39 protein-coding genes and 1 tRNA gene are annotated in these 44,000 nt (G+C 68.9%); 25 read left to right on the top strand and 15 right to left on the bottom strand.

Going from position 1 to position 44,000, the window contains the following annotated elements:
- Positions 1 to 221 precede the first annotated feature (221 nt).
- On the top strand, positions 222 to 863 hold the full coding sequence (gene yczE / locus H5T77_RS15065) for a membrane protein YczE (protein WP_292650558.1): 642 nt from the start codon (positions 222 to 224) through the stop codon (positions 861 to 863).
- 22 nt (positions 864 to 885) lie between these two features.
- Here the strand turns inward: yczE and H5T77_RS15060 are convergent.
- Positions 886 to 962 (bottom strand) — tRNA-Arg (locus H5T77_RS15060).
- Between the two features lie 507 nt (positions 963 to 1,469).
- Between H5T77_RS15060 and H5T77_RS15055 the strand changes: the two genes are divergently transcribed.
- Positions 1,470 to 3,077, top strand: a complete 1,608-nt coding sequence (locus H5T77_RS15055; RefSeq protein ID WP_292650556.1) for a hypothetical protein — start codon at positions 1,470 to 1,472, stop codon at positions 3,075 to 3,077.
- A 1-nt stretch (position 3,078) separates the two neighbouring features.
- Here H5T77_RS15055 and H5T77_RS15050 read toward each other — a convergent pair whose 3' ends face one another.
- Positions 3,079 to 3,294, bottom strand: a complete 216-nt coding sequence (locus H5T77_RS15050) for a hypothetical protein (protein WP_292650555.1) — start codon at positions 3,292 to 3,294, stop codon at positions 3,079 to 3,081.
- Between the two features lie 17 nt (positions 3,295 to 3,311).
- Positions 3,312 to 4,736, bottom strand: a complete 1,425-nt coding sequence (locus H5T77_RS15045) for an aminopeptidase P family protein (protein ID WP_292650553.1) — start codon at positions 4,734 to 4,736, stop codon at positions 3,312 to 3,314.
- Between the two features lie 123 nt (positions 4,737 to 4,859).
- Between H5T77_RS15045 and H5T77_RS15040 the strand changes: the two genes are divergently transcribed.
- From H5T77_RS15040 to ettA, 5 genes are all read left to right on the top strand, one after another.
- Positions 4,860 to 6,026 (top strand): PrsW family intramembrane metalloprotease, encoded by a 1,167-nt coding sequence (locus tag H5T77_RS15040; protein ID WP_292650551.1) that lies wholly within the window; start codon positions 4,860 to 4,862, stop codon positions 6,024 to 6,026.
- On the top strand, positions 6,023 to 7,876 hold the full coding sequence (locus H5T77_RS15035) for a dynamin family protein (protein WP_292650550.1): 1,854 nt from the start codon (positions 6,023 to 6,025) through the stop codon (positions 7,874 to 7,876). Before H5T77_RS15040 ends, H5T77_RS15035 begins: the two co-directional genes overlap by 4 nt.
- Positions 7,877 to 7,903: 27 nt before the next feature.
- Complete coding sequence (locus H5T77_RS15030; RefSeq protein WP_292650548.1) at positions 7,904 to 9,556, top strand: YfjP family GTPase; 1,653 nt, start codon at positions 7,904 to 7,906, stop codon at positions 9,554 to 9,556.
- Between the two features lie 148 nt (positions 9,557 to 9,704).
- Entirely contained in the window at positions 9,705 to 10,232 is a 528-nt protein-coding gene (locus H5T77_RS15025; RefSeq protein WP_292650547.1) for a single-stranded DNA-binding protein, read from the top strand.
- Positions 10,233 to 10,313: 81 nt separating this feature from the next.
- Entirely contained in the window at positions 10,314 to 11,996 is a 1,683-nt protein-coding gene (gene ettA, locus H5T77_RS15020; protein ID WP_292650546.1) for an energy-dependent translational throttle protein EttA, read from the top strand.
- A 78-nt stretch (positions 11,997 to 12,074) separates the two neighbouring features.
- On the opposite strand, the gene H5T77_RS15015 is transcribed toward ettA, so the two are convergent.
- Positions 12,075 to 13,376 carry an MFS transporter gene (locus H5T77_RS15015; RefSeq protein ID WP_292650544.1) on the bottom strand — a complete coding sequence of 434 codons (1,302 nt, stop codon included), beginning with the start codon at positions 13,374 to 13,376 and terminating at the stop codon, positions 12,075 to 12,077.
- A 216-nt stretch (positions 13,377 to 13,592) separates the two neighbouring features.
- Here H5T77_RS15015 and H5T77_RS15010 point away from each other — a divergent pair, with 216 nt between their 5' ends.
- Positions 13,593 to 14,072, top strand: a complete 480-nt coding sequence (locus H5T77_RS15010; protein WP_292650542.1) for a MarR family winged helix-turn-helix transcriptional regulator — start codon at positions 13,593 to 13,595, stop codon at positions 14,070 to 14,072.
- A gap of 52 nt (positions 14,073 to 14,124) precedes the next feature.
- Here the strand turns inward: H5T77_RS15010 and H5T77_RS15005 are convergent, their stop codons facing one another.
- Positions 14,125 to 15,339, bottom strand: a complete 1,215-nt coding sequence (locus tag H5T77_RS15005; protein WP_292650540.1) for an acetyl-CoA C-acetyltransferase — start codon at positions 15,337 to 15,339, stop codon at positions 14,125 to 14,127.
- 135 nt (positions 15,340 to 15,474) lie between these two features.
- Here H5T77_RS15005 and H5T77_RS15000 point away from each other — a divergent pair, with 135 nt between their 5' ends.
- Positions 15,475 to 16,305, top strand: a complete 831-nt coding sequence (locus tag H5T77_RS15000; RefSeq protein WP_292650538.1) for an acyl-CoA thioesterase — start codon at positions 15,475 to 15,477, stop codon at positions 16,303 to 16,305.
- A 6-nt stretch (positions 16,306 to 16,311) separates the two neighbouring features.
- Here H5T77_RS15000 and H5T77_RS14995 read toward each other — a convergent pair whose 3' ends face one another.
- Complete coding sequence (locus tag H5T77_RS14995) at positions 16,312 to 16,872, bottom strand: hypothetical protein (RefSeq protein WP_292650537.1); 561 nt, start codon at positions 16,870 to 16,872, stop codon at positions 16,312 to 16,314.
- Between the two features lie 250 nt (positions 16,873 to 17,122).
- On the opposite strand from H5T77_RS14995, the gene H5T77_RS14990 reads away from it, so the two are divergent.
- The 6 genes from H5T77_RS14990 to H5T77_RS14965 are packed head-to-tail and all read left to right on the top strand — an operon-like array spanning position 17,123 to position 24,859.
- Complete coding sequence (locus tag H5T77_RS14990; RefSeq protein WP_292650536.1) at positions 17,123 to 17,290, top strand: hypothetical protein; 168 nt, start codon at positions 17,123 to 17,125, stop codon at positions 17,288 to 17,290.
- Positions 17,287 to 18,951 (top strand): potassium-transporting ATPase subunit KdpA, encoded by a 1,665-nt coding sequence (kdpA, locus tag H5T77_RS14985; protein WP_292650535.1) that lies wholly within the window; start codon positions 17,287 to 17,289, stop codon positions 18,949 to 18,951. Before H5T77_RS14990 ends, kdpA begins: the two co-directional genes overlap by 4 nt.
- A complete protein-coding gene (kdpB, locus tag H5T77_RS14980) occupies positions 18,948 to 21,020 on the top strand; it encodes a potassium-transporting ATPase subunit KdpB (protein ID WP_292650533.1) in 2,073 nt (690 codons plus the stop codon). Before kdpA ends, kdpB begins: the two co-directional genes overlap by 4 nt.
- 2 nt (positions 21,021 to 21,022) lie before the next feature.
- The gene (kdpC, locus tag H5T77_RS14975) at positions 21,023 to 21,634 is read left to right on the top strand and encodes a potassium-transporting ATPase subunit KdpC (protein WP_292650532.1); all 612 of its coding nucleotides are present in this window, start codon (positions 21,023 to 21,025) and stop codon (positions 21,632 to 21,634) included.
- Between the two features lie 4 nt (positions 21,635 to 21,638).
- Positions 21,639 to 24,176 (top strand): ATP-binding protein, encoded by a 2,538-nt coding sequence (locus H5T77_RS14970; protein WP_292650530.1) that lies wholly within the window; start codon positions 21,639 to 21,641, stop codon positions 24,174 to 24,176.
- Entirely contained in the window at positions 24,173 to 24,859 is a 687-nt protein-coding gene (locus H5T77_RS14965; RefSeq protein WP_292650528.1) for a response regulator, read from the top strand. Before H5T77_RS14970 ends, H5T77_RS14965 begins: the two co-directional genes overlap by 4 nt.
- 6 nt (positions 24,860 to 24,865) lie before the next feature.
- Here the strand turns inward: H5T77_RS14965 and H5T77_RS14960 are convergent, their stop codons facing one another.
- The 3 genes from H5T77_RS14960 to H5T77_RS14950 are packed head-to-tail and all read right to left on the bottom strand — an operon-like array spanning position 24,866 to position 27,265.
- Complete coding sequence (locus H5T77_RS14960) at positions 24,866 to 25,546, bottom strand: potassium channel family protein (RefSeq protein ID WP_292650527.1); 681 nt, start codon at positions 25,544 to 25,546, stop codon at positions 24,866 to 24,868.
- Complete coding sequence (locus H5T77_RS14955; protein ID WP_292650526.1) at positions 25,539 to 26,897, bottom strand: TrkH family potassium uptake protein; 1,359 nt, start codon at positions 26,895 to 26,897, stop codon at positions 25,539 to 25,541. Before H5T77_RS14955 ends, H5T77_RS14960 begins: the two co-directional genes overlap by 8 nt.
- Positions 26,894 to 27,265 carry a globin gene (locus tag H5T77_RS14950; RefSeq protein WP_292650524.1) on the bottom strand — a complete coding sequence of 124 codons (372 nt, stop codon included), beginning with the start codon at positions 27,263 to 27,265 and terminating at the stop codon, positions 26,894 to 26,896. The genes H5T77_RS14955 and H5T77_RS14950 overlap by 4 nt, the downstream gene beginning before the upstream one ends.
- An 87-nt stretch (positions 27,266 to 27,352) precedes the next feature.
- Here H5T77_RS14950 and H5T77_RS14945 point away from each other — a divergent pair, with 87 nt between their 5' ends.
- A complete protein-coding gene (locus tag H5T77_RS14945; RefSeq protein WP_292650523.1) occupies positions 27,353 to 27,778 on the top strand; it encodes an OsmC family peroxiredoxin in 426 nt (141 codons plus the stop codon).
- A 65-nt stretch (positions 27,779 to 27,843) separates the two neighbouring features.
- Here H5T77_RS14945 and H5T77_RS14940 read toward each other — a convergent pair whose 3' ends face one another.
- A complete protein-coding gene (locus tag H5T77_RS14940; protein WP_292650521.1) occupies positions 27,844 to 28,791 on the bottom strand; it encodes a mechanosensitive ion channel family protein in 948 nt (315 codons plus the stop codon).
- A 113-nt stretch (positions 28,792 to 28,904) separates the two neighbouring features.
- On the opposite strand from H5T77_RS14940, the gene H5T77_RS14935 reads away from it, so the two are divergent.
- A complete protein-coding gene (locus H5T77_RS14935; protein WP_292650520.1) occupies positions 28,905 to 29,195 on the top strand; it encodes a hypothetical protein in 291 nt (96 codons plus the stop codon).
- Between the two features lie 4 nt (positions 29,196 to 29,199).
- On the opposite strand, the gene helR is transcribed toward H5T77_RS14935, so the two are convergent.
- Both helR and pepN read right to left on the bottom strand, forming a co-directional pair.
- Positions 29,200 to 31,446, bottom strand: coding sequence for an RNA polymerase recycling motor ATPase HelR (gene helR, locus H5T77_RS14930; RefSeq protein WP_292650518.1), 2,247 nt, complete (start codon positions 31,444 to 31,446; stop codon positions 29,200 to 29,202).
- A gap of 287 nt (positions 31,447 to 31,733) precedes the next feature.
- Entirely contained in the window at positions 31,734 to 34,277 is a 2,544-nt protein-coding gene (gene pepN / locus H5T77_RS14925; RefSeq protein ID WP_292650515.1) for an aminopeptidase N, read from the bottom strand.
- A 201-nt stretch (positions 34,278 to 34,478) separates the two neighbouring features.
- Between pepN and H5T77_RS14920 the strand changes: the two genes are divergently transcribed.
- From H5T77_RS14920 to metG, 6 genes are all read left to right on the top strand, one after another.
- Positions 34,479 to 36,146, top strand: a complete 1,668-nt coding sequence (locus tag H5T77_RS14920; protein WP_292650514.1) for a CHAP domain-containing protein — start codon at positions 34,479 to 34,481, stop codon at positions 36,144 to 36,146.
- 37 nt (positions 36,147 to 36,183) lie between these two features.
- Positions 36,184 to 36,816, top strand: a complete 633-nt coding sequence (locus tag H5T77_RS14915) for a mycothiol-dependent nitroreductase Rv2466c family protein (RefSeq protein ID WP_292650513.1) — start codon at positions 36,184 to 36,186, stop codon at positions 36,814 to 36,816.
- A 59-nt stretch (positions 36,817 to 36,875) separates the two neighbouring features.
- Positions 36,876 to 37,427, top strand: coding sequence for a TIGR03086 family metal-binding protein (locus H5T77_RS14910; RefSeq protein WP_292650512.1), 552 nt, complete (start codon positions 36,876 to 36,878; stop codon positions 37,425 to 37,427).
- A gap of 12 nt (positions 37,428 to 37,439) precedes the next feature.
- Complete coding sequence (locus tag H5T77_RS14905; RefSeq protein WP_292650510.1) at positions 37,440 to 37,991, top strand: TIGR03086 family metal-binding protein; 552 nt, start codon at positions 37,440 to 37,442, stop codon at positions 37,989 to 37,991.
- A gap of 115 nt (positions 37,992 to 38,106) precedes the next feature.
- Positions 38,107 to 39,321, top strand: coding sequence for a peptidoglycan recognition protein family protein (locus tag H5T77_RS14900; protein WP_292650509.1), 1,215 nt, complete (start codon positions 38,107 to 38,109; stop codon positions 39,319 to 39,321).
- Between the two features lie 48 nt (positions 39,322 to 39,369).
- Positions 39,370 to 41,196, top strand: coding sequence for a methionine--tRNA ligase (gene metG / locus H5T77_RS14895; RefSeq protein WP_292650508.1), 1,827 nt, complete (start codon positions 39,370 to 39,372; stop codon positions 41,194 to 41,196).
- 44 nt (positions 41,197 to 41,240) lie between these two features.
- Here metG and H5T77_RS14890 read toward each other — a convergent pair whose 3' ends face one another.
- Positions 41,241 to 41,618, bottom strand: coding sequence for a type II toxin-antitoxin system VapC family toxin (locus H5T77_RS14890; protein WP_292650505.1), 378 nt, complete (start codon positions 41,616 to 41,618; stop codon positions 41,241 to 41,243).
- Positions 41,618 to 41,878, bottom strand: coding sequence for a type II toxin-antitoxin system Phd/YefM family antitoxin (locus H5T77_RS14885; protein ID WP_292650504.1), 261 nt, complete (start codon positions 41,876 to 41,878; stop codon positions 41,618 to 41,620). Before H5T77_RS14885 ends, H5T77_RS14890 begins: the two co-directional genes overlap by 1 nt.
- Before the next feature lie 85 nt (positions 41,879 to 41,963).
- On the opposite strand from H5T77_RS14885, the gene H5T77_RS14880 reads away from it, so the two are divergent.
- Positions 41,964 to 42,626: a glutamine amidotransferase-related protein gene (locus tag H5T77_RS14880; protein WP_292650502.1), complete on the top strand. Its 663-nt coding sequence runs from the start codon at positions 41,964 to 41,966 to the stop codon at positions 42,624 to 42,626.
- Complete coding sequence (locus H5T77_RS14875) at positions 42,623 to 43,366, top strand: DUF3626 domain-containing protein (protein WP_292650500.1); 744 nt, start codon at positions 42,623 to 42,625, stop codon at positions 43,364 to 43,366. The genes H5T77_RS14880 and H5T77_RS14875 overlap by 4 nt, the downstream gene beginning before the upstream one ends.
- A 13-nt stretch (positions 43,367 to 43,379) precedes the next feature.
- Here H5T77_RS14875 and H5T77_RS14870 read toward each other — a convergent pair.
- Positions 43,380 to 44,000, bottom strand: a 621-nt coding sequence (locus tag H5T77_RS14870; RefSeq protein ID WP_292650499.1) for a GOLPH3/VPS74 family protein, incomplete at its 5' end; no start/stop codon positions are given.

Raw genomic sequence — 44,000 nt, 5'->3', positions numbered from 1 at the left:
AGCTCGCGCTCGGACGGCAGTCGCACGTCGGCGGAGAGCCGCCCGTCGATCAGCAGCAGCTGGATCCGCTCGGCGAGGTTCTCGTACGCCGGGCCGTCCCCCTGCCACTGACCGAGCAGGCCAGCGAGGGCTGTGGCACCGATTCTTCCGCGAGGCATGAGGCCACCTTACGCCAATTGGCTTCTTTACCTTCGATTGGACCCGTGATTGGCTTTGCAATCGTGAAGGATCTCTCTGTGAAGGCGCTCTCCTGGTTGATAACTGGACTCTTCCTCTACGGCATCGCGGTCGCCATGCTCGTCCAGGGTTCGCTCGGGCTGGCGCCGTGGAATGCGCTCGCCTCCGGGCTCGTCGAGATCACCGGGATCTCCTTCGGCCTGATGACCAACCTGATCGGTCTGGTCGTCCTGCTGCTCTGGATCCCGTTGCGCCAGAGGCCAGGAGTCGGCACCGTGCTGAACGTGCTGCTCGTCGGCACCTCGGCGGAGATCGGCCTTCGCGTGCTGCCTCAACCGACGGACCTGTTGGCCCAGGTCGCGCTCTTCAGTGCGGGCCTGCTCCTGCTCGCCGCGGCGACCGGCATCTACATCGCCCCCGGCCTCGGCCCGGGACCGCGCGACGGCCTGATGACCGGCCTGCACGTGCGCACCGGCGCCCCGGTCTGGCTGTGCCGCGGAGGCGTGGAGATCACCGTGCTCTCGATCGGCTGGCTCCTCGGGGGCCTCGTCGGCGTCGGGACGGTCGCCGAGGCGCTGCTCATCGGTCCGATGGTGCACCGGACCCTGCCGTTCTTCAGGGCGGTGTACGCCGGGCGGCCGGCCATCGCTGACGTCGCTGAAGCGGAAACACGCGCGGGCGCATGATTTTACCCACACGGGTTTCCTGTGGCGCCCCCGACAGGATTCGAACCTGTGACCGTCGGATTAGAAGGCCGATGCTCTATCCAGCTGAGCTACGGAGGCGTGGCCCGCGGGAGCACCCCGTCCGAGGTGGGTTTGCGCAGGCCGCACCCGATCTTACTGGTCCCCGTATCCCATGTGTGCATCGCAATCCGAAACACTGACCGGAGTGTTACCAAGGTGTGGGGGGTATTTGGGTGCACTGTCCCCACACTGTCGACGTAGGTGTCCAGTTGTCGGACCACGAGGGTTCGAGACTGGACCGGATCATCGGTAAGGTCCCCGGACATGACTATGGAGTCCATGTGCACCTCGTGCGGTGCAGCCGTCACCGGTATGCGCTTCTGCACAGGTTGTGGGACCCCCGTCAGAAGCGCTCATCAGCCGCCGTCGCAGGGTGCACCGGAGCCGGTCGCCCCGCCGCGACTGCCGCAGCGGGGTGCCGTTCCTGAGCAGGGTGGTCTGTCGTTGCCGAGGCGTGGCCAGGAAGCTGCTACGCCCGCGCCTGAGGCCGATGCCGAGCCGGCCCCGTTGCCGCTCGGGCAGGTCAGGCGTACGCCGGGGGCCTCGATGGCACCCCAGCTGAACATGACCGCGCCCAGCGGTGAGCAGCCGGCCTTCGGCGGCGGCATGGCCCCGCCGCCGTCAGGTACGGACAGTGGCAGCCTGTTCGGGCTGGCGGCGCGCACGCCGAAGTTCGAGCCGGAGCTCGCCACCCAGTCGCAGTCGCTCTTCCTGCCGAAGCGCAAGCGCGGCGCGGAAGAGCCCGAGCCGACCCCGGAGGAGCCTGCGCCGCAGGCAGCCGCCCCGTCGCCGGCGGACGAGTATGTGGCCGAGCGGTCTGCGCCCGAGCAGCCGATGCCAGCGCCGCCGATGCCTGAGCCCCAGCCGCAGAGCCCCGAGCCGATGGCCATGCCCCCGCTGCCCGCTCGCCCGGCCGCGGCGCACCACCAGAGCGCGGAGCACCCCACCTTTGTCGAGCCTGCGCCGCAGATGAGCGGCCCGTTCTCTGACGAGACCCACGAGGCGATGCCGCCGGTCGAGCACCGCCAGCCCGAGCCGCCCCGCCCGGACGAGACCCAGGTTGCGATGAGCCCGCGGTTCGACTCCGCCGACGACGCTCCTGGCGGCACCCGCCCGCGTGACGAGTTCGAGCAGTTCGCGCCGCCGCAGCAGTTCGACGCTCCGGCGCCAGAGGCGCGCTACGAGGACGACCAGGCCGGCCAGGCTTCGCAGCCCGCGGCGTACGGTGATCCCGCCTACGCCCCGCTCGCGCCGCAGCTGGAGCCGGACCAGAACCAGTGGTCCCAGGGCTACGAGCAGCCGTATGAGCCGGCGTACGACCAGGGCTACGACCAGGGATTCGGGCAGCCGCAGGACCGGGCCGAGGAGCCGTTCGGTCAGCCGTACGACGATCCCTACGCCCAGAACGTCTACGCCGACGCCACTCTCGTCGGTCAGCCGCCGGTCGCCGGCGGGCCCAGCACCCCGGCGCCGCCTCCGATGGCGCCGCAGGGCTACGACCCCTACGGCAACGCCTACGACGCCCACTACGAGCCGCAGCGTCAGGGCAAGGGGCCCGGTGGTTTCGACCTGAAGCGCTGGGGCCTGATCGTCGTGGTGCTGGCCGTCGTGGTCGCGATCATCGCGTTCGTCATCAGCCTGGTCAACGACAGCGACGCCAACGCGAAGACCGGCACGGCCCAGGACGCCACCACGGCCGAGAGCGGTCCCGCCGCCGAGGCCGGGAAGATCGACGAGCTCATCAAGACGTCGGCCAAGGACAAGGCAGCCATCGGCGCCGCTCAGGCCGACCTGCAGGCGTGCGAGAACATCGACGAGGCGATCAAGACCTTCGAGGACGCTGCGGCGTCCCGGAAGACACTGGCGACGAAGGTCGCCAAGATCGACACCGCTGTCCTCCCGGGTTCGCGGAAACTCGTCAAGAACCTCGAGTCCGCGTGGCTGACCTCGCAGAACGCTGACCTCGCCTTCGCGGCCTGGGGCGAGAAGCGCAGGGTCAACGCCGACGGCAAGTGTGTCGGCGGCAAGGGCAAGCTGGCGAAGGCGAACAAGCTGAGCCTGGCCAGCCACGACTCGAAGAAGGCCGCCGCCAAGGCGTGGGGCCCGATCGCCGAGGAGTACAACCTCGAGCCGGTCGAGTGGAGAAACCTCTGATCTAGCGTGAGCGGAGGTACGCCGCCATCGTCCGTTCGAAGGCGTTCTCGGCCGACACCGGTCCGGAGGCCGAAGCGGACGACGGTGCCTCGGGACCCGCGGACGAGGCGGGTCCCGAGGTCGGAGCACGACCGGCGCTGCACGCGGCCAGAGGCAGCGCGAGCAGGACGACGGCCGCGAGAGATGCCCGCCGGCGTACGGCTTCGGTCACAGCCATCCGGGGGCACTCGCCTCTCAGAGGTGCTGACCCATCCACGCCTCGACGTCGTCGGCGGTCCGCGGAAGGCCCTTGGACATGTTCACCGAGCCGTCCTTGGTGACGACGATGTCGTCCTCGATGCGGATGCCGATGCCGCGCAGCTCCTCGGGGACGAGCTTGTCCTCCTTCTGGAAGTAGAGGCCAGGCTCGACGGTGAGGACCATGCCCTCCTGCAGCGGGCCCTCGATGTAGGTCTCCTTCGAGGCGGAGGCGCAGTCGTGGACGTCGAGGCCGAGCATGTGCGAGACGCCGTGGAGGGTCCAGCGGGAGTAGGTCTTGTTGTCCTCGGAGAGCGCCTCGTCGACGGAGACCGGCAGCAGCCCGAGGTCGTCGAGGCCGTGGGCGAGGATCTCCATCGCGGCGAAGTGGCCGGCCCGGAAGGTGACGCCCGGCCGGATGGCCGCGATGCCGGCCTGCTGGGCCTTGTAGACGAGCTCGTAGAGGTTGCGCTGCAGCGGCGTGAACTTCCCGGAGATGGGGAGCGTGCGGGTGATGTCGGCGGTGTAGAGGTTGTGGCCCTCGACACCCATGTCGAGCAGCACCATCTCGCCGGGGACGATCGGGCCGTTGTTGTCGATCCAGTGCAGCGTGGTGGCGTGGGACCCGCCGCCGACGATCGAGTCGTAGCCGAGGTCGTTGCCCTCTGCGCGGGCGCGGCGGAAGAAGGTGCCCTCGATCCAGCGCTCGCCGTGCTTCAGCACCTGGTCCCACTCGCTGACCGCGTCGGTGAAGCCGCGCACGGTGATGTCGCAGGCCTCCTGCAGCTCGCCGAGCTCCCACTCGTCCTTGATCAGACGCAGCTCGGAGAGCGCCTTGGCGAACTCCTCGTCACGCGAGCTCTCGGCCGGGGCGACCAGCTTGTCGACGTCGGCCGAGACGCCACGGAGGACCCGGGTCGGGGTGTTGCCGCCGAGCTCGGACTCGAGCTGGTCGACGTGGCGAACCTCGATCCCCAGCGAGTCGGAGAGCTCACGGGCCGAGGGGCGCGCGCCGGCCCAGAGCGCGCCGTACTGACGGTCACGGAAGAACTCGTCGGAGTCGCGGCCGCTGCGCGGGCGGGCGTACAGCACCGAGGTGCCGTCGGGCTCGATCACGACGACGGCGTCCGAGGTCTGGTTGCCGGTCAGGTGGACGTGAGCGGTGTCGGCACGGAACCGGTAGTCGGTGTCGTTGGCGCGGACCTTGTAGGTGCCGGCCGGGACGACCAGGCGCTCGCCCGGGAAGATGCCCGCGAGCCGCCCGCGGCGAGCGGCCGCCCACGGCGTGATCGGATGCTCGGGAACCTCGACCTCACGATCGTCCCAGCCCTCCCTCATGAACTTGGACCAAGCCTCCGGAACCGGCTGATCGTGGCTCTCGGTGTGGTCTTCTGCAGGAGCGGGGGCGCCGTTTTCCGTCATAGCGGAATCGTACGCCGCGCCAGAACGTCGACGCTCGTGAGTTCCCAGGCCACCCGGGTTGCGGGACGTCTCGACCGGTGTCTGGTCGCGCGTTCGGTCCGTACGCCCGATAGTCTGACGCGCATGGGGGCGATCCCGAAGGATCCGACGAAAAGCAACCGCACGTTCACCATCGTGGTGGGCGTGCTCGTCGTGCTGACCTCTTTGCCGGTGCTCGGGATCGTTCTGCTGAGCACCAGCGTCGTCGACGACCAACTTGCCCCGACCGGTGCGATCCTGGGCGTTCTCTTCGCGGCCATCCCGGTGGTTCCGCTGGTCTATGCCTTCCTGTGGCTCGATCGCTACGAGCCCGAGCCGAAGTCGCTGCTCGCCCTCGGCCTGGGGTGGGGCGCCTTCGTCGCCGTCGCGGCCGCGCTGATCGTGCAGAGTGTCGGAGCGCTGGTCGCCGGATGGAGCCAGCCGGTGCAGCTCGCGATCGTGGCGCCGGTTACCGAGGAGGCGGCCAAGGGGCTGTTCCTTCTCGTGCTGCTGGTCTGGCGCCGCCACCTTCTCGACGGTGTGCTCGACGGGATCGTCTACGCCGGCATGGTCGGCATCGGCTTCGCGTTCACCGAGAACATCCTCTACCTCGGCGGCACCTACAACGGCACCCCCGGCATGGGCGACAGCTCCACGGGACACCTCGGCGAGTTCACCGTCGTCTTCGTGATGCGCTGCCTGTTCAGCCCCTTCGCCCACCCGCTCTTCACCGCCTTCATCGGCATCGGTATCGGCGTCGCGGTGGTGACGCGCAAGCGCTGGCTGAAGGTCGTGGCGCCACTGCTGGGCTTCGCCGCCGGCGTGCTCGCCCACGGGACCTGGAACGGCTCGACACTGCTCTATGACGGTGCCGGGTTCCTGCTGGCGTACGTCGTGGTGATGGTGCCCGCGTTCGTCTCGATGGTGATCTTCGCGGTCTGGCGGCGAAAGTCGGAGCGCATCGTGCTGACGCGGTCGCTGACCGACGCCGCCCAGCGCGGGCTGATTCCCTACACCGACATCGACTGGGTGGTCGATCTGCGGCGCAGGGAGCAGGCGCGGAAGTTCGCGGCGGCGCACGGAGGCGCTCGAGGGGTTGCGGTGATGCGTGAATACCAGCAGGCTGCGATCGAGCTCGGATACTTGCACTGGCGATTCCTGCGCGGCAACCCGCCGCCAGACTTCGCCGCCCGGGGGAGGGCATACGTTGACCGAATCAGTGAGGTACGTCCACACATCGCATTTCCGAGCGGAAAGGTGATGAGCGGATGACAGAGGAACAGAATGCTCCGGAGACCGGGCCGGAGACCGGGCAGACGACCTACGAGGCGCTGACCGCAGGAATGCTCGCCGAGCAGCCGACGACCCAGTTCGAGGCCACCAAGGCCGAGCTCCTGGCGTCCGGCGGCGAGAGCAACCGCATGGTGACCGCGCTCGTCCAGCTCCACCAGGCGCTGACCGAGGTCACCCTGCCGCTGGACCTGCCCGGCGCCGAGGAGCAGCGCGTCACTCGGCAGAACATGGTCGAGCAGCTCGAGAACTACGTGATCCCGCGGATGATGACCATCGACGCGCCGTTGCTCGCGGTCGTCGGCGGCTCCACGGGGGCCGGAAAGTCGACGCTGGTGAACTCGCTGGTCGGGACCAAGGTGACCACGCCCGGGCTGCTGCGGCCGACGACCCGCTCGCCTGTCCTGGTGCACCACCCCGACGACGCCAGCTGGTTCGGGCAGGACCGGCTGCTGCCGGAGCTGGAGCGGGTCCAGCACCCGACCAACGACCCCGGAGCGCTGCAGCTGGTCGCCAGCGACCGGCTCCACCCCGGACTCGCCGTCCTGGACGCGCCCGACGTGGACTCCGTCGAGGAGGCCAACCGGGTGCTCGCGGCCGAGCTGCTCGCCGCAGCCGACCTGTGGGTCTTCGTCACCTCGGCCGCGCGCTACGCCGACCAGGTGCCCTGGGAATTCCTCCAGCTGGCCGCCAACCGCTCGACCGCGGTGGCGGTGGTGCTCGACCGGACCCCGCCCGAAGCCGTCCAGACCGTCGCGGGCCATCTGGCCCGGATGCTCGCCTCGCGCGGGCTCAAGGACTCTCCGCTCTTCATCGTCCACGAGGGCGAGATCTCCGAGCACGGGCTGCTGCCGGCCGAGCACGTCGCTGAGGTGCGTGCCTGGCTCGACATGCTCGCCGATGACGCCACCGCGCGTCACCAGGTCGTCACCCAGACTCTCGACGGAGCGGTGCGGGCGCTGACTCTGGAGGTCCACCCGATCGCCGACACCGCGGACGGTCAGGGCGAGGCCGCGCAGCGGCTGCGTACGGATGCGGACATGGCCTACGACAACGCGCTCAAGTCGATCATGGCCGCGACCGCCGACGGGACGTTGCTGCGTGGCGAGGTGCTCGCGCGCTGGCAGGAGTTCGTCGGCACCGGCGAGATCCTCAAGGCGCTGGAGACCCGGGTCGGGATGCTCCGCGACAAGATCCTCGGATCGATCAAGGGCAAGCCGCAGCAGGCCGAGCGGGTGACCGCGGCCGTGCAGGGTGGCCTGGAGATGCTGATCCTGGAGCAGTGCGAGGCCGCCGCCGAGAGCGCGGAGGCCGCCTGGCAGATGAGCCCGGCAGGTCGCGGGCTGCTTGCGGCCGGCCCCTCCGATCTCGGCCGGGCCTCGCGTGCGCTGCGCCCCAAGGCCGAGCGCGCGGTGCGCGACTGGCAGCAGGACGTGCTCGACATGGTGCGCAGCGAGGGCCAGGACAAGCGTACGACCGCGAAGTTCCTCTCCTACGGGGTCAACGGCCTCGGCGTGGCGCTGATGGTGGTCGTCTTCGCCTCGACCGGAGGGGCGCTCGTCGGTGCCGAGGTGGGCATCGCCGGCGGCACCCTCCTGATCGGCCAGAAGCTGCTGGAAGCGGTCTTCGGCGACCAGGCCGTCCGCGGGCTGGCGTTCCGGGCGCGCAAGGCGCTGGAGGAGCGCATCGTGGAGCTCGTCGACGAGGAGCGTGCCCGCTACACCGGTCAGGTCGACGCGCTGCAGATCGACCACGGCGCGCCGGAGCGGCTGCGGCACGCCGCGCGGAAGGTAGGCGACGCTCGTTTCGCCAGCCAGCGCAGCGATGACTGAGACTTGTCAGCGATTGAAGGGGGATCATTGAGCGGCCTGCTCGAAGGTGCGAAGAACCTGGTCAGCCGGGGTGGAGACCTCGGCGATCGACTGGACGGACTCAACTCTGCGACCACCGCCGCGACGGGGCGCCTCGACGACGGGATCGTCGAGGACGCGCGCTCCGTGGTCGAGAAGGCGCAGGGACGACTCAAGCTGTCCGCCGATCACACGGTCGTCGGAGTCGCCGGAGCGACCGGGTCGGGCAAGTCCTCCACGTTCAACGCCCTGACCGGGCTGGAGCTCTCCGCCGTCGGAGTCCGTCGGCCCACCACGTCATGGGCGACTGCTTGCGTGTGGGGTGCGGAGGGCGCTCACGAGCTGCTCCAGTGGCTGGGCATCCCCGAGCGCCACCAGACGACGCGTGACTCGATGCTCGACACCCGCCGCGAGGGGCACGAGCTCGACGGCGTGGTGCTGCTGGACCTTCCTGACCACGACTCCACCGAGGTCTCCCACCATCTCGAGGTCGACCGGCTGGTCGAGCTCGCCGACATGCTGGTGTGGGTGCTCGACCCGCAGAAGTACGCCGACGCGGCCATCCACGACCGCTACCTGCAGCCCCTCCGGACCCATTCCGAGATCATGGTCGTGGTGCTCAACCACATCGACCGCGTTCCGGAGGACCGCCGCGAGGCGATGCTGGGTGACGTACGCCGCCTGCTCGACCAGGACGGGCTGCGCAACGTCCCGGTGATCCCGGTCTCGGCCAAGCTCGGCTGGGGGATCCCGCAGCTCAAGACGGAGATCGCTCAGCGGGCCGCGGCCAAGCGAGCCAACAAGTCCCGGCTCTCAGCCGACATCAAGACCGCTGCGGTCAAGCTCGCCAAGGCCTCCGGCGACGCCAAGCCGCGCTCGCTCGCCAAGCCGCGGGTGGAGGCGCTCGAGGACGCCATCGCCGAGGCTGCCGGGGTGCCGACGGTGGTGGACGCGGTCGAGCGGTCCGTACGCACCCGGGCCCGTGCGGCGACGGGCTGGCCGCTGGTCTCCTGGGTCGCCCGGCTGAAGCCGGATCCGTTGAGACGGCTTCATCTGGCGCTCGGCGAGGAGGCGACCCAGCTGGCCGGGCGTGCTCGGACCTCGCTGCCGCAGACCACCGCCGTCGAGCGGGCGCGAGTCGACACCGAGGTGCGTCAGCTGGCCGACGAGGCCGGCGCCGGACTCGCCTCGCCGTGGCGCGACGCGATCCGGCGGGCATCGGTCTCGCGCATGGACGACCTCGCCGACCGTCTCGACGCCTCCGTCGGTGGTGTCGACCTGAACGCCGAACGGCTGCCGATGTGGACCGGGCTGGTCAAGATGCTCCAGTGGCTCCTGATCATCGTCGCGGGCGTCGGGCTGGTGTGGTCGGTGGCGCTGCTTCTCTCCGGGGCCGCGCAGGTCGGCGAGGTGACGCCTTCGGTCGCCGGGGTCGAGCTGCCGTATGTCCTGTTCATCGGGGGCGTCGGGCTCGGCCTGGTGCTGTGGTTCGTATGTCATCTGCTGGTGATCGGCACCGCTCGGCGGCGGGCGCGTGCGGCCGACGCGCGGCTGCGTACGGCGGTCGCCGACGTCTCGCGTGAGCTCGTCGTCGATCCGATCGAGACCGAGCTCGCGGCCTACAGCGCACTCCGGCACGGAGTCGCCAAGGCGTTGCGCTGACGCACGCCGGGCCGATCACTGTCCACAGGGACGGTTCGATCCGGGGTTGTCCACAGGCGGACGTACGCCGTCCGAAACTGTCGGCGGTCGAGCGCAGGGTTGTCTCCGAGGCCCGCACCAGGCGGGCGCGAACACTGAGGAGACAACGATGAACGAAGCGACCATCACCCTGCGTGGCAATGTCGGCGCCGATCCTGTCGTGCGGAGCGTCGGCGACGTCTCGGTGGCGAACTTTCGGATGGCGTGCACCCCACGCAAGCTCAACCGGGCGACTGGCGAGTGGAGCGACGGTGTGACGCAGTGGTTCTCGGTGAGTGCCTGGCGACAGCTGGGAGAGAACGTCGGGCGCTCGCTCCGCAAGGGAGACGCCGTGGTCGTCCACGGCAGGTTGACGGCCCGGAGCTACGTCAACAAGGACGGGCTCGAGGTCAACACCTTCGAGGTCGAGGCGAACGTGGTCGGCCACGACCTCAATCGGGGCCTGAGCAGCCTGTCGCGCAACCCGCGATCGCTCGCCGCGGCCGCCGCGCCGGCGCCGGAACCCCGCGACGAGGACGCCTCGCGTGACCCCCTCTCGGGCTGGCGTGCCCCGGGCGCGGACCCGTGGGATCAGGAGCCGACGACATCCGACGACGTCGAGGCACCTGCCGAGACGGAGACCACTGTGGCGGCGTGAGGTGAGTCGGGTGGGCGCCGGACCCTGAGGCGGGGTGCGCCGGTTGTACCGGTGCACCTCAACCTCATTAGGGTGGGCCCCATGGCCGACTACATCCTCTCCCTGCGCAATGTGCGCAAGGCCCACGGCGACAAGGTCGTTCTCGACAACGTCACCCAATCATTCCTGCACGGTGCCAAGATCGGCGTCGTCGGCCCGAACGGTATGGGTAAGTCCTCGCTGCTCAAGCTGATGGCCGGGCTCGATCACCCCAACAACGGCGACATCGTCCGCGACCAGGACGCGACCGTCGGGATGCTTCAACAGGAGCCCCCGCTGACCGAGGGCAAGACCGTCCTCGAGAACGTCGAGGAGGCGGTCGGCGAGATCAAGACGAAGATGAAGCGTCTCGAGGACGCCTACATGGAGATGGGCGACCCCGACGCCGACCAGGACGCCCTGATGGCCGAGACCGGTGAGCTCCAGACCTACCTGGACGACATCAACGCCTGGGACATCGACTCCAAGCTGGAGCAGGCGATGGACGCGCTGCGCTGCCCCCCGGGTGACGCGATCGTCGACAACCTCTCCGGTGGTGAGCGTCGTCGGGTCGCGCTGTGCAAGCTGCTCCTGCAGGAGCCCGACCTGCTGCTGCTCGACGAGCCCACCAACCACCTCGACGCCGAGTCGGTGCAGTGGCTGGAGGGTCACCTCAAGTCCTACAAGGGTGCCGTCCTCGCCGTCACCCACGACCGGTACTTCCTCGACAACGTCGCCGAGTGGATCGCCGAGGTCGACCGCGGCGCAGTCCACGGCTACGAGGGCAACTACTCCACCTACCTGGAGACGAAGAAGGACCGTCTCAAGGTCGAGGGCCTCAAGGACGCCAAGCGCGCCCGGATGCTCGAGAAGGAGCTGGAGTGGGTCCGCTCCAACGCCAAGGCCCGCCAGACCAAGTCGAAGTCGCGTCTTGCCCGCTACGAGGAGCTCGCCGCCGAGGCTGACAAGGCCCGCAAGATCGACACCGCCGACATCAACATCCCGCCGGGCCCGCGCCTGGGCGACGTGGTGATGGAGGCCAAGGGCCTGGTCAAGGGCTTCGAGGGCCGCACGCTGTGGGACGACATCTCCTTCTCGCTCCCGCGGGCCGGCATCGTCGGCATCGTCGGCCCCAACGGCGTCGGCAAGACCACCCTGTTCCGGATGATCACCGGCTCTGAGGAGCCCGACGCGGGTGATCTCAAGGTCGGCCAGACGGTGAAGATCTCCTATGTCGACCAGAGCCGCGGCGGCATCGACCCCAACAAGAACGTCTGGGAGGTCGTCTCCGACGGTCTGGACTTCATCAAGGTCGCCAACTTCGAGATGAACTCGCGGGCCTACGTCGCCTCCTTCGGCTTCAAGGGTCCCGACCAGCAGAAGAAGGCCGGCGTGCTCTCCGGTGGTGAGCGCAACCGCCTCAACCTCGCGCTCACCCTGAAGCAGGGCGGCAACATGCTGCTGCTCGACGAGCCGACCAACGACCTCGACGTCGAGACGCTCTCCGCCCTGGAGGACGCGCTGCTCGACTACCCGGGCTGTGCCGTGGTCACCTCCCACGACCGGTGGTTCCTCGACCGCATCGCCACCCACATCCTCGCCTGGGAAGGCACCGAGGAGAAGGAGGGCGAGTGGTTCTGGTTCGAGGGCAACTTCGAGGCCTACGAGGCCAACAAGGTCGAGCGTCTCGGCCAGGATGCCGCCCGCCCCCACCGCGTCACCCACCGTCGCCTCACCCGCGACTGACCGACCCGCGCCGAGTCGGCGCGTTCTGACCAGAGATCCCGCCGAGTCGGCTCGTCATGACGAGCCGACTCGGCAGGATCAGGCGTTGGTTTGAGCCGACTCGGGGATCAGCGGGGGACGCAACCCGTTCACGGCTGGGGTGATCCGGCGCTCGAGCCGCATCGAGGCAGCGACGATGCCGACGCAGCCGACCAGCATCAGCGCTATGAATGCCGTCGCCTGACCGTGCTCCAGCAGGAAACCGGCCAGGACGGGACCGATGATCGCCCCGGTCTGGAACGAGGCCGAGTTGATCGCGTTGTAGCGCCCGCGCAGATGGTCGGGAGCCATGTCGTTGGTCAAGGCGGGGAAGACCGACTGCATCAGCGTCTCGCCGAGGGCGAAGAAGAGCCCCTGGAAGGCGATCACGCCGACGATGGCCGCCACGGAACCCGGCACCAGACCGGTCGACCCGAACACCACCCAGGCCACGCCCCAGATGGCCGCGGTGGCGACGAGGACCCGGGTGCGCCGTCGGCCGCTGACCCGGTTCATCACCCAGAACTGGGCGAGCACGATCACCGCACAGTTGGCCACGAACGCGAACCCGACGACCCGGGTCGAGACCTCGGCGATCTGACGCGAGTACGCCGGGAACCCGCTCTCGATCTGGCCGTAGCCGAGTGTCGAGAGCAGGATGCCGATCGCCACCAGCCACATGACCTCGGGACGGCGCAGGATCGTGGCGTACGAGGCGGTCGCATCAGGCTGGTCGGCAGCTGGCCGTGCGGCGCGGCCGTGCACATGACGCAGCGGGCCGAGCAGGACGAGGGCCGGGAGCACGAAGGTGGCGGCGTTGCCGAGGAAGGCGTAGGTGAACGTCTCGGGCCGCGACACGTCGATGAAGAGCCCGCCGATGACGCCGCCGACGCCGATGCCGAGGTTGATCAGGGCGAAGTTCACCCCGTAGTAGCGCTGTCTCAGGTCGCCCTCGACCACCGTGGCGACCAAGGCGTTTGCGGCAGGCCAGGAGACCCCGGCCTGGACACCGAGAAGACCGAGGGCCGCGGCAGCGAGGATCGGGGTGTCGGCGAAGGCGAGCACGATGTCGCCGGCGATCGCGCAGACCAGGCCGCCGAGGATCACCGGGCGGGCGCCGTACTTGTCGATCAGGCTGCCTGCCGGCCCGGTGACCACGAAGCCGACGATGGCGATCAGACCCATCAGGCTGCCGGCAAGGCCGAGGTCGAAGCCGCGTACCTCGTGCAGATAGATGATCGTGAACGGCAGCGTCATGCCGCGGCCGAGGAGCTGGATCGCGACGGTCGCCAGGAGCCAGCGGCCCTCGCGTGGAAGTGCGGCTATGAAGTCGCGGAGGCCGAGAGCGGGGGGATTGGGCACTGCCTGATCTTCGCCTTTACCTGGAGCGATGGCGAATGGTTTCTCGCGTCCCGACATCGCTGACGGGGCTTAGGTCCCAGCTTGCTTCTACCCTTGGTCCTGACACCTCTGGGTCTCCCGTCCCGGGTCCGGATCGAACTTTCGGTGACCACTTCGTGGACGTTATGGGGTGCCAGTGCGTGGTTTGGCCCCAAGGCCGGGCTAACGTAATGCCCCGTGGGTGATGAGACTCGGTGGTTGGACGAAGAGCAGCAGCGCTCGTGGCGCGCGCTCATGATGGGCATGACCCTGCTCGACGACCGCCTGGACGCCGATCTGCGCGCCGGCTTCGACATCTCGCTCTCCGAGTACGAGATCCTCGTACGACTCTCCGAGAACGACGGGGCCATGCGGATGGCCCAGCTCGCCGACTCGCTGGCTCACTCACGCTCCCGGATCACCCACACGATCACCCGGATGGAGCGGTCGGGGCTCGTCGAACGCCGCAACTCGGCCGACGACGGCCGTGGTGTCGTCGCCGCCCTCAGCGACCGCGGCTTCGAGGTGCTGCGGGAGGCGGCCCCGGTCCATGTCAGCGGCGTACGCGAATATCTCGTCGATCTGGTCAGCGAAGAGGACTTCGCGGCCCTGGGGCGTGTGATGAACGCCGTCTCGGATTACCTCATCTGCGACCGCCCCGGCATCGAGATGCGCTGACGCGCCGACTCGGCGCGCCTGTCTGGGACAGACGCGCCGAGTCGTCGGAATGTCAGATGCGCTCGAGGATCATCGCCATGCCCTGGCCGCCGCCGACGCACATGGTGATCAGACCCGTGGTCTTGTCGTGCCAGTCGAGGCTGTTGAGCATGGTGTTCTGCAGGCGAGCGCCGGTCATACCGAAGGGGTGACCGACGGCGATGGCGCCGCCGTTGATGTTGAGGCGGTCGATGTCGATGCCGAGGTCCTGGTAGGACGGGATCACCTGGGCCGCGAAGGCCTCGTTGATCTCGACCAGGTCGATGTCGCCGATCGACATGCCGGCGTACTTGAGCGCGTTCTTGGTCGCCTCGACCGGCCCGAGGCCCATGATCTCGGGGGAGAGGCCGGAGACGCCGGTGGACACGATCCGGGCCAGCGGGGTGACGCCGAGCTCGGCGGCCTTGGTGTCGGACATGACCACGACCGCGGCGGCGCCGTCGTTGAGGGCGCAGCAGTTGCCGGCGGTGACGGTGCCGTCCTCGCGGAAGACCGGCTTGAGACCGGAGATGGCCTCCAGGGTCACGCCGGCGCGGGGGCCGTCGTCGGCCGAGACGACGGTGCCGTCAGGGGTGGTCACCGGGGTGATCTCGCGGGCCCAGAAGCCGTCGGCGATGGCCTTCTCGGCGAGGTTCTGCGAGCGCACGCCGAACTCGTCCATCTCCGCTCGCGAGATGCCGCGCGAGGTGGCGAGGTTCTCCGCGGTGTGACCCATCGCGATGTAGACGTCGGGCAGCAGGCCGTCCTCGCGCGGGTCGTGCCACTTCTCGTTGGACGCGGCGGTCGCGGTGGTCCGCGACTGGGCGTCGTCGAAGAGGTGGTTGACGGTGTCGGGCAGGTGGTCGGAGGTGCCCTTGACGAAGCGGGAGACGGTCTCGACACCGGCCGAGACGATGATGTCGGCCTCGCCGGCCTTGATCGCGTGCAGCGCCATCCGCGAGGTCTGCACCGAGGAGGAGCAGTAGCGGGTGATGGTCGCGCCGGGCACCTTGTCCCAGCCGTTGAGCACGGAGACCACGCGGCCCATGTTGTTGCCGGACTCACCGCCGGGCAGACCGCAGCCGAGCAGCAGGTCGTCGATGTCGTTGGGGTCGAGACCCTCGACCTTTCCGACGGCTTCCTTGGTGATGAGCGCGGCGAGATCGTCGGGACGGAAGTCCTTCAGCGATCCTTTGTTGGCTCGCCCGATCGGAGTGCGGGCGGCGGCGACGATGACTGCCTCAGGCATGAAGACTCCCGGTTACTGATGAGTAGGTTGGACTGTGGTCGACACCATACTCGCCCGGACTGTGCTGGGTGACCAGCCCCAGTGCCCAAGATCGTCTGGAAGGATCGACCTGTGCGCCATCTCTATGAATGCCCCATGCGTTGGGCCGACCTCGACATGCTCGGCCACGTCAACAACGTCGTCTACGTCGACTACCTCCAAGAGGCGCGCGTGGACATGCTGCGCACGCACGCCCGGAGCCCGCAGACCCAGGGCCTGGCCGAGGGCGTCGTGGTGGTCAGCCACCAGGTCACCTACGTCGAGCCGTTGCTCTTCGACTTCAAGCCGGTCTATGTCGAGTCGTGGGTGACCGAGATCCGGGCGGCGAGCTTCACGATGGCGTACGAGATCTTCCGGGACCAGCCCGACGGCACCCGCAATGTCTTCCTGCGGGCGACCACGGTCCTGGCGCCGTACGTCTTCACCACCGAGTCGCCGCGCAGGCTCAGGCCGGAGGAGAAGGCCAACCTCGAGCCCTACCTCGAGGAGACGCCGTCGAAGCCGCTCACTTTGGGCGAGCCGAAGCGGCTGGATGAGGGACACTTCCCGCTCTTCGTCCGTTTCTCCGACGTCGACGCCTACGGGCACGTGAACAACGTGAAGTACTTCGAGTACTTCCAGGAGTCGCGGTTGGCGCTGATGAAGCGGCTCAGGTCGCACAACGAGCTCAAGGACTGGCCCTCCGTCGTGGTCGCCCAGACCGACGTCAGCTACCACGCCCCGGTCCTTGCTCGCTCGGAGCCGTACGACGTGTGGAGCTACGTCTCCCGGCTGGGCACCAAGTCGATGACGATCGAGTCCGAGATCGCCGACGGGGACGTCCGGCTCGCCCGTGGTCAGGTCACGCTGGTCTTCTACGACCTGGAGTCCGGGAAGTCCGTCGAGCCCAGCCCGGAGGTGCGTGCGGCCGTCGAGAGCGTGCTGTAGCGGACCTCAGTCGCGCCAGCCGCTCCAGTCGTGGTCGTCACAGTCGCGCTGGCGGTCGTGGCGGCGGTCACGTCGGCAGTCGTCGCCGTCGCGATCGCGGTCGTCGGAGCGAGCATCCGTGCCGTCCCATGCGTCCCACTCCCAGCCGTCACGGGTGAACGTGAAGTCCTCGGGAAAGGCGGGGGCCGGGGCAGAGGCGTCGGGCTTCTTCGCCGGACGAGCCTTCCGCGCGGCCAGTGTCTTGCCGTCGGACGGGGTTCGGGTAGGCCGTGAGTCGGGGACGGCGTCGGGCGGCGCGAGCAGATCACGAGAGATGAGCTGAGTTGCGCGCGAGGCGTCGGGAGGAGGGGGCAGGGTGCCGACCGAGGTGTCCTCGACGGCGTCGACGGGCTCGGCGGGTCCGGCCGGCCCATCGCCGAGCCGGCTCGGCGGCCCGGCCGCCTGCTTCGACTGCGGGCCCGCCGGGTCCGATCCCATCGAACCCGGGTTGCCGATGAGCAGTGCCACCGCGATCACGGCGACGAGGGCAAGCCCGACTCCGGCGATGGCCCCCTGAATTGCCCGCATGCGTCCTCCGAGAGCGCTCTGGTCCACATAATGTTCTGCTTGAGGCCAGTAGCCTCCCAGTGCTTTCGTCGGTTGTCGAGTAGCGGGACCTTTGTCAGCGTTTCCTGGCCCGGCCTGAGCTGACCCGAGCTGACCTGAGCCGCCGACAGCCGCGATGGACACGTCAGGGACGCGTCAAGGCCGTCCGTGCGGGCGTCAAGGAACCGTCAACGCCGTCTGGAACGGTCAGATCCGGGGCTGGAATGGGGGCGTGTCAGACCTCATCTACATCCTCCTCACGCTCGTGTGCTTCATCGGGCTCGCCCTGCTGGTCGGACTGATCGACCGTCGGCTGGGTTCTGCGTCCACCGATCCTGGTCCCGACCGGGTCACCGATCAGGAGACCGTCGCGACCGTCGACGCAGGCTCCGCCCGATGAACGCCACGCTCGCCGCGGTGCTGCAGATCGCCACCCTGGTCGCCGCGCTGACGCTCAGCGTGCCGCTCCTGGGCCGCTACCTCGCCCACGTCTACACCAGCCCCCGGCACCTACGCGCCGAGACGGTGGCCTACAGGGCCCTCAAGGTGGACGCCGACGCCGACCAGCACTGGCGCTCCTACGCGATGTCCGTGCTCGGCTTCTCGCTGGCCGGGATCCTGTTCCTCTTCGCCTTCGGCCGGCTGCAGAGCCTGCTGCCGCTCGACGGCGGACTCGATCCGCTGCCCAGCGACGGGGCGTGGAACACCGCCGTCTCGTTCGTGACCAACACCAACTGGCAGTGGTACGCCGGCGAGGCCGCTGCCGGCCACCTGATCCAGATGGCCGGGCTCGCGGTGCAGAACTTCGTCTCCGCCGCGGTCGGTCTATCGGTCGCCGCGGCCTTCGCCCGCGGGCTGGCCCGGACGCGCAACCAGGGAAGGATCGGCAACTTCTGGGTCGACCTGGTGCGTACGACCCACCGGGTCCTCCTGCCGATGGCCTTCGTGGTCGCGATCGTGCTGGTCGCGGCCGGGGTGGTGCAGAACCTGCACCCTGTGCACGAGATGACCACGCTGACCGGCGGCGCCCAGCCGTTGACCGGTGGCCCGGTCGCCAGTCAGGAGGCGATCAAGGAGCTCGGCACCAACGGCGGCGGGTTCTACAACGTCAACTCGGCCCACCCGTTCGAGAACCCCAACCCGTTCACCAACCTGCTCGAGATCTGGGCGATCCTCGTGATTCCGTTCTCGATGGCCTGGGCGTTCGGTCGCATCGTGGGGGACAGGCGCCAAGGTGGCGCAGTCCTCGCCACGATGGCTGCGCTGCTCGCCGTCGGCGTCACCCTGCTGACCTGGGCGGAGATGGCCGGTCCCGGCACCGCTCCGCAGCTCGCCGGAGCGGCGATGGAGGGCAAGGAGACCCGTTTCGGTGAGGCCGCCACGGCGCTCTTCGCCGCGGCCACCACCGGCACCTCGACCGGCGCCGTGAACGGCATGCACGAGAGCCTCACGGCCCCTGGCGGCGGCGTCGCGCTGTTCGGCATGATGCTCGGCGAGATCGCTCCCGGCGGAGTCGGCTCGGGGCTCTACGGCATGCTCATGCTCGCCGTGGTCACGGTCTTCCTGTGCGGCCTGATGGTGGGACGTACGCCTGAGTATCTCGGCAAGAAGATCAGCCGCGACGAGATCGTCCTGGTCGCTGTCTACATCCTGGCCACGCCGATCCTGGTGCTCGTCGGCGCTGCGATCGCGCTCACCGCGCCGGCAGGGCTGGCCGGCCTCTCGACCGACGGACCGCACGGCCTCTCCGAGGCGCTCTACGCCGTCACCAGTGCTTCCAACAACAACGGCTCCGCCTTCGCCGGGATCGGCTCGGGCACCCCGTTCTGGAACACGCTGCTCGGGTTGCTGATGCTGCTCGGCCGGTTCGTCCCGATGGTCCTGGTGCTCGCCCTGGCAGGTCGGTTCGCGACCGCCAACCGGCTGCCGGCCAGCGCCGGCACCCTGCCCACCCACCGCCCGCTCTTCATCGGCCTGCTGACCGGCGTCGCGCTGGTCGTCGTCGGCCTGACCTTCGTCCCGGCTCTCATGCTGGGCCCGATCGTGGAGTCCCTGTCATGACCCAGACCCCCGTACGTACCCCTGAGGACCACGCCGAGCACGACGCCAGTGTCGAGGCCGCGGCCTCGGTGCTCACGGTCAAGCAGGTCGCCGAGGCGATGCCCGGAGCGCTGCGCAAGCTCGATCCCCGCAAGCTGGTGGCCACCCCGGTCATGCTGGTGGTGGAGATCGGTGCGGCCGCCACGACCGTCATGTCGGTCCGCGACCCGTCGGCGATGGGGTGGCTGGTCACCGCCTGGCTGTGGCTCACCGTCGTCTTCGGTGCCCTGGCAGAGTCGGTCGCCGAGGGCCGCGGGAAGGCTCAGGCGGCCAGCCTGCGTGCCCTCCAGACCGAGACCACGGCCCGCCGTCTCCGTGGGGGAATCGGCGGCGCCGAGGAGCTCGTCGCCTCCACCGACCTGCGCGTCGGAGACGTCGTCGTGATCGAGGCCGGCGAGCGGATCCCGGGCGACGGTGACGTCATCGACGGCGTCGCCAGCGTCGACGAGTCGGCCGTGACCGGCGAGTCGGCTCCGGTGATCCGCGAGTCCGGCGGCGACCGCAGCGCGGTGACCGGCGGCACCCTGGTCCTCTCGGACCGGATCGTCGTCCGGATCACCTCCGACCCGGGCCACTCCTTCGTGGACCGGATGATCGCCCTGGTCGAGGGCTCGGAGCGGCAGCGCACCCCCAACGAGGTCGCGCTCAACGTGCTCCTGAGCAGCCTGACCGTCATCTTCGTGGTGGTCTGCGGGAGCCTCTACTACCTGGCCGACTACTCGGGAGCACACCAGTCGTGGCTGGTCCTCACCGCACTGCTGGTCTGCCTGATCCCGACCACCATCGGCGCTCTGCTGAGCGCGATCGGCATCGCCGGCATGGACCGGCTCGTACGCCGCAACGTGCTCGCGATGTCCGGCCGGGCGGTCGAGGCGGCGGGGGACGTGGACGTGCTCCTGCTCGACAAGACCGGCACGATCACGTACGGCAACCGGCAGGCGTACGAGATCGTCCCGGTCACCGGGGTCACGCTGACCGGCGCGGAGAACGCGGCGCTCCTGGCCAGCCTCTCCGACCAGACCCCGGAGGGGCGGAGCATCCTGACGCTGGTTGGTCGCCCCATGGGCAGGCCGGAAGTGGCCACGATGGTGGAGTTCTCCGCCACCACCCGGATGTCCGGGCTGGACAGCCCAGGCCTGAACGTACGCAAGGGCGCCGGGTCCGCCGTGGCTGCCTGGGTGAAGGGGAACGGCGGGCAGGTGCCGGCGGAGACCGACGAGATCGTCGCTCGGATCGCCGAGAGCGGTGGCACGCCGCTCGTCGTCGCCGAACGCCGCGACGGTGACCCGGCGCGGGTGCTGGGCGTCGTACACCTCAAGGACGTCGTCAAGGACGGCATCCGCGAGCGTTTCGACGAGCTCCGCGCGATGGGCATCAAGACGGTGATGATCACCGGCGACAACGCCGCCACTGCGGCTGCCATCGCCAAGGAGGCGGGTGTCGACGACTTCCTCGCCGAGGCCACCCCGGAGGACAAGCTGGCGCTGATCCGCCAGGAGCAGCGCGGCGGAAGGATGGTCGCGATGTGCGGCGACGGCACCAACGACGCCCCCGCGCTCGCCCAGGCCGATGTCGGTGTCGCGATGAACACCGGGACGACCGCAGCCAAGGAGGCCGGCAACATGGTCGACCTCGACTCCGACCCGACCAAGCTGATCGATGTGGTCGAGATCGGCAAGCAGCTGCTGATCACCCGGGGCGCGCTGACCACCTTCTCGGTGGCCAACGACGTCGCCAAGTACTTCGCGATCCTGCCGGCGATGTTCGTCGGGGTCTTCCCCGCGCTGGATGCCCTCAACATCATGCGGCTGTCCTCGCCGGAGTCGGCGATCGTCTCCGCAGTGGTCTTCAACGCGCTGATCATCATCGCGCTGATCCCGCTGGCCCTGCGCGGAGTCAGCTACCGGCCGTCCTCTGCCTCGGCTCTGCTGCGCCGCAACCTGCTGCGCTACGGGATCGGCGGCCTGATCGCGCCGTTCCTCGGGATCAAGCTGCTCGACCTCTTCGTCTCTCTCATCCCAGGACTGTGAACATGTCTGATCTCCTTGCACTGCTGCGTCACTCCCTCGCCGGGCTCCGTGTGCTCATCGCCGCGACCCTGCTGTGCGGGATCGCCTACCCGCTCGTCGTCACCGGTGTGGCCCAGGCTGCCTTCGGGTGGCGAGCCGACGGCTCCCTGGTCACCGAATCCGGCGCGCACACCGACGACCCCGCCGAGGCGGTCGGCTCGGCCCTGATCGGGCAGCGCAACGACGACGAGCGACTCTTCCACCCGCGTCCCAGCGTGGCCGGCGACGGCTGGGACACGCTGTCCACCTCCGGCTCCAACCTCGGCCCCGAGGACCCGGACCTGGTCAAGGCGATCAAGGAGCGCCGCCGCGACGTCGCGGTTCGTGAAGGCGTCTCGGTCGACCAGGTTCCCGCCGACGCCGTCACCGCCTCCGCTTCCGGGATCGACCCGGACATCTCACCGGCTTACGCAGCCCTCCAGGTGTCCCGGGTGGCCCGCGTCAACGGGCTCTCGGAGGACGCGGTGGCGGCGCTGGTGGCCGAGCACACCGACGACCGCACCTTCGGATTCCTCGGTGAACCGCGGGTCAACGTGCTCGAGCTCAACATCGCGGTGCGCGGAGAGGTTGAATAGGGACGTGCAGACCACGTCGACGGTCGGACGGCCCCAGCAACCGCGGGGTCGTCTGACCGTCTATCTCGGAGCCGCGCCCGGCGTGGGCAAGACCTACGCCATGCTCGGTGAGGCGCGGCGTCGTCAGGCGCGGGGGACCGATGTGGTGGTCGGGTTCGTCGAGACCCACGACCGCAGCAACACCATGCGCCAGATCGAGGGGCTCGAGGTGATCCCGAGCCGGGAGATCGTCTATCGCGGAACGACCTTCACCGAGCTCGACGTGGAGGCGGTGATCGCCCGCGACCCGAAGGTGGTCTGTGTCGACGAGCTCGCGCACACCAACGTGCCCGGCAGCCCGCACCTCAAGCGGGCCCAGGACATCGAGCAGCTCCGAGCGGCCGGGATCGACGTGATCACGACCGTCAACATCCAGCACCTGGAGTCGCTCAACGACGAGGTCGAGCGGATCACCGGCGTACGCCAGCGGGAGACCGTCCCCGACGACCTCGTACGCACCGCCGACATGATCCACCTGGTCGACATGGCGCCGCAGGCGCTGCGGCGGAGGATGGCCCATGGCAACGTCTACAAGCCGGAGAACATCGACGCCTCGCTGACCTCGTACTTCCGGGTCGGCAACCTCACCGCACTGCGGGAGCTGGCGCTGCTGTGGCTGGCGGACCGGGTCGACGACGCGCTCGGCGACTACCGGCGTGAGCACCAGATCGCGCATCCCTGGCCCACCAAGGAGCGCATCGTGGTCGCGGTCACCGGCGGGCCCGAGTCGGAGACCCTGCTGCGCCGTGGGGCTCGGCTCTGCCAGCGCGCCAAGGGCTCCGAGCTGGTCGCGGTGCACGTCGTCTCCGCGGACGGCCTGGCACGGTCGACAGGCGACCTTCCGCAGAGCCAGAGCCTCACCCGGTCGCTGGGCGGCACCTTCCACACCGTCATCGGCGACGATCCCGCCACCGCGATCGTCGACTTCGCGGCCGGTGCCAACGCCACGATGATCATCGTCGGTGTCTCCCGGCACGGCCGGGTACGACGCCTGTTCAGCGGCAGCACCGGCGACCGGATCGCGACCGCGGCGGGCAGCATCGACGTGCACCTGGTGACCCATGAGCACGCCGGGGCAGGCCTACCCCTGCGGCGGCCTCGATCGGCGCTGGGCCGTTCGCGGCGGCTGGCGGGATGGGCCGCTGCGGTCGTGCTGCCGTTCGCGCTGCTCGGGTGCCTCTACCTGGTGCCGTCGGCCGACCGCAACGCCCAGCTCCCGGTGGCCAGCCTGCTGATGACCGGCGCGATCGTGGCGGTGGCGCTCATCGGAGGCAGGCGGGCGTCGGCGGTCGCAGCCATGATCGGCGCCGGGGTGCTGAACTTCTTCTTCACCCAGCCCTACTACGACCTGACCGTGCAGAGCTCGCACAACGTCGTCGCGCTGGGGGTCTTCCTGATGATCGCGCTGTCCGTGGCGGGGGTCGTCGATCAGGCGGCACGACGTTCGGAGGAGGCGGCGCGGGCGCGCGCGGAGGCGTCGACGATCGGTGCCCTGTCGAGGTCGGTGCTCACCGGCCAGGACACCGCGGAGGCGATCGTCCATCGCGTACGCGAGAGCTTCGGGCAGCGGTCGGTGGCCCTGCTGCGAGCGAGCGCGTCGGGGTGGCACACGCTGGCCGAGGTCGGCCAGGACGCGGCGAAGGAGCCTGGATCCGGCGACACCCAGGTCCGGGTCGACGACGATCACGTGATCGTGCTGCGCGGCGATCCGCTCCGGGCGGCGGACCAGCGCGTGCTGGACGCCTTCGCCATCCAGACCTCGCTGGTGCTGGAGTATCGCCGGTTGCGAGACCAGGCCGACCGCGCGCTGGCGCTGGAGCGGGCCGAGCAGACCTCGACCTCGCTGCTCCGCGCGGTCTCCCACGACCTGCGTACGCCGCTGGCGACGATGCGCGCGGCTCTCGACGGTCTGCTGACGGACCGGTTGCCCGAGCAGGATCGCAAGGAGCTCATCGAGTCGGCCGCCACCTCCGCCGACCAGCTCGAGGCGCTCATCGACAACCTCCTCGACCTCTCCCGGGTCGAGGCCGGCCTGGTCCACCCGGCGATGCGGGACGTCAGCCTGGAGGAGTCGCTGCCGCTGGCGGTCGCCGGCCTGCCCCCGGGATCGATCGTGTTCGACGTCGACGAGGGGACCCCTCTCGTACGCACCGACTCAGGGTTGTTGGAGCGGGTCGTCGCCAACCTGGTGAGCAACGCCGTTCGCGCCAGCGCCCAGGGGCCGCGCCCCGGCGAGCCGGTACGCGTCCTCGCGCACGAGACACCGGAGACTGTGGAGGTGATGGTCGTCGATCGCGGACCGGGTGTTCCCGAGGAGCAGCGGGAGCGGATGTTCGAGCCCTTCCAGCGCCTCGACGACACCTCGGCGGACGGGTTGGGTCTCGGCCTCGCCGTGGCCAAGGGACTGAGCGAGGCGCTCGGGATCAGATTGTCCGCCGAGGACACCCCTGGCGGTGGCCTGACCATGGTCGTCGCGGTGCCGCGCGCAGAGGTGGATCGATGAGCCGCGTACTCGTCGTCGACGACGAGCCTGCCCTGCTTCGGGCGCTCGCCATCAACCTGCGTGCCGCCGGCTGGGAGGTCGAGACGGCGACCGATGGGCGTTCGGCGCTCGCCGCCGCCGCGGCGACCCACCCCGACGTCGTCCTGCTCGACCTCGGCCTCCCGGACCTGGACGGCACGGAGGTGATCGAGGGGCTGCGCGGCTGGACCCAGGTGCCGGTCGTCGTGCTCTCCGCGCGCCAGCACGGCGACGACAAGATCGAGGCGCTGGACCTCGGGGCCGACGACTACGTGACCAAGCCGTTCGCGATGAACGAGCTGATGGCTCGTCTTCGAGCTGCCGTCCGGCGGTCCCAGGACTCCGCACCGCCCGCGGCGGCCACCGTGAACGTCGGCGACCTGGAGATCGACTTCGCCCGCAAGCGTGTCCACAAGGCAGGTGAGGACGTCCGCCTCACCCCGACCGAGTGGTCGTTCCTCGAGCTCCTCGCCCGCAACCTCGGCCGGCTGGTCCCGCGGGAGCAGATTCTCAAGGAGGTGTGGGGCCCGGCCTACGCCAAGGAGACCCACTATCTGCGGGTCTACGCCGCCCAGCTGCGCCGCAAGCTCGAGGAGGACCCTTCCCGCCCGCGCCACCTGGTCACCACCCCTGGCGTCGGCTACACCCTCGATCCGCGCGCTTGACCTGACCTAGAGCCGCGCGAAGGCCTCGACCTTGTCCTGGGGCCCGGAGACGATGATGTGGTCGTCGGGGCGGATGACGGTCTCCGCGCTCGTGTAGGTGAACGTGCCGCCGGCCGGTTTCACCCCGACGACGGTGACGCCGTAGGTCTTGCGCACGCCGACGCCGGTGAGGCTGCGGTTGTGCAGCAGGGCCGGCGGACGAGTCTTCACGAAGACGTACCCGTCGTCGAACTCGATGTAGTCGAGCATCCGTCCGCGGACTAGGTGGGCGACGCGTTGACCCATGTCGTGCTCGGGGCGGACGACGTTGTGCACCCCGATCTGGGCGAGGATCCGGGCGTGGGGCTCGCTGATCGCCTTGGCCCAGACGTTGCGTACGCCGAGATGGATCGCGACCGACGCGGTCAGGATGCTCGCCTCGATGTCGGTGCCGATGCTCACGACCACGGTGCCGAACTCGCCGAGGCCGAGCCCGCGCATGGCGTCCTCGCTCGTGGTGTCGGCCTCGACCACGTGGGTCAGCCGGCCAGCGTGCTCCTGGACCGCCCGAGGGTTCAGGTCGGCGGCGAGCACCTCCTCGCCCTCCTCGACGAGCTCGAGGGCGAGCGCGCTGCCGAACCGGCCGAGGCCGAGCACGGCGACGCCGCCGCGGGTGGTGCCGTTCTTGTCCGATCTGGTCCTAGCCAATGAGGGGCCGTCCTTCCGGGTAGCGGTGCAGACGCTCGCGGTCGCGGAGCGCCAGGGCGGAGACGAGGGTGATGGGACCGATCCTGCCGATGAACATCATCGCGACCAGGATCAGCTGACCGCCCGGGGGGACGTCATAGGTGAGGTTGGTCGACAGTCCCACAGTCGCGAAGGCCGAGACGGCCTCGAAGAGCACTCGATGGGTGGGCGCGTCGACCAGGTGCAGCAGCGCGATGGTGCCGGTGACCACGAAGCCGACCGAGAGCAGCGCGACCGTGAGGGCCTGACGGATGGCCCGCGGGTCGATGCGTCGGTCGAACGCCTCGACCTCGCGCTGGCCGCGCACCTCAGCGAGGATGACGAAGAAGAGCAGCATGAAGGTGGTGACCTTGAGGCCGCCCGCGGTGCCCGCCGACCCTCCCCCGATGAGCATCAGCACGTCCACGCCGAGCAGCGTGCCTTCGTGCATCTGCTCGTAGTCCAGGCTGTTGAACCCGGCCGTACGCGTCATGGTGCTCTGGAAGAAGCCGGCCAGCAGCTTCTCCGGGGTGCTCAGCGCGCCCAGGGTGCCGGCGTTCCCCCACTCGACCGCGGTGAAGAACAGCGAGCCGATGATCAGCAGTCCGATGGTGCCCGAGACGGTCATCTTCGTGTGCAGGCTCCACATCCGCACCTTCGTACGCCGCAGCAGCTCCAGCCACACCGGGAACCCGAGACCACCGGCGATCACGGCGACGGCGATCGGCAGGCAGATCCAGGGGTCGGCGACGTACCCCATCAGCGAGTCAGAGCGCAGCGCGAAGCCGGCGTTGTTGAAGGCGGAGATCGAGTGGAAGATGCCGTCGTAGGCAGCCCGCTCCAGGGTGGCGCCGTAGCCCAGCCAGAAGCGCAGCGTCAGCGGGATCGCGATGATCAGCTCGATGACCAGGCTGATGCCTACGACTCCCTTGATGACGCTGCGGACGTCACCGAGACCGGAGCTGGTGTGCTCCACCGCGGCGGTGAGGCGGAACCGCAGCCCGAGCCGGCGGAAGACGACCAGTGTCAGCATCGAGGCGAGCGTCATGATCCCGATCCCGCCGACCTGGATCAGCCCGAGGATGGTGACCTCGCCGAAGGTCGACCAGTAGGTCGGGGTGTCGACGACGACCAGACCGGTGACGCAGACGGCGCTGGTCGCGGTGAACAGGGCCGTCAGGAACGGCGCATGGCCCGGCTCGGTGCGCGCCACCGGAAGCATCAGCAGGAGTGTGCCGATCAGGATCATGGCTGCGAACCCGACCGCCACGATCTGGGTCGGGTGACGGAGCAGGCCCTTGCCGCGGCGCGCACGGCGCGGCAGGGGGCTCACCCGGGCGTGTTGATCATGAAGTTGGCGGCATGCTCGGCGTAGGCCCAGAACTGCGCGTCCTGCTCCGGTGTCAGCCCGGCGGCGTCGAGGCCCTCGCGGAAGTGCTGGAGCCAGCGGTCACGAGCCTCCGAGGTGACCTCGAACGGGGCGTGACGCATCCGCAGCCGCGGGTGCCCGCGCTGCTCGGAGTAGGTGCTCGGGCCGCCCCAGTACTGAGCCAGGAAGAGGGTCAGTCGCTCCTGGGCCGGACCGAGATCCTCCTCCGGATACATCGGCCGCATCAGCTCGTCGGTCGCCACGCCCTCGTAGAACTTGGCCACGATCGTGCGGATGGTCTCCATCCCGCCGATCTCCTCATAAAACGTCACTGAGCCATTCTTCCACGCGGGTCCGCGTTCGCCGCCCGTGGCAGGATCGGAGGCGTACGCACACACTCGATCTTTGGGAGATAAACGATGGCCACCACCCGCACTGCCACCACCGTCTGGGAGGGCACGCTCTTCGAGGGTGCCGGGAAGGTGACGCTGGATTCCTCAGGTCTGGGGACCTACGACGTCTCCTGGCCGGCCCGCTCCGAGGAGCCCAACGGCAAGACCAGCCCCGAGGAGCTCATCGCCGCAGCCCACTCCTCCTGCTTCTCGATGGCCTTCTCCAAGGGCCTGGCCGACAACGGCACCCCGGCGACCAGCCTGCAGACCAGCGCGGATGTCGAGTTCACGCCCGGCAAGGGCATCACCGGCATCAAGCTGACCACCCGTGGTGAGGTCGAGGGGCTCGACAACGAGACCTTCGTCAGCCTCGCCGAGGCTGCCAAGGCCGGCTGCCCGGTCAGCCAGGCCCTCACCGGCACCACGATCACCCTCGACGCCGCCCTCGCCTGATCCCGTGTAGGCCGAGCTTGTCGAGACCATCGGGTCTCGACAAGCTCGACCAACGGCGGCGTACGTCAGGCCTTGGCCGGCTGCTCCTCGTCAGCGGCCTTCTCGTCGCGGTGCCAGACGACCCGCTGCGGGAACGGGATCTCGATGCCCTCGTAGTCGAGGCGGGCCTTGATCCGCTGGCGCATCTCGCGCGCGATCGCCCACTGCTTGAGGGGCAGCGTCTTGATCAGCACCCGCACCGTGATCGAGTCGGCGGCCAGCGCCTCGACGCCGGTGACCTCGGGCTCCTCGATGATCTGGCCCTTGAACTCCTCGTCGACCCACAGGTCGCGGGAGACCTCGCGAAGCACGCGCTGCACCTTGGTGAGGTCCTCGTTGTAGCCGACCCCGACGTCGATGACGGCTCGGGCCCAGTTCTGGCTGTGGTTGCCGACCGTGAGGATCTCGCCGTTGGGGATGTACCAGACCGTGCCGTCGAGCGACCGCAGCCGGGTGATCCGCAGCGTCACGGCCTCGACCGTGCCGATGATGTTGTTGACCTCGATGCTGTCACCGACGCCGTACTGGTCCTCGATGATCATGAAGATGCCGGACAGGTAGTCCCGCACCAGCGACTGGGCGCCGAAACCGAGCGCCAGGCCGACGATTCCGGCCGAGGCGATGATCGGGGCGATGTTGACCCCGAGCTCGGACATGATCATGGTGGTGAAGATCGCGACCAGGACGCCGGTGATGATGCTCTTGAGCAGCGATCCGATCGCCTGGGCACGCTGGCTGCGGCGGGACGAGGCGACGGGCGTATCGCTCGCCTCGGCCGACTTGGTGAGCTTGCCGGAAAGTCCGGGCGTCTCGACGGCGCGGACCACGACCTTGTCGATGACCCGGTGAAGCACCCAGCGGAGCACGATCGCCAGCAGGATCAGGCCGGCGATACGCAGGGGGATGCCGATCACCCATTCGCCGAGAGTCGACCAGGAGACCGAGACCAGTGGGGGGTTCGGGGGAATGGACATGAGTTCCAGTATCCAACGCGTTCAAGGCCCGCGGCCAATCCCAGATGGCCGCGACCCCTGCCGGACGAGGGGCGTTGACGAGCACCGGTCCGTACGCCGGTTAGTATCTGCGCGTGAGCAACCAGATCCTGCGCCGCGCCGGCCACTTCGGCGCCTCCGCCACCGCCGCTGTCGTCGCCTCTGTTGCTACCGCTGGTCCCGCTGGCGCCGCAGTCCCCGACGGGTGGCCGGTCGCCGAGGAGATGACCGCCTCCGGTTTCCTCCTGCTCATCCTGATCGTCCCGCTCATCCTGACGGTGGTCATCTCCCTCCTGGTGCTCCTTCCCGGCATCCTCCGCGGCGAGGGGCTGCTGCCCAAGCCCCACAAGGGCGACGACGACAACCTCCCCGCCGCGACGCACTGACCGGTCAGGTCGTCAGGATCGCCAACTGCTGGGTCGCCCGCGTCATCGCGACGTAGCGGTCCACGGCGCCCTCGATCCCGGTCCCGTACGTCTCGGGGTCGATGAGGACGACCAGGTCGAACTCGAGCCCCTTGGCGTGCTCGGGGGACAGGCGGCGTACCCGGCCTTCGTTCAGATCCGATGAACCGGCAGCGATGACGCAGGCGATGCCTTCGTCGTGCTCGGCGAGCCAGGTGTCCAAGATCTCCTCGAGGTCCGCAACGGGGCCGTGGACGACCGGGATGCCGGAGGCGCGGACCGACGTGGGCACGTTGGCGTCGGGGAGCGCGGCCCGGATGACCGGCTCGGCCTCGGCCATCACCTCCTCCGGCGTGCGGTAGTTGACGCTCAGGCCGGCCATCTCGATCCGGTCCAGACCGACCCGCTCGAGACGCTCCTGCCAGGACTCGGTGAACCCGTGCCGGGCCTGGGCCCGGTCGCCGACGATCGTGAAGCTGCGCGAGGGGCAACGGTTGATCAGCATCTGCCACTCGGCGTCGGTCAGCTCCTGGGCCTCGTCGACGACGATGTGAGCGAACGGGCCGGCGTACGGGTCGAGCTCGTCCGGCTCCCGCACCGAGTCGTCGAGGAGTGCTGTGCGTAGGTCCTGGCCCCGCAGCATCGACATGACCTTCATGTCGGAGTCGTCGTGACTGATCAGGTCGGAGACGACCTCGGCCTTCGCCTTCCGGTCGGCGGCCGCGGCCGCCTTCCTGGCGCTCCGGCGCCGTGAGGCATCGGGGTCGCCGAGGCGACGGTGGGCGGCGTCGAGCAGTGGCAGGTCCGCGTCGGTCCAGGCCTGCCCAGCCTGGACAACCGGATCACGCTGCAGCGTCGCCACCTCCTCGGGAGTGAGCCAGGGCGCGCACAGGCGCAGGAACGCCGGCACCTCCCACAGATCCCCGACGATGTCGGCCGGACGCAGTCGCGGCCAGACCTGGCCGAAGACGTCGAGCAGCCCGGCGTTGGTCTCCAGGGAGGCCCGGACGGCGTCGGTCGCGTCCTCGTCGACGAGGCCGTACGCGTCGAACTCGTCCTCATCCTGGTCCGAGCTGTTCCAGTCATCCTTGGCCCAGCCGTCGAGATCGGCGTCGTGGTCGCTGCCGGTGTTCTCCTGGATCCGTCCGGTCACGATCTTCAGCAGCGCATCCCAGACCTGGTCGCGGGCGTCGTTGTGCGGCGTACCCGGCTCGGCCGCGGCGATCGCCTCGGCCCAGTCGCCGGTGCTGATCACGGCGTCGCCGTAAGGAGTCTCGACCAGGGTCGGCTTCGAGGGAGGCTTCTCGTAGAGTGCCACCGCCGGCTCGATCGCGGCGACCATCCGGGTGTCGGCCTTGAGCCGGGCCACCTCCTTGTCCGTCTCCGGCGCCAGCGAAGCACCCTCGGGCACCATCCGGCGCAGCGTGGTGGTGCGTACGCCCTCTTCGCCCAGGCTCGGCAGCACGTCGGCGACGTAGGAGAGATAGGGCTCGTGCGGGCCCACGAACAGCACCCCGCCCTTGCCCTCGCCCAGGCGCGGGTCGGAGTAGAGGAGGTACGCCGTGCGGTGCAGCGCCACCACGGTCTTGCCCGTTCCCGGTCCGCCGTCGACGACCAGCGCGCCTCGTGAGGACGCGCGGATGATGGCGTCCTGGTCGGACTGGATCGTGCCGAGCACGTCGCGCATCTGCGGAGAGCGGCTGCTGCCGAGGGTGGCGATGAAGGCCGACTGGTCGTCCAGCGCGGCATGTCCCTCGAGTCCCTCGGCGGTGAAGACCTCGTCCCAGTAGTCGGTGATCCGCCCGTTGGTCCAACGGTAGCGACGCCGGCTCAGCAGCCCGCGCGGGTCGGCGTGCGTGGCCGCGAAGAACGGCTCGGCCGCCGGTGAGCGCCAGTCGACCAGCAGCCGGCGCCCATCGGTGGCGGTCAGTCCGAGGCGCCCGATGTAGATGGTGCTGCCGGAGTCGGTGACGATCCGCCCCAGACACAGGTCCAGACTGAACCTGCGCAGCATCCGCAGCTGCCCACCGAGCCGGTGCACCTCCAGATCGCGGTCCATCGCCTCCTGGCCGTGTCCGCCGGGGCGGCGGCGTACGTCGTCGAGCCGCTCGTTCAGCTCAGCGATCTGCTCCTCGAGACTCTGCCCGATGGCAGCGAACTGCTGCTCGTCCTCAGCGATCAGTGCCGGGTCCGCCTTGGCGTCGTGACGGCCCGCGAGATCGAATGCTTGCAACGTTGAATCCCCTGTCTGATCAGGCACTTTACCTGTTCGAGGAGGAGATTCTGCCCCAATCCGGGGGTCTTGCGGCAAGCCCCTATGTGCGCTATAAAGTTATTAGCGGAAGGGAGAGTTCTCCCTTCCGTTCGTTCGTTTTCGGCCACCGCCGGTCGAGCCGTGAGGCCGCCTGCGGCCGAGCGTGTCGAGACCAACACGGTCCCATCGCTGCTCGACAGGACTGTGTTGGTCTCGACACGGGTTCGCTCGTACCTCACGAACCCGGCTCGACCGACGGGGTGGTGCTACTGCGCGTCCCGCTCCTGAGCGGCGAGGGCGCGGGCGACCTCGTCACGTCCTTCACGGACGTACCGCTTGGCGGCCGGCTCGGCGGGGGAGGTCTCCAGCCACTTGTCGGCCTTCTCCAGGAGCTCCGGGGAGGCGGCCGGCTTCGGGAAGATGTGCTCCAGCACCGTCGAGGCGCGGTGGGTGCCGAGGTGCTCCCAGAGCGTGTCGGCGGCCTCGAAGTAGCGGTCGACGAAGGGCGCGAGCACCTTGTCCTGCCCGGTGCGCTGGAACGAGAGCACGATCGAGCGCGCGGTCTCGTTGGCCACGTCGGTCCGGACGACGACCGACTCCCAGGCCGCCTCCTTGGCCTCGGTGGTCGGCTGCGCGGCGCGGGCGGCGGCGGCCTTCTCCTTGCCGGAGATGGTGTTGTCGCGCTCGAGCTCGGCGTCGATCTCGGCCTCGCCGAACGTGCCCGAGGCGGCCAGGCCGGTGACGAGCGCCCAGCGCAGGTCCTGGTCGACCTCGAGACCGTCGAAGGCAAGGGCGCCGGAGAGCAGCCCCTGGAGATCGGCGATCGCGGACTCGGAGCGGCCTGCCGCGGCGTACGTCCGGGCGAAGGTCAGCTGGTGGTCGCTGCCCGGGGCAGCAGCCTCGAGCAGGCTCTTGAGCCCCGTCTCCCAGCGCGCCTTGAGGGAGTCGCGGTTGGCCGGAGCGGAGAACGAGCCCACCGCCTGGGCGGCGAAGACCGGGATCCGGGTGACGCCCCAGGCGTCGGTCTCCTGGCCGATGTTGGCGAGCACGAGCTCGACGAAGTCGGTCGCCCGCATCTCGGCGTCGCGGGTCATGTCCCAGGTGGCGCCCCAGATCAGTGCACGCGAGAGCGAGTCGTCCAGCGCGGAGAGCGACGACAGCGCGGTGGCCAGCGAACGCTCGTCGAGCCGGATCTTGGCGTACGTCAGGTCGCCCTCGTTCAGCAGCAGCAGGTCGGGCTGCTTGACGCCGGACAGCTGCGGAACCTCGGTCAGCTCGCCGGTCACGTCGATCTCGAACGCGTCGCGGCGGACGAGCGCGCCCTCGACGAGATCGTAGAGGCCGAGGCCGATGCGGTGACGACGCAGCGTCGGGTAGTCGGCGGCAGCGCTCTGCCTGACCGCGAACGAGGCGTACGTCCCGTCCTCGGCCAGCTCGAACGACGGCGCGAGGGTGTTGACGCCGGCGGTCTGCAGCCACTCCTGCGCCCAGCCCTGGAGCTCGCGCCCGGAGGAGGCCTCGAGGTGGCGCAGCAGGTCCTTGAACTCGGAGTTCCCGTAGGCGAACTCCTTGAAGTAGGCCTTCAGGCCGTCCAGGAACGGCTCCAGCCCGACCCATGCCACCAGTTGCTTCAGGACGGAGGCGCCCTTGGCGTAGGTGATCATGTCGAAGTTGACCTCGACGGCCTGCAGGTCGTAGTTGTCCGCGGCGATCGGGTGCGTGGTGGGCAGCTGGTCCTGGCGGTAGCCGGTCTGCTTGCGGGCGTTGGTGAAGCCGGTCCAGGCGTCGGTGAACTCGGTCGCGTTGGCCTGGGCGTGGTAGCAGGCCCACTCGGCGAACGACTCGTTGAGCCAGAGGTCGTCCCACCACCTCATGGTGACCAGGTCGCCGAACCACATGTGCGCCATCTCGTGGAGGATCACCGAGGCGCGGAAGTCGTAGAAGGAGCGCGGCTGCTTGGAGCGCGGCAGGTACTCGTCGCGCAGCGTCACGGCGCCGGCGTTCTCCATCGCGCCCATGTTGTACTCAGGCACGTAGAGCTGGTCGTACTTCCCGAACGGGTAGGGGAAGTCGAAGGCGTCCTCGAAGAACTCGAAGCCCTGCTTGGTGATCTTCACGACCTCGTCGCGGTCGAGGTGGGGGACCAGCGACTGGCGGCAGTAGTGGCCCAGCGGGATCGTGCCGAACTTGCCCTCGTAGACGTCCTGGACCTCGTGGTACTCACCGGCGATCAGCGCGGTGATGTAGGTCGACATCTTCTTGGTGGGCTCGAAGTCCCAGGTCGCGCGACCGTCGCCGAGCGGCTTCGGCTCGGGGGTCGGCGCGTTGGAGACGACCTTCCAGCCCTCAGGAGCGGTCACGTGGAAGGTGAAGACGGACTTGAGGTCGGGCTGCTCGAAGGTGGTGTAGACGCGGCGGGCGTCGGGGACCTCGAACTGGGAGTAGAGGTAGACGCGGTCGTCGGCGGGGTCGACGAAGCGGTGCAGGCCCTCGCCGGTGTGGGAGTAGGTGCAGTCGGCCTTGACGACGAGCACGTTCTCGGCAGCGAGGCCGTCGAGAAGAATCCGAGAATCCTGGTACGCCACCGCGGGGTCGAGCGCGACGCCGTTGAGAGTGATCTCGTGGACGGTCGCGTCGACGAGATCGGCGAACGTCGAGGCGCCGGCCTCGGTGGAGGTGAAGGTGATCGTCGTCGTCGAACCGAACGTCTCGGTACCCGTGGTGAGGTCGAGATCGATGTCGTACGAGAGGACGTCGAGAAGGGCGGCTCTAGCGGTGGCTTCGGCACGCGTGAGATTGGTTCCAGGCATGCGGGGATCCTCTCATTCTGCCCGGATTTCGAGACATCTATATCGCGTTTGTTGACCGTTCTTGGGTGTCGCTGAGCGTGAAAAGTAAAAATACAGTGTTGTAATTCCGACACACCGGTATCAATGGTTGACAACTTTCCCTAGGGTGCTCATGTGCCCCTTAAGTCACAGAAACATCAGTACTCACATGAGTCGCGCCGGGTGGGGAAGCCTGGCGGGGCGCTGCGCCGGACCTTGGTCACCGGCGCGGTTCTGCTGCTCGTCGGCCTCGGTGTACAAGCAACCCCTGAGTTGGCATCACCGGCGCACGCGGGCTCCATCACGCTCTGCTCCGGCTTCTCGGACTGCCGCAGCAAGGGCTATCCCACCGGCGGATACGAGACTGCCTGGGGGAGCATGTACTGGCGGATGTACGCCGGAAGGAACTGCACCAACTACGTGGCGTACAAGCTGATCCAGACCGGTCTGCCGAACGCTCGCCCCTGGTCGGGCGAGGGCAACGCGACCAACTGGGGCGTGGCGATGAGCAAGCTGACCAACCGGACCCCGACCGTGGGCTCGGTCGCCTGGTGGCACTCCTCGCACCCGAGCGCGAGCCGTTTCGGGCACGTCGCCATGGTCGAGCAGGTCGGCTCGAGCTCGATCACGATCTCGGAGTCCAACTACGGCAGCGACATCAGCTGGCGCCGGATCAGCAAGGGCTCCACGAACTACCCGACCGGGTTCATCCACTTCAACGACCAGCGTCTCTCTGTCACCAAGGCGCCCACGGTCGAGGGAACGGCGCAGGTCGGCAAGGCGGTCACGGTCGACACCGGCTCGTGGAGCCCGAACCCGAACAAGATCCGTTACCAGTGGATCGTGGACAAGAAGCCGATCCCGGGTGCGACCAACAAGACCTTCCGCATCCCCGGCCACCTCGCCGGCAAGCAGATCGCGGCGGTGCTCACCGGCACCCGCCGGGACTACAGCGACGCCAAGACGATGAGCGAGATCCTGCCGCCGATCAAGCAGGGGACGTTCAGGGTGCTGAAGCAGCCGAAGATCTCCGGAGCTCAGAAGGTCGGCTCGACGATCTCCGTCGGCGGAGCGGCGTACGAGCCGTCGGCGAAGATCGGCGAAGTCAGGTGGTACGCGGACAAGAAGCTGATCGCGCGCTCCAAGTCCCGCTTCCTGAAGGTGCCAGCAGCGGCGTCGGGGAAGAGGATCGGCGCTGTCGTCGTCGGCGTCCAGGACGGCTACGAGCCGAAGCACTCCTACGCCTTCGCCACCTCGGTCGTCGGCGGCGGCAAGGCTCCGCAGCAACCCGCGGAGCCGAACCCGGAGCCGTCGAGCGGGTCGCTGACCCAGACCGCGGCCGGCTACGTGAAGGGCGGCACCCGCCTCGGCGGCCTGATGCAGGTCGCTCCGGGCAGCTTCAGCGAAGCGGTGGACGTCTCCTACCAGTGGACGCGCGAAGGCACGCCCATCTCGGGGGCGACGACCGAGAAGTACCGCCCGACGGCATCCGACGTCGGTCGCCGGCTCAGCGTCACCGTGGTCGCCCGCTCCGGCAGCGGCCAGACCGTGTCCAAGACGTACGGTCCCAGCGGCCGGGTCCGCGTGAAGCCGACCGTCGAGGTCACCGCCACCGGAGGCTCTCGGGAGGCCGAGGTGGTCGTCAAGGTCACTGCGCCGGGCTACGTACCCAGCGGCTCGGTCAAGATCACGACCAACGGTGGACGTACGGTCACCAAGTCCCTCGGCAACGGGACGGCGGGCGTCACCTTCGTCAAGCTGCCCCCGGGCGAGTACGCCGTCACCGCCGCCTACAGCGGCGACGAGGTCGCCTACTGGGCCAGCGGGGGTGACTTCACCAGCGTCAGCTGAGCGGAACAGATCCGGGGCGGGAGTGGTTGGTGTCGATATGACACAGACCACTCCCGCCTCGCCGTCCGAGAAGACCGCAGCCGACTTCTGGTTCGATCCGGCCTGTCCGTTCGCGTGGATCACCTCGCGCTGGATCCTCGAGGTCGAGAAGGTGCGCGACGTCGAGGTGACGTGGCACATCATGAGCCTGGCGTACCTCAACCAGGACAAGGACATCCCGGACGACTACCGGGAGATGCTGAAGACCGCGTGGGGCCCGGTGCGGGTCTCCATGGCGGTGCAGAACGAGTACGGCCAGAAGAAGCTTGCCGAGCTCTACACCGCGCTCGGCACCCGCCGCCACGTCGAGGGCCGCGAGTTCGACCGGGCGATGATCGAGGAGGCGCTGACCTCGGTCGGGCTGCCCGCCGAGCTCGCCGACGCGATGGACGACTCCTCGCTCGACGAGGCCATTGCGAAGTCCCACCACGAGGGCATGGACCAGGTCGGCAACGATGTCGGCACCCCGACGATCGCGATGAACGGCTCGGCCTTCTTCGGGCCCGTCATCTCCAAGGCGCCCAAGGGCGAGGAGGCCGGCAAGCTCTGGGACGGCTTCCAGCTGATCACCGCCTACCCCTACGTCTACGAGCTCAAGCGCGCCCGGGTCCACGACCTCGACTTCAGCTGAGCCTGCCCGCGGCCGAATTGCCGGTGACGCCGCGGCCCGACCGGTCGTACGTTGACGGCGTGACTACTACAGACGAGGCAGCAATCCTCTCGCGGGCGCTGGGCCAGACCGGCGGCCTGTTCGGCCGGGTGAACGCCGGGACGGTCTCGCGGCCGACGCCGTGCGAGCAGTGGGACGTCGGCGCGCTGGCCGACCACGTGATCGCGGACGGGACCAACTTCGTCACCATGATCGGTGGCGGGGAGCCGGACTGGGGCGCGCCGACGCCGCACGTCAGCGAGGACTGGGGGCAGGCGTTCAGGGCCAGCGCCGACGACGTGCTGCGGGCGTGGGAACAGGGCCCCGGCACGGACGGCTGGGAGGGCGGCGCGGTGGTGCCGGTCGGCCTGCTCGTCGCCGAGTACGCCACCCACTCCTGGGATCTCGCGCAGGCGCTCGACGTCCCGTCCGCCGAGCTCGATCCCGAGCTGGCCGAGGTCGGGCTGGAGTTCATGAAGGCGACCCTCAAGCCGGAGATGCGCACTGGTGCGTTCGGTGCGGAGGTGGCGGCGCCCGAGGGTGCCGGGGCGTACGAGCGGCTGGCTGCTTTCGCGGGACGGCAGGTCTCCTGACACCATGGTCATGTGGTTGACCAGATGGGGGTGTTCGCGCTGCAGCGGGCCCTGACGCAGGCAGCAGAGCTTCTCGACACCGTCACGGCGGACGACCTGACCCGGCCGACGCCGTGTCCTGAGTGGGATCTGCGCAAGCTGGCCAACCACATGATCGCCCAGCCCCGCGTCTTCGTGACGATGCTCCAGGGCTCGCCTCCGGGATGGGCCGGGCGCGAGGACTACGCGGTCAACCTGGGTGAGGAGCTGCGTACGCGTGGCAACGCGCTGATCAACCTGTGGCGCGAGGTCGGCGCCGACGACATGGTGATGGTCGACCCCGACTGGCAGTCGGCCGAGATCGCGGTCCACACCTGGGACCTGTGCGCGGCGCTCGGCCGTCCGACCGACAGCCTGGACGAGGCGGTCGCCCAGCGGGCGGTCGTCGCGATGGACCGGATCCTCGGGCCGGAGCGCAAGGGGCGGGCCTTCGCCGACGCCCTCTCGGCGCCGGAGGGGTCGGGGGCCTACGAGCACCTGGCGGCGTACGCCGGACGGCCGATTCCGTTCGTTTCGGGCTACTGAACAAGGTCGGTCTCGACAGTTTCAGGCCTCGACAAGCTCGACCACCGGCCGGATCGACACACCGAACACATGCGTTTGCGGCATGTCGGGCTTCTGATTCTCCAAAATCAGGGGTATGGCCAGCTTCCCCCGCGTCTTCACAGTGACCCTGACCGCTGTCGTCATTGGCGCGTCGATGCTCGTGCCTGCCATCGGCTCCGGGTTCGTCCCGGGGATCGATCCGGCCGCCGCCGAGGACAGCCAGCTGATCAAGCTGCCTCGCCTCGAGGACGGCATCGCCACCCGTGACGTGAAGCTTCCTTCGAGGCTGACCGAGCGGTCGGGCAGTGCGGCCTCGACCGAGAGGCTGAGCACGACGACGTTCTCGATGGTCGGGGTGTCCTGGACCGGCGCCGAGACGCCCAAGGTCGAGGTGCGGGTGAGCAAGTCCGACCAGTGGCGTGGGTGGCAGCTGCTGCCGCTGCAGGAGGACCTGCCCGACGGCGCCGAAGGTGCTGTCGCCGCCCGCGGCAAGGTCGAACGCCGTGGCACTCAGCCGGTGTGGACCGGCCGGGCCAGCGGCGTACAGGTTCGGGTCGAGGGTGCGCAGCCCAAGGATCTCGTGCTGACCCTGATCAACACCGGGCCGCAGGAGGACGTCAAGGCTCCGAAGAAGAAGGCCGACGACCGGGCCGCCCAGAGCGGCGTCACCGGCCGGGTGGCTCGGTCGCGCCCGCGGTGGGCGCCGAAGCCGGTGATCTACACCCGGACGCAGTGGGGTGCCAACAACTCCTGGCGAAACGGCCGCCCGGAGTACAACACCGCGCTGAAGCAGGTCCACATCCACCACACCGCCACGAGCAACAACTACTCCAAGGGCGACGTGCCGGGGATCATCCGCGGCATCTACAGCTATCACACCAGGTCACTGGGGTGGTTCGACATCGCCTACAACTTCCTCATCGACAAGTACGGTCGCGCTTGGGAGGGCCGCTCCGGCGGCATCGACCGGCTCGTCAAGGGCGCCCACACACGTGGCTTCAACCACCAGTCGATGGGCATCGCCCTGCTCGGGAACTTCGAGAACGTACGTCCCTCCGACGACGCGCTCATCAAGACCGAGCGGATGGCGGCCTGGAAGCTCGACATGGCCGGCCGCGACGCGCGCGGCAAGCTGGTGACCGTCTCGAAGGGCAGCGACCGGTTCCCGGCGGGCCGCCGGGTCCGGGTCTGGGTCATCGACGGCCACTTCCACACCAACGAGACCTCCTGCCCGGGCGCCCAGCTCGCCAAGTGGCTGCCGTGGATCCGGAAGTACGCTCACCAGCGGGACGAGATGTTCAACCCGTGAGCCGGTGTCGATAGAGGCCCGGTGACGCAGGCTCCCTAGGATGGAGCCATGAGCAAAGTTCTGTCCGCAGTCGCCTGGCCGTATGCCAACGGCCCGCGCCACATCGGCCATGTCGCCGGTTTCGGCGTGCCCTCCGACGTCTTCAGTCGGTACATGCGGATGGCGGGCCACGACGTGCTCATGGTCTCCGGCTCCGACGAGCACGGCACCCCGATCCTGATCGCCGCCGACGAGGCCGGCGTGACGCCTCAGGAGCTCGTCGACAAGAACCACCGGATCATCGTCGAGGACCTGGTCTCGCTCGGCCTGACGTACGACCTCTACACCCGCACCACCTCGGCCAACCACCACTCGGTGGTGCAGGAGCTGTTCCTGGGGGTCTACAACAACGGCTACTTCATCGAGCAGACCTCGAAGGGCGCGATCTCGCCGTCGACCGGGCGGACCCTTCCCGACCGCTACATCGAGGGCACCTGCCCGATCTGCGGGGCCGAGGGGGCGCGTGGCGACCAGTGCGACACCTGTGGCAACCAGCTCGACCCGGACCAGCTGATCAACCCGGTCTCGAAGATCAACGGGGAGACACCCGAGTTCGTCGAGACCCAGCACTTCTTCCTCGACCTGCCGGCGCTGGCCGAGGCGCTGCATGCCTTCCTCGACGAGCGTGAGCAGACCGGCCTGTGGCGTCCCAACGTCATCCGGTTCAGCCAGAACATCCTCAAGGAGATCCGCCCGCGGGCGATGACGCGCGACATCGACTGGGGCATCAAGGTGCCTCTGGACGGCTGGCGCGACAACCCGACCAAGCGGATGTACGTCTGGTTCGACGCGGTCATCGGCTACCTGTCCGCCTCGATCGAGTGGGCGCGGCGATCCGGCGACCCGGAGGCGTGGCGCCAGTGGTGGAACCCCGGGGCGGCGCCAGAGGGCGAGACGGCAAAGTCGTACTACTTCATGGGCAAGGACAACATCGTCTTCCACGCCCAGATCTGGCCGGCCGAGCTGCTCGCTTACTCGGGCCAGGGGTCGAAGGGCGGTGAGCCGGGTTCGTACGGCGCTCTCAACCTGCCGACCGAGGTCGTCTCCAGCGAGTACCTGACGATGGAGGGGAAGAAGTTCTCCTCCTCGAAGAAGATCGTGATCTACGTGCGCGATCTCCTCTCGCGCTACCAGCCCGACGCGTTCCGCTACTTCGTGGCCGCTGCCGGCCCGGAGTCGAACGACTCCGACTTCACCTGGGCGGAGTTCGTGCGGCGTACGAACGACGAGCTCGTCGCCGGCTGGGGCAACCTGGTCAACCGCACCGCCACCTTGATCGCGAAGAACTTTGGCGAGCTGCCCGCTGCGGGAGAGCTGACCGAGGCCGACAAGGCCATCCTGGACACCGTCGGCGGCGCCTTCGCCACGGTGGGGGACCTGATCGGCCGCCACCGGCAGAAGCAGGCGATCGGCGAGGCGATGCGAGCCGTCGGAGAGGTCAACAAGTACGTCACCGACCTCGAGCCGTGGAAGCTGGCCAAGGCTCGACAGGACCGGGAGCGCCTCGGAACCGTGCTGCACGTGATGGCGCAGTGCGTGGCCGACCTCAACCTGATCCTGTCGCCGTTCCTGCCGTTCTCCGCCAACGAGATCGACAAGGCCCTCGGCGGCAAGGGCGAGGTCGCCCCGATGCCTCGCATCGAGGAGGTCGACGACCTCGACGACGGCAAGCCCTACCCGATCATCACCGGCGACTACTCCGGCGCACCGATCTGGCAGCGCCACCCGATCGTCGTCGGCACGCCGGTCGCCAAGCCCACCCCGGTCTTCCAGAAGCTGGACCCGTCGGTGATCGACGAGGAGCTCGACCGGCTGGGCATCAAGCCGCAGGAGTGAGGTAGGTCGAAGTTCGCAGTCACCCAGTGGCTGCGAACTTCGACCTATTTACGTGCGTCCACGATCCAGTCGTAGCCGAGCCCGAGCAAGATCCGATCGGACGTCATGAACTCGAGGCCCTCCGCTGCGGCCTGAGCAACCAGGATGCGGTCGAATGGGTCGTGCTTGCTCAACGCCTCGAGCTTGGCCACGCGTGCCGCGTGCCGTTCCGTGAACGGAAGCGGGGTGATGCCCTGATCGCCGAAGAGCCGGACGAGATCGTCGGGTGCATCCAGCTTGCCGAGCATCCTCTTCATCGTGATCTCGAAGTGGGAGATCGATGATGCATAGACCGGACCGCCTTCGATGAGGTCCCACGCCACGGACCCCAACGTGTCCGGGAAGGCTGTCATCCGAATCAGGACGTTGGTGTCGAGCAGCATCAGTCGCGGTTCGCCTGGATCTCGAGCTCCGGGTCGAACATTCCCCTGATCTCCTCGTCCATCGCTTCCCACTCGTCGTCGCTCGGCAGCGAGAACATACCGCGGAGGCCACCGAGCCGGACCTTGGACTGCGGAAGGGCCGTGATCTGGACGACTGGCTTGCCTGCCCGCGCGATGATCACCGTCTCGCCGTGCTCAACCTGATCGACCAAGCGAGACAGATGCGTCTTCGCCTCGTGAATGTTGACCTGCGTCGTCATGAGACCAGTCTAGGTTAGTCCGACTTAGTCTGCCAGGGTGGAAATCGTTGGATCAAGCCGGTGCGTGGCTGCGAGGATTCGGCGCATGATCGCACTGCTCGGCGACGACCGGGGACACCGTAGCCATCAGGAGCTCAACGCGCTTCGGCCGCAGCTGGCCGAGCTCGGGGGCGAGACGGAGTGGGTGCCGACCGACTCCGGGTTCGAGATCTCGAGCTACGACGGCGTTTGGCTCGTTCCTGGGTCGCCCTATGCCGACGACGTCGCGGTGATCGCGGCCCTCGAGGTCGTCCGGGAGCGGGGGATCCCGTTCCTCGGGGTGTGCGGTGGGATGCAGTACGCCGTGCTGGAGTGGACCCGCAACGTGCTCGATTCCGCGGCGACCCACGCCGAGTCCGACGGGGCGGGCGTCGACAACGCGGTTGCCGCGCTGGCCTGCTCGCTCTACGGCGAGGAGCGGCTGGTGACCCCGGTCCCCGGCACCCGCTTCGCGGACTGGCAGCCGGAGCCGTTCGTCGGCATGCATTTCTGCAACTACGCGCCGACGGCCGAGGCAGTGGCCGCCTTGGAGAAGGCCGGTGTCGTGGTCGGTGCCACCGCGGACGACGCCGGCGCGGAGGTGCTGGAGTTCCCCGACCACCCGTTCTACGTCACCAGCATGTTCCAGCCCCACATCGGCGCCCTCGGCGGAGCGCCGGTCCACCCGCTCGTGCGCGCGTTCGTGAGCGCGGTCGCTGCGCGACGATGAGGGTCACGCTGCAGTTCCACCCCGACTGGCCGCACGCCGGTGGGCTGGTGATCGAGTCGCTGGCACGGGACGGGAGGTATCGGTCGCAGTTCGAGACCAGGACGTCGAACGGCGGGTTGACGGCGTATCCGGGTGGAGACCGGTGGCGTTGGGAGAGTCGGCTGTTCGGTGGCCGCTACGATCAGGCGCCAGCCGCCGAGCGGCCGGTCTACGGAGCCTGGAATCGTCGAGATGACCCGTACGGTGGTGCGATCCGGTTCGGGTCGGCGCATCTGCGGCTGCGGAGCGACGTGGCGGAGCGGTGCACGTTCTGCTTTCCCGACTCGGTCTTCGAGCCGACCGATCACGGCGGCCCGGAGATGCTGCCGCACCTGTCGGCGACGGCCGATGCCTCGGGGTTCGACGATCTCGATGAGTGCGTCGAGGCGCACGTGCATGGTGGCGTCGCCATCGCGCGGGACGTGGAGGCGGTCGTCCTCGACCCATGTTTCCGCGGGACGAAAGTCGAGAGCGCGGCCTCCGAGCTGGACTGCGCGGTGGAGTGGCATCCCGGGTTCCGGGTCGCCACCGACGGCCTCGATCCGGGCTACCGCGGACAGGAGTACGTCGACCTGGCTCGGTCACTCGGTGACGTACTCACGCCTGATCTTCTCGGAGCTGCTGCGCGGTCGGGTGATCATGACCCGCAGTCGGTGAAACGAGTCTGGCACTATCTGGCGAGGTTCGGCCGAGTCGACTGAGCAAGCCGGGACATCATTCGCCGCCGCCGCCGCCTCCGTCGCCGCCTCCGCCGATGTCGCCGCCACCGCCCCCACCACCGCCGCCCCAGCCGGAACGAGAAGCCCGGAAGATGCCGCGCACGGTGGCCGCGACCCAATCACCTCTGGAGACGCGATCGGCACGCTGCATCACGTACGCCGGGGGTACGCCGGGAGAGACGAAGAGTCGGTGGGCCTGGTCAACGGCCGCGAGATGGCCGATCAAGGTCGCCGTGCGACGGCTCGGGTGGACGTGGGCGTCGAACAGGGCGGCGGCGAGGTGGCGGCGCACGTCCTGCTTGTAGCTGATCTCATCCGCCGGCCAGGTCGTCGTGCTGGTGATGAGGAATCGCTTCTGCTGCTCTCGGCGAAGCATGCCGCGATGGACGAGGCGTTCGATGAGGTGGTCGAACATCTGGGTGCCGCAGCTCGTGATCAGCGGCGCCGGCCGTGGTCTGCCGCCGGCGAAGGTGAGGCAGCGCTGGAGGCACGGATCGTGAGGCAACCCGACCCCGGTCGGGTGCACTTCCACCAGGTCTGTCCCGGGGTTCCGCTGCAGGTGGACCGCACCGGAGAGCGCGAGCTCCGACACCAGTGCGCCACCGATCAGAAGGTC

The sequence above is a fragment of the Nocardioides sp. genome, from assembly GCF_014360585.1.
GTDB lineage: Bacteria > Actinomycetota > Actinomycetes > Propionibacteriales > Nocardioidaceae > Nocardioides.
The sequence above is the reverse complement of the archived record's forward strand: the minus strand, read 5'-3'. Positions and strand labels throughout refer to the sequence as shown.

What these genes read in the sequence shown, in the direction of transcription:
- H5T77_RS15055 (WP_292650556.1), top strand. Translation starts at nt 1,470, where the DNA reads ATGGCACCCCAGCTGAACATGACCGCGCCCAGCGGTGAGCAGCCGGCC.
- H5T77_RS15050 (WP_292650555.1), bottom strand. Translation starts at nt 3,294, where the DNA reads ATGGCTGTGACCGAAGCCGTACGCCGGCGGGCATCTCTCGCGGCCGTC.
- H5T77_RS15045 (WP_292650553.1), bottom strand. Translation starts at nt 4,736, where the DNA reads ATGACGGAAAACGGCGCCCCCGCTCCTGCAGAAGACCACACCGAGAGC.
- H5T77_RS15040 (WP_292650551.1), top strand. Translation starts at nt 4,860, where the DNA reads ATGGGGGCGATCCCGAAGGATCCGACGAAAAGCAACCGCACGTTCACC.
- H5T77_RS15035 (WP_292650550.1), top strand. Translation starts at nt 6,023, where the DNA reads ATGACAGAGGAACAGAATGCTCCGGAGACCGGGCCGGAGACCGGGCAG.
- H5T77_RS15025 (WP_292650547.1), top strand. Translation starts at nt 9,705, where the DNA reads ATGAACGAAGCGACCATCACCCTGCGTGGCAATGTCGGCGCCGATCCT.
- ettA (WP_292650546.1), top strand. Translation starts at nt 10,314, where the DNA reads ATGGCCGACTACATCCTCTCCCTGCGCAATGTGCGCAAGGCCCACGGC.
- H5T77_RS15005 (WP_292650540.1), bottom strand. Translation starts at nt 15,339, where the DNA reads ATGCCTGAGGCAGTCATCGTCGCCGCCGCCCGCACTCCGATCGGGCGA.
- H5T77_RS15000 (WP_292650538.1), top strand. Translation starts at nt 15,475, where the DNA reads ATGCGTTGGGCCGACCTCGACATGCTCGGCCACGTCAACAACGTCGTC.
- H5T77_RS14995 (WP_292650537.1), bottom strand. Translation starts at nt 16,872, where the DNA reads ATGCGGGCAATTCAGGGGGCCATCGCCGGAGTCGGGCTTGCCCTCGTC.
- kdpA (WP_292650535.1), top strand. Translation starts at nt 17,287, where the DNA reads ATGAACGCCACGCTCGCCGCGGTGCTGCAGATCGCCACCCTGGTCGCC.
- kdpB (WP_292650533.1), top strand. Translation starts at nt 18,948, where the DNA reads ATGACCCAGACCCCCGTACGTACCCCTGAGGACCACGCCGAGCACGAC.
- kdpC (WP_292650532.1), top strand. Translation starts at nt 21,023, where the DNA reads ATGTCTGATCTCCTTGCACTGCTGCGTCACTCCCTCGCCGGGCTCCGT.
- H5T77_RS14965 (WP_292650528.1), top strand. Translation starts at nt 24,173, where the DNA reads ATGAGCCGCGTACTCGTCGTCGACGACGAGCCTGCCCTGCTTCGGGCG.
- H5T77_RS14945 (WP_292650523.1), top strand. Translation starts at nt 27,353, where the DNA reads ATGGCCACCACCCGCACTGCCACCACCGTCTGGGAGGGCACGCTCTTC.
- H5T77_RS14940 (WP_292650521.1), bottom strand. Translation starts at nt 28,791, where the DNA reads ATGTCCATTCCCCCGAACCCCCCACTGGTCTCGGTCTCCTGGTCGACT.
- pepN (WP_292650515.1), bottom strand. Translation starts at nt 34,277, where the DNA reads ATGCCTGGAACCAATCTCACGCGTGCCGAAGCCACCGCTAGAGCCGCC.
- H5T77_RS14915 (WP_292650513.1), top strand. Translation starts at nt 36,184, where the DNA reads ATGACACAGACCACTCCCGCCTCGCCGTCCGAGAAGACCGCAGCCGAC.
- H5T77_RS14900 (WP_292650509.1), top strand. Translation starts at nt 38,107, where the DNA reads ATGGCCAGCTTCCCCCGCGTCTTCACAGTGACCCTGACCGCTGTCGTC.
- metG (WP_292650508.1), top strand. Translation starts at nt 39,370, where the DNA reads ATGAGCAAAGTTCTGTCCGCAGTCGCCTGGCCGTATGCCAACGGCCCG.
- H5T77_RS14890 (WP_292650505.1), bottom strand. Translation starts at nt 41,618, where the DNA reads ATGCTGCTCGACACCAACGTCCTGATTCGGATGACAGCCTTCCCGGAC.
- H5T77_RS14885 (WP_292650504.1), bottom strand. Translation starts at nt 41,878, where the DNA reads ATGACGACGCAGGTCAACATTCACGAGGCGAAGACGCATCTGTCTCGC.
- H5T77_RS14880 (WP_292650502.1), top strand. Translation starts at nt 41,964, where the DNA reads ATGATCGCACTGCTCGGCGACGACCGGGGACACCGTAGCCATCAGGAG.
- H5T77_RS14875 (WP_292650500.1), top strand. Translation starts at nt 42,623, where the DNA reads ATGAGGGTCACGCTGCAGTTCCACCCCGACTGGCCGCACGCCGGTGGG.